The organism is Bradyrhizobium sp. CCBAU 11386 (assembly GCF_028128955.1).
GTDB lineage: Bacteria > Pseudomonadota > Alphaproteobacteria > Rhizobiales > Xanthobacteraceae > Bradyrhizobium.
Window position 1 is genome coordinate 1 of sequence record NZ_LBKA01000242.1, and the last position, 57,671, is coordinate 57,671.

The window sequence follows — 57,671 nt, forward strand, 5'->3', positions numbered from 1 at the left end:
GCACGATGCCGCACACTTACAGCCGATCGGCCCCCTTGACAGACAAGACGGTAGATCTGCGCTTGCGCTTGTCCGGGACGACAGTTTTGCTTGAGGCCGCAGCTGGCCCAACTCAATCGCCGGGACGACACCTATTACGCGGCGTGATGCGGCACCGCGTCGAACCGGTTCACCACGATATCGCGCTTGGTCTCGTCCACGCGCACAGTCATGTCGAAACGGCCGTCGTGCAGCTCCTTCGTCAGCACCTCGGAATTCCGATGCAGCCAGCTGATGCCGGCGCCGTCGGCGGCGTCGATGGAGAGATCGAGCGTGGTGCGTTTGGCCGCAAGCCGTTCCTCGATCGCGGCGAGCAGTGCGTCGACCCCCTCGCCTGACACGGCGGAGACCAGCATCGCCGGATGATCCTCCGGCCTGCGCGCGGCGATGTTCAAAAGCTCTTCGCGCTGCTCGGCGTCGTAACGGTCGATCTTGTTCCAGACCTCGATGATGCGGCCGGAATCGTCGGGGTTGATGCCGAGCTGGCGCAGCACGGCGTCGACGTCGCTCTGCTGCGCCTCGGCGTCCTCATGCGAGATGTCGCGGACATGCAGGATGACGTCGGCCTCCAGCACCTCCTCCAGCGTGGCGCGGAAGGCCGCGACGAGCTGCGTCGGCAGATTGGAGATGAAGCCGACGGTGTCGGACAGCATCGCCTTGCCGCCATGCGGCAGGTTGAGCGCGCGCAGGGTCGGATCGAGCGTGGCAAACAGCATGTCGGCCGCCTGCACGTCGGCGCGCGTCAGGCGGTTGAACAGCGTCGACTTGCCGGCATTGGTGTAGCCGACCAATGCGACGACGCGATACGGCACGCGCTGGCGTCCGGCGCGATGCAGGCGCCGCGTCGCCTGCACCTTCTTCAGTTCGCTCTCGAGCTTGGAGATGCGCTCCTGGATCAGGCGGCGGTCGGCCTCGATCTGCGTCTCGCCGGGACCACCCATGAAGCCGAAACCGCCGCGCTGGCGTTCCAGATGGGTCCAGGATCGCACGAGGCGCGAGCGCTGATAGTTGAGATGCGCGAGCTCGACCTGGAGCGAGCCTTCCTTGGTCTTGGCGCGGCGGCCGAAGATTTCGAGGATCAGGCCGGTGCGGTCGAGCACCTTGGCGTGCAGCTCCTTCTCGAGATTGCGCTGCTGGATCGGCGCCAGCGCGCAATCCATCACCACGAGTTCGACGTCGAGGCTCTTGGCCAGCGCGGCGATCTCCTCGACCTTGCCCTTGCCGATATAGGTGGCGGGACGGATCTGGCTGATCGGCGCGATGATGGCGTCGGCAATGACGAGATCGATCGCGCGCGCGAGGCCGGCGGCTTCGTCGAGCCGGGCCTCGGCGTCTCGCACGACATGACTTTCCGATTGCGCGTCGGCACCGCCCGCGCGCACACGCAAGTAGGGGCCGATGACGAGCACCCGCCCCGTTTGCTTAGCCCCTGCCGACCGCGGACGGTCGGCGTCCCCGTCGAAATTCCGGGGTTCCAATCAGATCACTCTCAAGCCGGCTGATCCTCGCCGCCTTCGAACAGCTGGATCGGAGCGCCCGGCATGATGGTCGAGATCGCATGCTTGTAGACAAGCTGCGAGTGTCCGTCGCGCCGAAGCAGCAAACAGAAATTGTCGAACCAGGTCACGATGCCCTGGAGCTTCACTCCGTTGACCAGAAAGATCGTCAGTGGCGTCTTGGTTTTGCGAACGTGATTAAGGAAGGTGTCCTGTAGGTTTTGTGCGCGGTCTGCCGCCATTGTTTTTTTCTCGCTTTGAGTTTCTTTTTATTGCACCGGTTGCGGCCCTCTTGGTGAAACTCGGGGCCTCGTCCGGTTGCCGTTCCTCATGAGATCCCCCTCGGAGGAACAGCGGTTCGATTAGAGGACAGGTCGGGTTATTAGGCAAGCCGCTTCACGCGGCAGGCCACGCCGTATTGCCCCGAAAAACTACGGAAATCGATGATTTTCCTCGCTTATCCCTGAGGCGTAAACGCAACGTCGCAGCGTCAGCCGACGCCGAGCGCCTTCAGCTTCCGATGCAGTGCCGAGCGTTCCATGCCAACGAACTCGGCCGTACGAGAAATATTTCCTGAAAAACGACTGATCTGAGCAATCAAATAGTCGCGCTCGAACACTTCGCGCGCTTCGCGCAGCGGCAGGCCCATGATGTGCTCGCCATTGTTGCTGGTCGGCATCGCCGGCACCATGGAGCCGACGTCCTGCGGCAACATGTCGGCGGTGATGATCACCTCCGGTCCGCCTGCGGCCAGAATCATGACTCTCTCAACGTTGTTGCGAAGCTGGCGCACGTTGCCTGGCCAGACATGCGATTGCAGCACCGCCATCGCGTCCTGCCCGATCTGCCGCTTGGGCAGGCCGCTGCCGGCCGAGATCTGCTCCATGAAGTAGTCGATCAGTTCCGGAATATCCTCGCGCCGCTCCGACAGCGCGGGCACGCGGATCGGCACCACCGAGAGGCGATGATAGAGGTCCTCGCGGAAATGGCCGGCCGCGATCTCCTCTTCCAGGTTGCGCGCGGTCGAGGAGATGATGCGCACGTCGACCTGCACCTTGCCGTTGCCGCCGACGCGCTGGAACGACTGCTCGACCAGCACGCGCAGGATCTTGTTCTGGGTCTCGCGCGGCATGTCCGCGATCTCGTCGATGAACAGCGTGCCGCCATGCGCTTCCTCGAGCGCGCCGGGCTTGCGCGGCTGCTCGCCATTGGACTGCTCGACGCCGAACAGCTCGTGCTCCATGCGCTCGGGCGTGATCGCGGCGGCGTTGATGACGACGAAGGGACCGTCGGCACGGCCCGAGGCCGTGTGCAGCGTGCGCGCAGTCAGCTCCTTGCCGGCGCCGGCGGGACCGACGATCAGGATGCGGCTGTTGGCCTTGGCCGCGCGCTCGATGGTCTGGCGCAGCTGGTTCATACTGGGCGAGCGGCCGACCAGCGAGCTTGCGCTCGGCGCGAGCTGCTTCAGCTCCTTGACCTCGCGTTTGAGCCGCGAGTTCTCCAGCGCCCTGGTGGCGACCAGGATCAGCCGGTCCGCCTTGAACGGCTTCTCGATGAAGTCGTAGGCGCCGCGCTTGATCGCGGCGACCGCGGTCTCGATGTTGCCGTGGCCGGAGATCATCACGACCGGCAGATCGGCATTGTCCTTCTTGACCTGCTCCAGCAGCTGCAAGCCGTCGAGCTTGGAGCCCTGGAGCCAGATGTCGAGGAACACCAGATGCGGCCTGCGGTTGGCGATTTCGGCCAATGCCGAGTCGCTGTCGCGTGCGGTCCGGGTGACGAACCCCTCGTCCTCGAGGATGCCCGCAACGAGATCCCGAATATCGGCCTCATCATCGACAATCAGAATTTCACTTGCCATGGGTCGCGCCTGTCTTGTCAGCTGCCTGTTGAGGCTTTGATCTTCGTTGAATCATTGGTCATTTCAGCCGGCTCTTTGGTTTCGGCAGCCGGCCCTTTTGTTTCCGTGTCCTTGGTGGATTCCTTGGCGATTTCCGCTTCCTTGATCGATTCCGCGGTCGTTTGCTCGGTCGTGTTCCTGGCGGCCGGCGACTGCTCGCTCCCCTCGGCCTTCGCGGGCGCGCCGGAGATCGCAAAGCGCATCCGCATCCAGGCGCCGCGCTGGCCCTCACGGAAGTCGGAGGCGTCCTTCAGCTCGATGCGCCCGCCATGGTCTTCAAGCACGCGGCCGACGATCGCAAGGCCAAGTCCGGTGCCCTTGGCCCGCGTCGTCACATACGGCTCGAGCAGCCGCGAGCGCGCGACCTTTGGCAGGCCGATGCCATTGTCGATGACGTCGATCAGCACGTCCTCGCCCTCGCGCGACACCACGACGTCGATGCGGCCCTTGCCGTTTTCCTTGCCGAGCTCTTCCGGCGGGACCTGCTCGATCGCCTCGGTGGCGTTCTTGACGATGTTGGTGACCGCCTGCGAGATCAGCCGCCGGTCGAACTGGGCGCGCAGCGGATCCTCCCTGAACTCGGCCTCGATATCGAGCTCGGGATGGGCGACCTTCATCAGGAACACCGCCTGCCGCACGGTGTCGGCGACGTCCTCGCCCTCCATCACCGGTTTCGGCATCCGCGCAAAGCGCGAGAATTCGTCGACCATGCGCCTGATGTCGTCGACCTGACGCACGATGGTGTCGGTGCACTGCTCGAAGATCTGCTTGTCCTTGGCCTCGGTGATGTCCTTGCCGAACTTGCGACGGATGCGCTCGGCCGAGAGCTGGATCGGCGTCAGCGGGTTCTTGATCTCATGGGCGATGCGGCGCGCCACGTCGCCCCAGGCCGAGGTGCGCTGTGCCGACACCAGCTCGGTGATGTCGTCGAGCGTGATGATGTAGCTGTCGTGCGGCTGGTTCTTCTCGGCGCTGACGCGGACCGAGAGGTTGCGCTCCTGTCCGTCGCGCGTGATCGTGATCTGGCCCTGCACCAGGCGCTGGGTGCCTTCCCGCGCCGTCTTCATCATCTCGTCGAGCTCCGGCAGGACGTCGGAGAGCGCATGGCCGAGCGTCTCCGCTTCGGAGTGCCCGATCAGCTTCTCGGCGGAGCGGTTGAGGATGCCGACGCTGCCCGAATTATCGACGCCGATGATGCCGGCGCTCGCCGAGGACAGCACCGCTTCGATGAAGCGGCGGCGGCTGTCGATGAGATCGCTGGCGTTGACGAGCTCATCGCGCTGGCTGCGCAGTTCCTGCGTCATCTTGTTGAAGGTCTCGCCGAGCTGGGCGAGATCGCCCTCCGACTGGTGCACCGGCACCTTCACGTGAAGGTCGCCGGTCGAGACGGTGTGGGCCGCGTTCATCAGCCGCCGGATCGGCGATACCAGCGAGTTGGCGAAGTTCAGCCCGATCAGCACCGAAGCCATCAGGATGGTCAGCGCGATCACCGCGAACATCAGCGCGAAGGCGACCTGGATGCCGAGCCGCCGCGACTCGATCTGGGCATATTCGGCGACGCTCACCTCGGTCTGCTTGAGCTGGTTGACCACATTCGGATCGAGCGGCCGTGCGACATAGAGAAAGGTGTCGCTGAAGGCGCGCAAGCGGATCACCGCCGCGACGAAGCTCGCATCCGGCAGCACCGCGATCTCGGGCTCGGACTCGTTGACGTTGCTGAGGAAGTCCGGCGCCGGCGGCGAATAGGCCAGCCGCATGCCGGTGTCGGCGGATTCCAGGATGTTGGTGTTCTTGTCGATGATCATCGCGCCCGGCAGATTGCGGGAGCTGGCACTGGCCGTCAGCATCTCGCGAAATGACCGCCGATCCTGGTCGTAGAGCGGCCGGGCGTGCGCGATATCGTTGGCCATGCCGAGAATGTCGCCGCGGATCAGCTGCGCATGGTCCTGCATATAGGCCCGGGCGATGTTCAGCGAGTTCTGGATGACCTCCTTGGTCGGGCCGGAGAACAACCGGTCGAGGCCGCGCTCGAGGGTGACGTTGGCGACGACGGAAACCAGCACGGCCGGCAGCACCGCCACGATCGAGAACAGGCTGACGATCTGGACATGGAGACGTGCCGCCGCCCTGCCCCGCCGGCGCGCCAGGATGAGCTGCCAGAGCTCGCGGACGATGATCCCGACCAGGAGCAGGATCGTGCCCGCATTGATCAGATAGAACGTGCGGACCACCTCCGGCGTCGGATCGATCCTCGTGAGGCCAGTCAGGACCAGGAAGGTCAGCAGGCCCGACAGCAGCGCCAGCGCCACGGCAAAGGGCGCCAGCCAGCGTCGCGGCGACCAGCGTCGGGGCTCTTCAGCTGGGGCCGTGTCAAAGGATGCGGCCGAGGTGTCTGCGCTGGTCATTCCGGCAATGGGTGCTGAAAACAGGGGTCCGCGGCGGCGGCGGATACTGATGTATTCGTACCACATTGTTGCCGAATTGCGACAATTCCGCGGCGTCCCCGCCGCGACGGACCGGCGCATCCACAGGGCATGCCGGGCCAGCGGAACGGGATCCCGCCATTCCGGCTTGACCCGGGATGGACAGATTCTTTCTCGCGCTGATGGTCTCGGCCGTGTTGCTGCTGATCGTGGCTTCTGACCTGCTGGTCAACGGCCCCGGCATTAAGCCACCGGCTCACGTGGCCATTCTGCCGACATCAGCCCGACTGGTCAGATAGGCGCGACCCCGCCCCGCGGTCGAATGACCGATTTGAATATTCCAGCGGAACAATTCGGTCCGATTCGGACTTCTGCTCACCGCGTCAGCCATCAAGGCCAGCGCGATCCGGACAGGCTCAGCTCCGCTTTGGTAGGGGGAGCTGAGCCACCGTCCCGGAAACCTAGCCCCCGCTCCGATAGACCTGGATGTCGAGATCCCGGATCTTCTTCCGCAGCGTGTTGCGATTGAGGCCGAGCAGGTCCGCCGCGCGGATCTGGTTGCCGCGGGTCGCCGCGAGCGCGGCCGTGAGCAGCGGCACCTCGATCTCCTTGAGGATGCGGTGATAGAGGCCCGGCGGCGGCACGCCGTTCGGAAAGCCCTGGAAGTGCGAGGACAGATACGCTTCCACCGCGCCGCCGAGATTGTCGACGCCCTGCTGGACCGCGGCACCCGGGCTGACCGAGGGCGGCGCGAGCTCGCCATCGATGACGGAGGCCGTGATCACGTCCTGCGGATAGAGCGCGGCGAGGCGCCGGGCGAGATTTTCGAGCTCGCGCACGTTGCCGGGCCAGCGGTGCTGCTTCAGCCGTTCCAGGGCCAGCGCATCCAGCTTCTTCGGCGGCAGGCCATCCTTCTCGGCCAGCGCGAAGAAGTGGCGCACGAGATCCGGCAGGTCCTCGATGCGCTCGCGCAAGGGAGGCAGCCGCAGCGGCACGACGTTGAGGCGGAAGAACAGGTCTTCGCGGAACAGGCCCTGCTGGATCAGCACGCGCAGATCCTTGTTGGAGGCCGCGACGATCCGCACGTCGGTCTTGATCGGGGTGCGGCCGCCGACGGTGGTGTATTCGCCCTGCTGGAGCACGCGCAGCAGGCGGGTCTGCGCCTCCATCGGCATGTCGCCGATTTCGTCGAGGAACAGCGTGCCGCCCTCGGCCTGCTCGAACCGGCCCGAGGCGCGGGTGTTGGCGCCGGTGAAGGCGCCGCGCTCATGGCCGAACAGTTCGGATTCGATCAGGTCGCGCGGGATCGCCGCCATGTTGACGGCGACGAACGGGCCGTTGCGGCGCTTGCCGTAATCGTGCAGCGCGCGCGCCACCAGCTCCTTGCCGGTGCCGGACTCGCCCGTGATCATCACGGTGAGGTCGGTCTGCATCAGGCGCGCCAGCACGCGGTAGATTTCCTGCATCGCCGGCGAGCGGCCGACCAGCGGGATCGCCTCCATCTCGGCGTCCTCGTCCGGCGTCGAGGTCCGCTCCTTCGGCTCGGCAAGCGCACGGCCGACGATGGCGATCAGCTCCTTCAGGTCGAAGGGCTTTGGCAGATATTCGTACGCCCCGCGCTCGGAGGCACGGATCGCCGTCATGAAGGTGTTTTGCGCGCTCATGACGATGACGGGCAAATTCGGCCGCATCTTCTTGATCCGCGGCAGCAGGTCGAAGGCGTTTTCGTCCGGCATCACCACGTCGGTGATGACGAGATCGCCCTCGCCCTGGCTGACCCAGCGCCACAGCGTCGCGGCATTGCCGGTGAGCCTGACCTCATAGCCGGCGCGGGACAGAGCCTGATTGAGAACCGTGCGGATGGCGGTGTCGTCATCTGCAACGAGAATGCTACCTGCGGGCATTGTTAATCCTCATTTTGCCCCCTGTGATGCAGACGACGACTTCCCGGCAGAGCCGTCGCGACTGCTGTGATCGGCATGTTTGACCGATGTGGAATACATCGGCATCAGCACGCGGAAGGTGGTTTTGCGCGGCTGAGATTCGCATTCGATGATGCCCCCGTGATCGCCGACGATCTTTGCGACAAGCGCGAGGCCCAGACCCGAGCCGGTCTGCTTGGTGGTCACGAAGGGATCGAACAGGTTGGGCAGAAGATCGTCCGGCACGCCTGGTCCGTTGTCCCTCACGCAGAATTCGAGCGGCAACGATACCCGGGATTTTTGACCGGGGACTGACAGGCGCACGCCGGGGCGGAACGCGGTGGTGAGCTGGATCTCGGCATCGGGCACGTCGATCAGGGCTTCGGCGGCGTTCTTCACGAGATTGAGGAACACCTGGATCAACTGATCCTGGTTCGCCAGCACCGGCGGCAGCGAGGGATCGTAGTCCTCGATGAAGCGGATATTGCGGGCAAAACCCGACTGCGCCAGCCGCTTCACGTGATCGAGCACCGAATGGATGTTGACCGGTCCGCGCACCACGGGGCGCTCGTCGCCGAACACCTCCATGCGGTCGACCAGCGTCACGATGCGGTCGGCCTCGTCGCAGATCAGCCGCGTCAGCATGCGGTCCTCGGAGGAGGCCTGCTGCTCCAGCAGTTGCGCCGCGCCGCGGATGCCGGAGAGCGGATTCTTGATCTCATGCGCGAGCATCGCTGCTAGCGCTATCACCGAGCGCGCAGCGCTGCGATGGGTGAGCTGCCGATCCATCTTGTCGGCGATGGTGCGCTCCTGGAGCATCACCACGATATGGCCGGGCCGCTCGGTGAGCGGAGCGACGTGCAGATCGACCTGGCGGTCGCCGCCCATGCGGGGCGTGCCCAAATCGACCTTGTATTCGTTCACCGGCGAGTTCGACGAGCGCACCTGGTCGATCAGCGCCAGCAAGGGGCTGCCGAACGGCACCAGCTCTTTCAGCGACTGCCGCTTCAGGAATTGCGTCGAGATCTCGAAAAAGGCTTCGGTTGCGATGTTGGCGGCGACGATCTTGCCGTCCGGCCCGATCAGGAGCACGGGATTGGGAAGCGCGTCCAGGATCGCATCGCTGTCGGACGGAAGCGGCCGACGATGTTCAGCGGCTGAGCTCATGCAGCAGCGCTCCATGCGAAGTCGTCGAAGGCATCTTGCAGTGACTGGTGAACGAGGCGCGGATCCTCGGACGTCAGAATTGTCTGGCGCCAGGATTTCAGCTTCGCGGCCGGCGCGCGGCTCGCATCGGCGGCGACGTCGAGCGCCCAGCCGAGATGCTTGCGGGCATGCTTGAGGCCGACGCGCAGGCCGTAGAGCGCGCACACGCCTTCATAAAGCGTGCGGACATAATGGAGCTGTGTCGCGAGCGACGGCGCGGGTTCCGCGGCCCCGCCCTTCAGGCGACGGCCGATCTGGCCGGGCAGCCAGGGCTGGCCCTGTGCGCCGCGGCCGATCATCACGGCGTCGGCGCCGGAGGATTCGAGCGCCGCGAGCGCCTTCTCGTAGGAGGTGATGTCGCCATTGACGATGAGCGGAATCGAGATCGCCTCGCGCACGGCGCGGATCGCATCCCAATCGGCCTCGCCCTTGTAGAACTGGCAGCGGGTGCGGCCATGCACGGTGACGAGCTTGATGCCCGCGGCTTCCGCGCGCCGCGCCAGTTCCGGCGCATTGCGGCTGCGGTCGTCCCAGCCGAGCCGCATCTTCAGCGTCACCGGCACCTTCACCGCCGCGATCGTCGCATCGATCAGGCTGACGGCATGGTCGAGATCGCGCATCAGGGCCGAGCCGGACTGGCCGCCGGTGACGTGGCGGGCCGGACAGCCCATGTTGATGTCGATGATATCGGCGCCCTCGGCCTCGGCGATACGGGCGCCTTCGGCCATCCAGTGCGCCTCGCAGCCGGCGAGCTGCACCACATGCGGGCCGATTCCGGTCGCTTCGCAGCGCAACCGGGACATCCGGTGGCCGTTGGCGAGCTCAACGCTGGCGGTCATTTCGGACACCACCAGACCCGCTCCAAGCTCGGCGGCCAACCGCCGGACGGGCGAGTCAGTCACTCCCGACATCGGTGCCAGGAAGACCGGGGTAGCGACCTCAATATCGCCTATTTTCAAGGGCTTGGAGCCTGATCCTGCCGGGCCGGTCACAGTGGTCTCATTCACTCGCAGGGCCTCATCGCGCCTGCCATGACCTATCTTGCGCACAATTCTTGTGCAGTCAAGCGTCATGCCTACAGTTTAGACAGTTCTGCAAATCTTTCAAGTGCAGTGCAGCAAAATGCTGTTTCCCACAATCCGGGGAAACCCCCTTTTTTTGCGGGCCTGCCGTGCTAGAGGCATGCCGGCAATCACCCACTCCCGACTCTTTCATTAGCAATTGAGTATTTGAGTCCTATGGCGAAATCACAGCGCACCGCAGTCGTTCTTGTCGCGGCAGGTCGCGGCCTGCGCGCAGGCGCCGGCGGGCCGAAGCAATATCGCGAGATCGGCGGCCAGCCCGTGATCTATCGCGCCATGGAAGCCTTCAGCCGCCACCCGGACGTGTTCGCCGTGCAGCCCGTGGTCAACCCCGACGACAGCGCCATATTCACGGCAGCGGTCACAGGATTGAAGCACGAGCCGCCGGCCAATGGCGGCGCCACGCGCCAGGCCTCGGTGCTTGCCGGTCTCGAAGCGCTCGCAAGGCACAAGCCCGACATCGTCCTGATCCACGACGCCGCGCGTCCCTTCGTCTCGGAAGGCGTGATCTCGCGCGCGATCGATGCGGCCAGCCGCACCGGCGCCGCGATCCCCGTCGTTCCCGTCACCGACACCATCAAGCTCACCGGCGAGAGCGGCAATGTCGAGGACACGCCGGACCGGGCCCGCCTGCGGATCGCGCAGACGCCGCAATCCTTTCGTTTCGACGTCATCCTCGAGGCGCATCGTCGCGCTGCGAAGGACGGACGCAGCGATTTCACCGATGACGCCGCGATTGCCGAATGGGCGGGATTGACGGTTGCAACCTTTGAGGGCGATGTTGCCAACATGAAGCTCACCACTCCCGAAGACTTCGTGCGCGAGGAAGCACGCCTGGCTGCCCAGCTCGGCGACATCAGGACCGGCACGGGCTACGACGTGCACGCCTTCGGCGAAGGCGACCACGTCATGATCTGCGGCGTGCGCGTGCCGCACAGCAAAGGCTTCCTGGCCCATTCCGACGGCGATGTCGGCCTGCATGCGCTGGTGGATGCCATCCTCGGCGCGCTGGCCGACGGCGACATCGGCTCGCACTTCCCGCCGAGCGACGCGAAGTGGAAGGGCGCCTCCTCCGACCAGTTCCTGAAATACGCCATCGAGCGCGTCAGCCAGCGCGGCGGCCGCGTCGCCAATCTCGAGGTGACGATGATCTGCGAACGGCCAAAGATCGGCCCGTTGCGCGACACCATGCGCGCGCGCATCGCCGAGATCTCCGGCGTCGACATCTCGCGCGTCGCGGTGAAGGCGACGACCAGCGAGCGGCTCGGTTTCACCGGCCGCGAGGAAGGCATCGCGGCCACCGCGAGCGCCACCATCCGTCTTCCCTGGAGCGTCTAGGCCATGGGCGGCAGCGACGCACGCGCCCTCTCCCGCTCGCTGCTCGATTTGTGCCGGATGCGCAAGCTGACGATTGCCACGGCCGAGTCCTGCACCGGCGGCCTCGTCGCCGGCGCGCTGACCGACATCCCCGGCTCCTCCGACGTGATCGACCGCGGCTTCGTCACCTATTCCAACGACGCCAAGCGCGCGATGCTCGGCGTTGAAGCAAGTACGCTCACCAATTTCGGTGCCGTCAGCAAGGAGACCGCAACGGCGATGGCGATCGGCGCGCTGGAACGTGCCGGTGTCGACCTCGCGGTCGCCATCACTGGTATCGCCGGCCCCGGCGGCGCGACGCCCGGCAAGCCGGTCGGCCTCGTCCATTTCGCCGCCGCCGCCCGCGACGGCCGCATCATCCATCGCGAGCATCGTTTCGGCGCGATCGGCCGCAGCGCCGTGCGTCAGCGCTCCGTGGTCGAGGCGCTGCGCATGCTGATGGATCTTGCCCGCGGCCCGCAAGTCGCGGCCAAGCCGCGCCGCGCCGCCGCCGCAACCCGCCTGCGCCCGCGTGTGACCCGCTCGCCGCGAAGGCATGTGGCAAAGCGCAGGCCGCCGCGCTCGCCGCGGGGGTAATGCCGTGTCTTGTAGGGTGAATTAGCCCTGCGGCTGCGCGAAGCGCAGCTCGCATGGCGTAATCCACCTCTTCAGTCTCCGCGGCGGCAGAATTGGTGGATTACGCTTCGCTAATCCACCCTACGCACCCACAATCCCTCGCGCTGCCCGTCGGGCAAAACACCCAATCAGCAGGTCAACCGGCCCGGCTCAAAATATTTCACTTTACCGAATTTCTGATTTGACGCATTCTGCCGCCACCTCATCCCGGTCAGAGGGGCGTATCGCGATCGTCACGACATGCGGGGGTGAGCTGCGGTGGACGCTAGTCACATCGGCGCGAAGGGCTTCGCAGGGCGGGCAACCGTGAGCGAAAGATGTCGCGCACACGACCGGTGTGATCTGCGTACGGCAAAACCGTGTCGTCCTGGCGCCCGGGGTCTGTGCGCCAAGTCTTGCGGTGATGCGGCGGCCCGACCGGGCACGCGCATCAGCGATCCGCAAGGCGACGGGGGCAATAGTGCATCGCTCCCCGGGGAGAGCTCGGCATAAGCCGTCAAACCACTGCGCAGGGAAGGCCGTGTGTTGGGCTTCACCTGTATGCCGCTGTGCAGATGTTTGTTGCCACCTTTCGCACAGTGGACCGTGGGTGCCCGGCCGGCACCCGGTCTTCCCTGCGCCCTCTGACAAATGAGGGCGACACGACGAAGCAGAGCTCGGGCGAGACGCGCCGCGAGATCGCAGCGTCATGCTTGCTTTTCAAAAAGCACGCAAATCTTGTCTACACGCGCAGCCGCTACGTCGACGCCAGCTTCGGCCGTCCGTAGATCGCATCCGCGCGCTTCTCGAATGCGGTGGAGAAGCGCGCGAAGGCGGCATCGAACATCGAGCCCATCAGCATCGCCAGCATGCGGCTCTTGAACTCGTAGGCGAGGAAGAACCCGACGTCGCAGACGCCCTCGCCCTTGGGCTCGAACGTCCAGCGGTTTTCCAGATTACGGAACGGGCCTTGCAGATATTCGACGAGGATTTTCAGGTTGGCGCGATCGAGCGTCACGCGGCTGGTGAAAGATTCCTTGACCAGCTTGAACGACACCGTCATGTCGGCGACCAGCACCTCGGTCCCGTCGGGCTTCGCCATCCGCTGCCGCACCTTCAGCGCGCTGCACAGCGGCACGAATTCCGGGTAGCGCTCGACATCGGCGACCAGATCAAACATCTCGGACGCACTGTGGTTGACGCGGTGCTTGCTCGAAACTCGATGCATGGTACGTCAGCGGGCGTGAGCTGCCCGCGCAGCCTTCAGTCTCGCGAAATCCTCGCCGGCATGATGCGACGAGCGGGTGAGCGGGCTCGCCGACACCATCAGGAATCCCTTGGTGTAGGCGACCTTTTCATAGGACGAAAACTCGTCCGGCGGCACGTAGCGCATTACTGCGTGATGCTTGCGCGTCGGCTGGAGATATTGCCCGATGGTCAGGAAGTCGACGTCAGCCGAGCGCAGATCGTCCATCACCTGCTGCACTTCATGGCGCTCCTCGCCGAGGCCGACCATGATGCCGGATTTGGTGAAGATGGTGGGATCGAGCTCCTTGACCCGCTGCAACAGCCGGATCGAATGGAAGTAGCGCGCGCCCGGCCGCACCGTGAGATAGCGCGACGGCACGGTTTCAAGATTGTGGTTGAAGACGTCCGGCCTGGCCGCGACCACGACCTCGAGCGCTCCCTCCTTGCGCAGGAAGTCGGGCGTCAGGATCTCGATCGTGGTCGAAGGGCACGCGGCCCGGATCGCACGGATCGTCTGGGCGAAATGCTCGGCGCCGCCATCGGCAAGATCGTCGCGGTCGACGGAGGTGATGACGACGTGGGCGAGACCCAGCTTGGCAACGGCCTCGGCGACGTTCTGCGGTTCGGCCGCATCCAGCGCGTTGGGAAGGCCGGTCTTGACGTTGCAGAAGGCGCAGGCGCGGGTGCAGGTGTCCCCCATGATCATGAAGGTCGCGTGCTTCTTGTCCCAGCACTCGCCGATGTTCGGGCAGCCTGCCTCCTCGCACACCGTGTGCAGGCCGTTGGCGCGCACGATGTTGCGGGTGTCGGCATAGCCGCGGGTGTTGGGCGCGCGCACGCGGATCCAGTCCGGCTTCGGCGGCGAAGCGGAATCAGGACGATTCACCTTTTCGGGGTGGCGCGGGCGCAGCGGGTTCGAAATGGTATCGACAATAACGACCATGGGGTGTCCGGTCTGTTCAGGTCCTACCTAGTCGGTCTCGCCCTGCATCGCAACCCGGCTCGCACCGCTTCAGGGAACATGGCAGATATGGGCAATATCCTGCTCTGTTCTCAGGCGATTCTCACCTCGAATGGCTCTAGTCTCGAAGACCTCTACCCCGCGGCTCGGCAAGGCCCTGAAGCGCGCCTTTTTTGGCCGCAACGTCCGCGAGGTCGCCCACGACCTGATCGGTGCCACCATGCTGGTGGACGGCGTCGGCGGCCGCATCGTCGAGGTCGAGGCCTATCATCATACCGAGCCGGCGGCGCACTCCTACAACGGTCCGACGCCGCGGAACCAGGTCATGTTCGGCCCGCCCGGCTTTGCCTATGTCTACCGCTCCTACGGCATCCACTGGTGCGTCAATTTCGTCTGCGAGGCGGAAGGATCGGCCGCGGCTGTGCTGATCCGCGCGCTGGAGCCGACGCACGGCATCGCCGCGATGCGCCGCAGCCGTCATCTCCAGGACGTGCACGCGCTATGCTCGGGCCCGGGCAAGCTCACGGAAGCGCTCGGCATCACCATCGCGCACAACGCCCTGCCGCTGGACCGGCCGCCGATCGCGCTGCATGCGCGGACGGAGGATCTGGAGGTGGCGACAGGCATCCGGATCGGCATCACCAAGGCCGTCGAGCTGCCCTGGCGCTATGGCGTCAGGGGCTCGAAGTTTCTGAGCAAGCCGTTTCCGAAGTAGGCCTAGGACGCCTGCTTCAGCCGCTCCAGCGCCTCCAGCAGCTTGGCCTTGCGGGCCAGCGCCGCCTCGCGCTTTTCGCGCTCCTCCTCGACGACCTCCTCGGCCGCGTTGGCGACGAATTTTTCGTTCGCCAGCTTGGACTCGGCGCGCTTGATGTCGGCGTCGGCCTTCCCGATCTCCTTGTCGAGGCGCGTGCGTTCGGCGGCGACGTCGATCACGCCCTTCAGCGGCAGCGCGGCCACCTCGCCACGCACGAGGAGCTGAACCGCGCCATCAGGTGCGCGATCGGCGAAGGAGATGTCAGAGAGCCGCGCCATGCGCTTGATGACGTCGGTCCAGCGCGGCGCGCGTTCCTTCGTCTCAGCCGAAGCGCCCGCGAGCACCAGCGCCGTCAGCGTCGCCGGCGGGATGTTCATCTCCGCGCGCACCGAACGGATCTGCGTGACGAGGTCGATCACCCAGCCGATCTCGGCTTCCGCCTTGGGATCGGTGAAGTCGGCATGGTCGAAGATCGGCATGATCAAGGCCGGCGAGATCAGCGGATCGGTCGGACCGGCCGCTGCGGCGAGCATCGCCAGTTGCTCCGGCGTCGGGGCGGTCGGCAGCAGCGGCCATTGCGCGAGCGCCAGCAGGCCATCGCGCTTGGCCGTCACCTCCCACAGCTCTTCGGTGATGAAGGGCATGAAGGGGTGCAGCAGCTTCAGGATCTCGTCGCGCGCCCAGGCGACCATGGCACGGGTCTCGTCCTTGGCGGGGCCGTCCGGGCCGAGCAGCACGGGCTTTGCGAGCTCGACATACCAGTCGCAATAGACGTTCCAGACGAAGCGGTAGATCGCGCCGGCGGCGTCGTTGAAGCGATAGGCCTCGATCGCCTCGGTCACCTCGCGCGTGGTGTGTGCGCTCTCATGCGCGATCCAGCGATTCAGCGTTTCCTTGGCCTTCGCCGGCTCGAAACCGTCGGGCACGGCGCAGTGGTTCATCTCCGCGAAGCGGGACGCATTCCAGAGCTTGGTCGCGAAATTGCGGTAGCCCTCGACGCGGCTGGTGGCGAGCTTGATGTCGCGTCCCTGCGCCGCCATCGCAGCCAGCGTGAAGCGCAGCGCGTCCGCACCGTAGTCGTCGATCAGGTGGAGCGGATCGATGACGTTGCCCTTCGACTTCGACATCTTGGCGCCCTTCTCGTCGCGGACGAGGGCGTGGATGTAGATCGTCGAGAACGGCACTTCCTTCATGAAGTGCAGGCCCATCATCATCATGCGGGCGACCCAGAAGAAGATGATGTCGAAGCCGGTCACCAGCGCGTTGGTCGGGTAGTAGCGCTGCACCTCGGGTGCGTCTTCGGGCCAGCCCAGCGTCGAGAACGGCCACAGCGCCGAGGAGAACCAGGTATCGAGCACGTCCTCATCGCGGGTGATGAAGCCCTCGCGCTTGTTGCGGTCGAGCGCCATCTCGCGCCCCTGCTCGGCCGAGATGACCTCCTGCTCGACGTAATAGCCGAGCGCGTGGCTGATCGCCTCCTCCTCGGTCTCGGCGACGAACACCTTGCCGTCCGGCCCGTACCAGGCCGGGATCTGGTGGCCCCACCAGAGCTGGCGCGAGATGCACCAGGGCTGGATGTTCTCCATCCACTCGTAATAGGTTTTTTCCCAGTTCTTCGGCACGAACGACGTTTCGCCCGAACGCACCGCCGCGATCGCGGGTTTTGCGAGGGTCTTCGCGTCGACATACCACTGGTCGGTGAGATAGGGCTCGATCACGCTGTTCGAGCGGTCGCCGTGCGGCACCATGTGGGTGTGCGGCTCGATCCGCTCGACGAAGCCGAACGATTCCAGCCGCTCGACGATGCGCTTGCGCGCGACAAAGCGATCGACCTTGTTGAACTCCTCGGCGAATTGCGAGGCGCCTTCCGGCAGGTCGCGCAAATAGTCCTCGTTGTCGAGGAGATCGAGGCAACCTTCCTTGTCGAGCACGCTGATCCGGCGCAGGCCATGGCGATTGCCGACCTCAAAGTCGTTGAAGTCGTGCGCCGGCGTCACCTTCACCGCGCCCGAGCCCTTCTCCGGATCGGAATAGTCGTCGGCGACGATCTGGATCTTGCGGCCGACCAGCGGCAGGATGACGTTCTTGCCGATCAGCTTCTGATAGCGCTCGTCATCGGGATGCACGGCGACGCCGGTATCGCCGAGCATGGTCTCCGGGCGCGTCGTGGCGACGACAATGAAGCTCGAGGGATCCTCGGGGCTGAACGTCTTGCCCTCGATCGGATAGCGCAGATACCAGAGGTTGCCCTTGACCTCGGTCTGCTGCACTTCGAGATCGGAGATCGCGGTCAGCAGCTTGGTGTCCCAGTTCACCAGCCGCTTGTCCTTGTAGATGAGGCCGTCGCGGTGCAGCTCGACGAACACCTTGATGACGGCCTTGGACAGGCCCTCGTCCATGGTGAAGCGTTCGCGCGACCAGTCGCAGGACGCGCCGAGCCGCTTGAGCTGGTTGATGATGGTGTCGCCGCTCTCGGCCTTCCACTGCCAGACCCGCTCCAGGAACTTCTCACGGCCCATCTCGCGGCGGCCGGGCTGCTGGCGCTCCATCAGCTGCCGCTCGACCACCATCTGGGTGGCGATGCCGGCATGGTCGGTGCCGGGCTGCCACAGCACGTCGCGGCCGCGCATGCGCTCGAACCGGCACAGGATGTCCTGGAGCGTGTTGTTGAGGGCGTGGCCCATGTGCAGCGAGCCCGTCACGTTCGGCGGCGGGATCACGATGGTAAAGGGCACTGCGGCGCGGCGGTCGGGGCGGCCGGCCTTGAAGGCACGGCTGTCCTCCCACACCACGGACATGCGGGCTTCGATATCGGCGGGCTGGTAATTTTTCTCGATCATGGGGCTGCTAGAAAGCCGCGCGCGGGGGGCAAGTCAACGAAAAGGTCAACGGAAGGCTCAGCGGCAAACGGGCTTTCCGGCCCGGTCGGCGGACCGAATGTGACGCACAAGCGGGGCTTTATGAGGGCTCAGCGGCCTGCTCTACCTGCCGCCGCGCGAGACCCGCTCGATTTCGGCCTTCACGATGCGTTCAACGAGGCCCGGCAGGTTGTCATCGAGCCAGGACTTCAGCATCGGGCGCAGCATCTCCTTGACCAGGTCCTCCAGCGTCCGCGCGTTGCTGCTGAGCACCGTATGGGCCAGGGAATTGAAGGCGGATTCGACCGCAGAGACCGTCGATTGCGCGAGGATCGGCTGTTGCGGCGGCAGCGGCGGGGCATCGAAATCCACCGGCGCGTAGGACGGCGACGGCGACGGACGCGGTGGGGGCGATTCGGCGAATTCGAGATCGTCGCGCGGCTCGACCCTGCGGAAGCTCGGCGGCGGCGGAGGCGGTGTCGGCTCTGGGTCCATCGCCATGTCGTCGGTCAGTTCGAGCACGTCGGGCTCCGGCTCCGGCTCGGGTTCCGGAGCGCGGACCTCGGGTGCCGACGTGGCTGTGTCGAGCCCCGCCAGCAGCGCGTCGATATCGTCCTGGCTGTTTGGAGAGGCATCCGCCGCAGGTGCAGGCGGCGGGGGCGGCGCCGGCTTTGCGGCCGGCGGCGGTGCGGGCTTCTCGGCGGCAGGCTTGGAGGGTGCGACCTTGGAGGGCGGAATGTCGTTCATCGCCTGCGGCTTTGCTGCGGGCCCTGCAGGCGCCGCAGCTTTCCCGGGAGTCGCGGTCTCTGCCGGCGGCGGCTTGGCCTCATCGTCGGCAATGATGCGCCGGATCGAGGCCAGAATCTCCTCCATCGAGGGTTCTGTGACCTTTGCAGGCTGCGTCATCTCCGACTCCACATCATCAACGCCCTCGCATGCGTTGTTTTACACCAAGCACGACAGGATTGGCCGGTTCCGCAACGGACGCCCCGACATTTTCGTCACGGCAGCCCGACTTGTCCCCAGATCACGGCTCAACGTGCGGCGGTGCGCCCCTGCCCCCGGCACTCAAGCTTTACGCACACGACATCGAATGCGGGGCGAATCGACCCGCATCTTCTTGGCAAGGCTATGTCAGGGATTTTGATGATTGCAAGCAAAGCACCGGTCGGCGTCGGCTGTTCGCGAGGCCGACCGGATGATGACGGGACTTCAGCGCCCGTCAGGCGTGCGCACGCCGGCCCAGCTGTCGCGGACCTGCTGGTAGTGAACGGTGGGATCGTAAACCGTGGTCGCAAGGCCAAGGACCTGCGGCGACAGGCGGCCGATAGCGGCGAGGACGTTATAAGATGCAACGACCCGGTCATGCTGCGCGGTCACCAACGCGACTCGCGCATTGACCAGCGCCTGCTGCGCGTTGAGCACGTCGAGGGTGGTGCGCTGACCGGCCTTGGCTTCTTCGCGCACGCCGTTCAGCGCGATCTCGGACGCCGTCACCTGGGCCTGCGCGGACTGCACCTGCGCCTTGCCGGCCTGCAACGATCCCCACCACTGCACGACGGTCGCGCGGGTCTGGTCGCGCGTCGTTTCGAGGTTGAGACGCTGCTGCGCCAGGTTTTCCTTGGACTGGCGGATCAGCGCATACTGATTGCCACCATCATAGAGCTGCCAATTGGCCGAAGCGATCGCGGATGCGCTGGTTGCCCTGTATTGAATCAAGGACTGTTCGTTCGCCTGTTGGGCGGCAACCTGCAACGAGACCGTCGGCAGCAGCGCGCCTTCGGCGACCTTGACCTGCAGATAATTGACGTCGATGCCGAACATTGCGGCCGTGACGTTGGGATGCTCGACCAGGCCCAGCTCGACCGCTGCGGCAAGCGTTGCGGGCAGGAAACGATCGACAGGTGAGCCGGGTGCAAGATTCGTCGGCTCGTTACCGATGATGCGGCGGAAGTTCGCCCGCGTCGTGGTGAGATTCGCCTCGGCGGTAAGCGCCTGCGTCCTGCCGGCAGCCAGCTGCGCTTCCGATTGCGCGACGTCGGTGCGCGTCACTTCTCCGACGTTGAAGCGATCGCGCGTCTGCTTCAGCGTTTGTTCGAGCACGCGCACATTGCTGCGCTGGACTTCGAGCGTGGCGGAGTCGCGCAGATAGTCCATGTAGGTGGTGGCGCCCTGGAGCAGCACGGTCTGATCGAGACTGCGCAGCGCTTCGCGGGATCCGGAAACCTGGCTCTCCGCCGCGCGCGTTCTGTTTGCGGTGATGTTGCCGTTATAGAGCGTCTGGTTGACGGTCACGCCGACGCTGCGGGGCGCCGTGGCCCCGTAGAACGGGGTGCTGCCCAGCGAGCTTTGCTGATCCTGATATTGATAGCCGCCGCTCGCAGTCAGCGCGACCTTGGGACGGTAGCCCGACAAGGCCTGCGGCACGTTCTCGTCGGTCGAGCGCACCTGGGCACGCTGTGCGTTGAGCTGCGGATTGTTCTGATAGGCGCGCACCAAGGCGGCCTCGATCGTGTCCGCCAAGGCAGGCGCGGGCCCGGCCAGCGCCATCAGCAGGACCGAAACCGCCGCTCCGGTGAAGAGCTTCACCCCATGCATCCCAAAAATTCCGTTCATTCTAGCGCCCGGCTCGTGCCCGCGAGCTGGGTTACCGTCAACCGAGTGGAGTCGTTGCCCCGTCGCAACATAGGACGCGGATTGACGCGACGGAACTACCTCAGGGTAGTTCTCGGTCGAAACTCTTCACGTGCAGCATCCCGGCCACACTTCTGATTCAGAACGGGATTTTAACGGGCTTTGGACCGTCAGAAGACGAACGCGGCGGCTCGTTCCAGCCCGGGGAGGACCGGGGCACCGGCATCGAACAGCGCCCGATGGCCGAATTCACCGTGGGTATGGGTCACGATCATGGCCCGCGGCGGCCTGGATTCGGCAGATACCCCCACCAGACGCCCGCCCTCCTTGAGCTGCCCGAGCAGCCCTTCCGGTGTCACCTCGACAGCGCCATTGAGGATGATGACATCGTAGGGAGCGGCAGAGGGGTCACCCTCGGCGCAGGCAGCGGCCTTGCAAGTGACATTTGCGAGCCCGAGGGCGGCGAAAGCGTCCTTGGCCTTCGCGACCAGGGCCGAATCGCATTCCGTCGCGGTGACCTGACGCGCCAGCTTGGCGGCCAGTGCGGCGAGGTAGCCCGTGGCGCAGCCGACGACCAGCACGTTGTCACCCTCGCCGATCTCGGCGGCCTGGAGCAGCTTGCCGGTCAGCTGCGGCTTGATCAGGAACCGCTTGCCGCCGCCCTCGCTCACATCGAGGTCGAGGTCGAGATAGGCCAAGGCCTGCCGGCTGGCCGGCACGAAGGCCTCGCGCGGAACCGTGAGCATGGCGTCGAGGATACGGCGATCAGTGACGTCGTTGGTGCGCACCTGGCCATCGACCATTTTGAGGCGCGCGGTCGAGAAACCGGACATTTGCGGACCCTGAAATGCGGACGATGCCGCGGACGAAAGTTGCCGGCATCTTTGGAACATGCCCGGCGAAAACGCAACATGGGCGTTGGCCTCCGCCGGCCAACGCCTCCGCGACTCACCGCATCAGGGGGCGATGGACTATTCGATCGTCACCGCGAGGCGGCCGATCAGGGCGGCGACCTCGTCCAGCCGCGCCGAATCGGGCGTCTCGACCGCGCGCGCCAGGCAGGCGATGCATTCGTCGTCACTGAGCTCGGGAATATCGGCCGGCAGAATCGAGGGAGCCAGTGGGGCACGGTCGATCTGGATGTCGGGCATGGGAATCAGCTCCGTAAGGGTCCGGCCCGGCGAAGCTCGATTTGAATTAAGTCGATTTGGTGCCAGCCCTACGGGCGCGAAGCCGCGGTCAGGACACGTTTGCTTGAACACGATTCTGCATCGCATGCGGGCCCGCAACGTGTTGAGAGACGGCCCGAGCAACGTCGCGCGCCGCATCAAAGCACGAGTGCAAGCTACTGAAATTGCGGTGAAATTTGGCTCCCCGGGCTGGATTCGAACCAGCGACCATCCGATTAACAGTCGGATGCTCTACCGCTGAGCTACCGAGGAAAAGGCGAACCGTTCGTTCGCGTGCGGCTGCGTATAACAAAGCCGGTTGCGCTTGCAAAGGACGAATTCGTCATCTTCCGCAACGCGCCTGAGGAAGGGCCGGACGGCCCCTCCTCCGGGCCATGTCAGGCGGAAAACTATTCGGCGACGAAGGACGTGGTCTTGGTGCCGGCGTCGTAGCGCAGCCGCAGCGCGGTGAACTTGCAGAGGTTGACGTTCTTCCAGAGCACGGCTTCGTCGTAGTTCTGCCAGTCGACGCGGATGTTCCAGACACATCCTTCGTCGTCATCGTCGAACTCGACATAGGTGCTCGCCTGGTTCTGCAAAACCTTGTCGAGCTCGTTGTCCCATTCGTCCAGGCCATCGTCCGGCGCGTTGAAGCCCAGGAATTTGATGGCATAGCCGGTCTCGTTGACGACGGTGACGTTGCGGGCGTCAGCCGCGAACGACGGTGCGGCGGCAATCGAAAGACCGATCGCGATCAGTGCAGACAGAAAATACTTCATGTGAAATTCCCCGGATCGAAACAGGCTTTAAGCGCCTGACGTCGATCGGCGCAGGCGCCGCGGCAACAAATGGCGTTGCCTCCAACGATTCCTCCGGAGCGTGATCGAAAGGTTCAACACGCCTCGATCAGCACTCCGGAGCTGTGCGCGACGCGAGACGCGCACGGGGATTTCTTATCGATTCGAATTCTCCGCAGCAATGAACGGGCATTCATAGGTCGGCGGCGTTTGTTTTCTCCGGCACGGGCGCCGGCACCGCGGCACCGTTGCTCTTGCCCGTCACGGCGCCGACCAGCGCCTGCACGGGATCCTCGCCCGGCGCAAAGCCGCTCTGGCGCAGGATCTCGTCGATCATCGGCCGCAGCGCGTGCACCTTGAGCAGCTCGCCCGCGAGCCCTTCGCCGAAGCCGACATTGCCGCCGGCGCCGTTCCCGTTGCCGCCGAACGCGCCGCCGGTGTGCAGGATGCGGACGTCCTTGAGGTTGGCGATCGGCCTGACCATCTCGGCCAGTGCCGAGGGCATGGTCTCGATCCGCTTCTTGGCGATCTCGAAGTCGATGACGTTGCTGCCGAGCTTGTTCTGCGCCTCGTTCTTCATGGTGATGACGGCAGCTTCCGCCTCGCCGATGTTTCTGACGCCGACCGCCTTGATCTTGTTGGACTCGGCCTCCGCCGTCGCCAGCGTCGTGGTGGCCTCGGCGCGATCGAGCGCGGCCTTCTTCTCGGCTTCGGCCGCAACGATCACCTCGGTCGACTTGCGCTCGGCCTCGGTTCGCGCGGCAAGCACCTGGGTCAGACGGGCACGGTCGGCGACCTCGACCGCGCGCGCGGTCACGACCTTTTCCTCCGCCGACACGGCGAGCGCTTCGGCCGTCTTGGCTTCGGCCACAGCTTCCGAGGTCTGCTTGCTCTTGGCGGCGATCTGGATCTCGTTCTCCTGGGTCGCGATCTGGATCTCGCGCTGCGCGTCGGTCTTGCGCTTGTTGATGGCGAGATCCGACTCGATCACGGCAGTTTCCTTGACCTGCTTGGCGCCCGCCTCCTTCTCGGCGACCGCCCGGTCGGTGTCGATGCGGGCGTTCTCCTCGGTCAGGCGCGCGGTCTGCGTCGCCGTCGCGACCTCGGCGCGGGTGCTCGCGGTCTTGTTGGCGATGTCGCGTTCCTGGGAGAGCTCGGCTTCTTTCTTGGTGCGTTCGATGGTCAGGGTCTGCTGCCGCGCCTCGAGATCCTTCTGCGCGATCGCCACCTCGTTGTCGCGCACGATCGAGTTGCGGTCACGCCGGCGGGTCTCGGTGACCGTCTTCAATTGGGTGAGACCTTCGGCGTCGAAGAAATTCTCCGGGTTGAAGAACTTGACGTCGGTCTGGTCGAGCTTGGTCAACGACACCGATTCCAGTTCGAGGCCATTCGATTTCACGTCGGACTCGACCGTGGACTGCACGTGCTTGACGAAGTCCGAGCGCTTCTCCTGAAGCTCCAGGATCGTCATGGTGGCCGCCACCGAACGCAGGCCGTCGACGAACTTCGCTTCGACCTGGTTGCGCAGCGCCTCGGCGTCGTTGGTCAGCGCGCCCAGCGTCTGGCTGGCCAGCGCGATGCTCTCCTCGTCGGGGCGGACGCGGACGTAGAACTCGGCGACGATGTCGACGCGGAGGCGGTCCTTGGTGATCAGGGATTCCCGCTCCTTGCGCTCGACGGTGAGCCGCAGCGTCTTCAGATTGACACTGGCATAGGAGTGGAAGATCGGCAGGATCATGGCGCCGCCGTCGAGCACGACCTTCTTGCCGCCGAGGCCGGTGCGCACGAAGGCCTCGTCGCGCGTGGCGCGCTTGTAGAGGATGGTGAAGACGATCCCCAGGACGACGATCAGCGCGACGCCGATCATGGCCGGGACTGCGATGTCGAACATGACTTTCTCCGCTAATGAGCTTGGCTGGCTAGCTGCTTAGAGTCGGCTTGGACGGCTTCAGTTCATCGTCGGCCTTGACCGCCACGAAGCGGGTGCCAACGCGATCGACCAGGAGGACCATGGTTCCCTGCTCCAATGGTCCAGATGCGGGCGCCGCGACCGCCCAGACGAAGTGCCTGTTGCCGTGGACGTCGGCGACGCTGACGCGGCCGGGCGGCCCCTGGTCGAGCGGACCGATGACGACCTCGCCGATGCGGCCGACGAGGTCGCCGAGGCCGACGGCATAGCTTTCATCTTTGGGAATGGCCCGCGCGATGGCGCGGCTGGCGGCGCGGACCAGCGGAACCGAGGCCGCGACGGCCCCGATCGAGGCGATCGTTGCCGGCAAGGGACCGACGACCATCCGCGCGACGTCCTGGATCAGGAAGCCGGTGATCGAGAAGGCGCCGAGCACCAGCAACAGGAAGATCAGCAGCGGCACGCCGCCGACATTGATCCACGAAATGGCGTTGAGCACGCCGTTGTCGCTGGGGTGACTGAAATCGATGCTGGTGCCGAGCATCTCGCTGAGGGAAGCTCCGACCAGCATCGTGATCACCTCGAGCGAGCCGACGATGACGATCATGGCCGCCGCGATCGCGAACGGCCTGACCTCCGGCGCCATGACGTGTTCGAGCAGTGCGTTCATGACACATTACTCAGGAGCGCGACTTCAACCGCGCCAGCCTCGCAGCAATCTCCTTGTCGCGATGCAACGTGCTGAGCTCGTCGATGTCGCTTGAAAACGGGATGGCTGCGGGAACGCCGGTGGCGCGCGCCACCGCCCTGCCCGCACGTAGCGCCTTCGCCGCTGCCGAGGCACCGCCGGGCTTCCGGGGCGACGTCGAGGCCTGGTGACTTGCGGCCGCCTCGCTCTTTGCCAGATCGGCGCGGCGCTGCTCGGCATCTTGCAATGCCGACAGCACCGCGCGCAGCGACGTCACGCACTGCTCGATCTTCTCGTTGTTCTCGTCGATGGCGCGGGAGAGCACCTCGAACTGCGCCTCCAGGTCCATCTGCCGCGCGATGCCGGCGCGCGCGAGATCGTCGCGGCTATCAGCGATCACGCTCTCGATCTTGGCAGTGAGATCGGTCATCTCGCGCTCGATCTCGGTGCGGCGCGCGTTGAGGCGGTATTCCTCGGCGCGCGCAGCCGCGAGCGCGTCGCGTGCCTCGCTCTCGGCGCGCTCGATCTCGCGGATGGCCTGTCCGACCACCTTCAGCTTGTTCTTGCCTTCCGCTTGCTCGATCGCGTCATAGGCGATCCCGGCGATCAGGCGCCCGACCCGGGACAGGAAATTGTCGGGGGCGGCAGCAATGGTATCCATGGCGTTCTCCTCCTCTGGCAGACTGTTCGGCGTGACGCCGTAGTGAACTTCAAAGCCGTCATCGGTGCGGATGAGATGTGCGGGCGCGCTCTGCCCCCAGCCCTCGGCATAACCGGCGTAGTCGAAGGGCACGCTGAAGCGCCCCTGCACGGTCGCAATCGAAATGGTGGCGGGACCCTTGATCTTGGCGAGCTTGTCGTCGAGCGGCAGGCGGCGCCCTTGGGCGGCGCGATAGCCGGCGCGGTCACGTAAGCCCAGCGTCACCAGCCGCGACGGCAGTGCGGTCTGCTTGCGGATCGGCTCATAGGCATGGGCGTGAAGCAGGACCACGTTGGAACCCACGTTATGGGTCCGCGCGACCTCATCCAGGATCTCCATCATGCGGTCATAGGCCTGAAACGTCGCCTCCATGGCGGCCTTGGCGGCCGGATCAGGAGCAAGCCTGTAACGCAGCGCGGACGGCGCGTTTCGGGGCGATTGGCTCATGGAAAGCACTAAAGCACCATTTTAGTGCTTTAGGAAGGGGAAGCTTGATCACGTTCCACTGATCCTTGTGCACTCTCTGGATTAGTCGCTGGCGGCCGGCGGTGCGTTCAAGGCTGGCAATCACCCCTAGATCACAGCCGATCAAGACTTCCTGCACGCGCGGGTTGCAATTTGAGGCAAAGTGGAGGGAGCGATCGGCAACACCGCTGCTCGTGTCCCGGACAAGCGTAGCGAAGCGGAGCGCAGAGCCGGGACCCAGGAAGCCGCGCCACAAGCTGATGCATGGGCCCCGGCTCTGCAGTGCACCGCTGAAGAAACGCTGCGCTGCGTCCGGGGCACGAGGCCGGATTATTGGGCGCTGCTCTCTCCGCATCGTCATTGCGAGGAGCTCGCGACAAAATTGCGAAGCAATTTTGCGCTGATGCGACGAAGCAATCCAGAGTCCCTCCGCGGAGACATTCTGGATTGCTTCGCTTCGCTCGCAATGACGGAGCAAGGAGTATCGTCGCGTCCAATAACGTGTATCTCAGCTCGCAGACACACCACCGCATCCTCGCGGCTTGCTTCGCCCGAGCTTTGCTTCGTCGCGACACCCTCGTCTGTCAGAGGGCGCAGGGAAGACCGGGTGCCGGCCGGGCACCCACGGTCCACTGTGCGAAAGGTGGCAACAAAAATCTGCACAGCGGCATACAGGTGAAGCCAAGCATCCGGCCTTCCCTGCGCAGTGGTTTGACGGCTTATGCCGTGCTCTCCCCGGGGAGCGATGCACTATTGCCCCCGTCGCCTTGCGGATCGCTGATGCGCGCGCCCGGTCGGGCCGCCACATCACCGCAAGACTTGGCGCACAGACCCCGGGCGCCAGGACGACACGGTTTTGCCGTACGCTGATCGCACCGGTCGTGTGCGCGACATCTTTCGCTCACGGTTGCCCGCCCTGCGAAGCTCTTCGCGCCGATGTGACTAGCGTCCACCGCAGCTCACCCCGCATGTCGTGACGATCGCGATACGCCCCTCTGACCGGGATGAGGTGGCACATGACTACGCTAAAGCCGAATTTCGGTAAAGTAGAATATTTTTGTGAGTGCGGATTGACACGTTGCTTGTGTGTTTTGCCCGACGGGTAACGCAAGGTCTTGTAGCCCGGATGAGCGAAGCGACATCCGGGATTCGTGCGAGCGGCGGTCCCGGGTATCGCTTCGCTCACCCGGGCTACGAAAAGCCGAACTCACGGCCGCCGGCACACCAGATCGATCTCGATCAGCGCGTCATAGGCGAGACCGGTGACGCCGACGCAGGTGCGGGCCGGCAGCCGGCCAGGCGCAAAGTACGTGCGGTAGGTCTCGTTCATTGCGGCGTAGTCCTCCTTGAAACGCGTGAGGTAGATCCGCGTCATCACGACGTGCTCGAGGCCGAGATCGAGGCCTGAGAGAACCACCTTCAGGTTCTCCATGACTGCTCGCGTCTGCGCCACGATGCCCTCGGGCAGCACGCCCGGCGTTTGCGGCGTGTCCGGCATCTGGCCGGTGACGAAGACAAAGCCGTCGGTCTCGACGGCGTGGCTGAAGGGCGCGACCGGCTTCGGTCCGCCGCTGATCATGTGGAATTTCACCTGGGCTGTCCTTGTTACGGTGCGCTCTCGAACAGGCGCTTGCTGAGGATGGCGTGTACCCCCCAATTGCCGTCGACGACCTGCGTGACGCCGAAATCGACGGCGGCCGACATCAGCGCGATCGCCTCGTCCTCGCTGAGCCCCTTCACGTTCATCAGGAAGCGCCGCATCTTGCGGAAGGCATCCTTCATGGCAAGGTCGAGCGAGGATTTTGCGTAGACCTCGCTCTGCCCCTGCGCGCCGAACTCGGCGAGATAGTTGGGATGGCTGAAGCCGGTCAGCACCCAGTCGGTCGCGGTCTCGATCAGGGGATAGGAGAGATCGGCGAAGGGGCGGCCGGCAAGATCGGCCTTCTTGTGCAGGATCACCTCGAAGGTGCCGGTCATCGAGCATTCGATCGCAGTGCCGCTCAGCTCGCCGTCGCCCTGCGCGGCGTGGGGGTCGCCAACCGACAGCAGCGCGCCGGGAACGGAGACCGGAAGATAGACGGCCGCCCCCTTCCCCAGCCGCCAATTGTCGAGATTGCCGCCGAAATAGGACGGCGGCACGGAGTCGATGAAATCGACCTCGCGCGGCGCCACCGCGATCACGCCGAAATGCGGCCGCAAGGGAATACGGATGCCGTCGAGCACCGCATGGCGCCGCTTGACGGTGCCGGGCGCGACGGGAACGCCGGGATAATCGTAGGTGGGGTGCACGACGCCGAACGGATCGGTCTGCGGCTCCCAGCGATAGGAATACAGCGCGCGGGCATGCGGCGCATCGGCATCGTCGAAGATCTCGTAGATCGTCACCGCCTCGCGCGGCTTCGGTCCTGACAGGAACTCGTCGTAGTGATAGCCCCACCAGGCCGCGACCGAGGAGCCGAACACGCGGCCCGCATGTTTCGGATGGCGGCTCGTGCGCGGCACGATGTCGAGGATCCGCACCTCCAGCACGTCGCCGGGCTGGGCATCCTTCACTGCCACCGGTCCGGTGCAGATGTGCACGCCAAAGCCTTCGCCGGCGCCGCGTCCGAATACGCTGGCGTCCATCGGGCCGGCGCCGCGGCGGTCCACGTTCTTCTTCTGTCTCGTCCAGCCGAACACGCTTTCGGCGGCGGCATCGCCCGCGATCATCAGCTCGGGGTCGTCGGAGGCGTGCTGGGTCAGCGTCTCGATGGTGATGGTGTCGCCCGAGGCGATCTCGAGCTGCGGCGAGAGCGAGCGGCTGAAATAGCCCCAATGAACACGATTGGCCTCGATCGGAAGATGATAGTGCTTGCGTCCGGCCGTTCTCGGTTCATCGGAGTCAGCGCGCAACACATTGCTGCGCACCTCCGCCCCCACCTGATGCGCGCGGAGCTGCGCCAGCGCCTCCTGCGGCCAGCCGCGCTGGCCGGTGATCCCGTGCTGCGACGTCGCGCGCTCCGCCTCCTGCTGGCGGAACTCGCGCGGCGGCAGGCCGAAGCGGTGGCGGAAGGCGCGGCTGAAATGCGCGGAATCACCAAAGCCGTAGGCATAGGCGATCTCGGAGATCGAGCGATGCGCCTCCGTCGGATTGGACAGGTCGGCCCAGGCGCGCTGGAGCCGGCGCTCGCGGACGTAGTGGGTGAAATTGTCGCCGACCGTCTCGAACAGCTTTTGCAGATAACGCTCGGAAATCCCCTCGGCCTGCGCGACGCGCGCGGGCACCAGTTCGGGATCGTCGAGCCGGCGCTCGATGGTCCGGCAGATCCGGTGCAGCAGCGCGGCCTGCGTCGCGCTCGATCCGGCATCGGATGTCGAGGCCGCCAGTTGATGCGCGAGCGTCAGCAGGAGATCGACGAGACTTTGCGCGACCGCATTCCATTCGGCATCGCTCAAGGTGTCGAGCGTGCGCGCAGTGGCATCCAGCAGGCGCGAGAACACATCGGCAAAGCCGCTGGGCGGAACGACCCGGGGCTCGCCGAGCCGCGGCTTGCCCGAGAGGCGACCGTGCAGCGCCTCCGAGGTCACCGACAGCACGATGGCGCGCATGTCGCGCTGGAACACGATGCTCCAGTCCCCGCTGCGCGGCAGCAGCACGAGATGGCCGACGGGAACGATGCGATGGCCGCCGGCGCTCTTGAGCACCATGCCGTCCTCGACCGGCATCAGCGCAATCGGAAGCTCTTCATTCGCCTGCGCGAGAGGCGCAATGCTTTGCGCGCCCGCGGCCATGCGCGTCAGCGCGACGCCCGAGGCCTGGCGATGCGACGCCGTTGCGTGCCCGTCGAGGAAGGAATGACCGGTCGCGGGTTGCAGGCCGACGGCAGCCAGCACGTCCCGCCAGGCTTCGGGGCGGTCGTCTTGCGCATAGGACTCGCTTGTGAACGGCCGGAAGCTCATCGGATCGACCCAGACTGCCGTCGATCGAAGCAACCTCCGTGCCAGACGCACGCGATCCTCCGTCGCCGCGACGGGCCGCAGATGAGGTTTGTCGGTCATCCTCTCATTCCGAAAACAGGCTAACCTTCAAAGTGTTAGAGCATGATGAGCTCGTATTGACGCTCGTCATTCCGGGGCGCGCGGAAGCGCGAACCCGGAATCCATTGGGCGCCGAAGACGGTGGTGAAATGGATTCCGGGTTCGACGCTTTGCGTCGCCCCGGAATGACAAGACGGAGAGATCTAGTCGCACCGGAAGATGTTCTTGCGGATCGTGCCGTGCACGCCCCAATTGGCGTCGACCACCTGGGTGACGCCGAAATCGGCGCCGACCGACATCAGCGAGATCGCCTCGTCCTCACTGAGGCGATGTACCGTCATCAGGAACCGGCGGAGCTTGCGGAAGGCATCGCGCATCGCGCGGTCGAGGCTCGAGTGATTGGCAATCTCGGTTTGTGCGTCGGCGCCAAGCGCGGCGAGATAGTTCGGATAGGTGAAGCCGTAGAACGACCAGGCCTGATCGGTCTCGAGCATGGGATGGTCGAGACCTTCCAGATTGGTGCCGGCCAGATCGGCCTTCTTGTGCAGGATGAACTCGAAATCGCCGGTCAGCGAGGTCTCGATCGCGGTACCGCCGAGCTCGCTGTCACCCTGGGCGGCGTGGGGGTCACCGACCGAGAAATAGGCGCCGGGGACCGCGACCGGATAGAACATCCGCGCGCCCTTGCCGATGCGCCAGTCGTCGATGTTGCCGCCGGTGTAGCTCGGCGGAATCGAGCTGACGAAATCGGCTTCCGATGGCGCAAGGCCCATGGTGCCGAAATGCAATCGTGCGGGCACCTTCACGCTTGCGAGAATGTTCTCGCGCTTCTTGATGGTGGCGTGATCGACGCGGACGCCGGGATAGTCGATGGTCGGATGCACGATGCCGTCGGGGTCGGTCTGCGGGGTCCAGACATAGTTGTAGACCGCCCTGGCGTAGGGCTCGCCGGAGGTATCGAGCTCGAAGATGGTGACGACCTCGCGCGGCTTCGGCTCCTCGATCAGGTCGCGATAGTGAAAGCCCCAGTTCGCCGCGACATTGGAGCCGAAGCAGCGGCCGGCATGGCAGGCGCTGCAGCTCGGCCGCGGCCGGACGTCGAGAATGCGAACCTCCAGGATGTCGCCGGGCTCGGCGCCTTCGATCGCGACCGGCCCGGTGAGGAGGTGCACACCGATCCCCTCGCCTGCGCCGCGGATGAAGGGACCTTCGACCGGACCCGAGCCGCGGCGCGCGACCGCCTTGTGCTCGCGCGTCCACTGGAACACGCTCTCGGCGCCGGGATCGCCCGCGATCATGCGCTCGTAATCGTCGTTGGCATGATGGGTCAGCGTCTCGATGGTGGCGCGATCGCCCGAGCGCAGCGTCAGGGCCGGCGCGACCTTCTTGGAGAAATAGCCCCAGTGGACCGTTTTCGGCGAAACCGGCAGCGTGAAATGCTTCATGAGGTGGCCTCTTCGGGGGGCTTGAACCTTGTGGCGACAGCACTCATCGCACTGCCTCCGGAATCTTGTCGGCTTCCATCACGCTGAGGAAACGCGCGGTCAGCGGATTGCGGGGGTTGGTGAGAACCTCGTGCGCCGGCCCCTCCTCGATGATCGCGCCGCCGCTCAGGAAGGCGACGCGGTCGGCGACTTCATCGGCGAAGCGGATCTGGTGCGTCGAGATGATCATGGTGAGGCCGTCGTCGATGGCGAGCCGCCGGATCACCTCCAGCACCTCGTTGACGAGCTCGGGATCGAGCGCAGAGGTCGGCTCGTCCAGCAGCAGCACGCTCGGGTTCGGTGCAAGCGCGCGGGCGATGGCGACGCGCTGCTGCTGGCCGCCGGACAGATGCCGCGGCAGCGCATCGGCGCGATGCGACAGCCCGACCCGGTCGAGCAGCTCGTTGGCGCGGCGCTCGGCATCGATCCGGGTCATGCCGTGGACCCAGCGCAAGGGGCCGGCGATGTTTTCCCTGGCCGAGAGGTGCGCGAACAAGTTGAATTGCTGGAACACCATGCCGACGCCGACGCTGGCCCGTTCGTTGGCGAGGTCGCGGGGTGACAGCGGCTTGCCGTTCTCGCCGAAGCCGAGGCGCCGGCCGCCGACGCGCACGGTGCCGGCGTCCCAGTTTTCGAGATGGTTGATGCAGCGGAGCAACGTGCTCTTGCCGGAGCCGCTGGGGCCGAGCAGCGCCACCACCTCGCCGACGCGGACCGTCAGGTCCAGACCATCGAGCACCTTTTGGGCGGCATAGCTCTTGGTGAGGCCCTTGGTCTCGACTGCGATGTTGTTGCGCGCGATCGTCGCGGCGCGGCGGGTGCGCTCCTCGCGGGTCAGTGCCGGCGGCGGCGTGGCGGTCAGCTCTGCCGGTGCGGGCTCCGGATCATCAACGGGGACTGCGGCGAGCTCCAGCTTGGTGCCGAGATCGACGCGACGCCATGGCAGGTAATCGGCAAGCTTGCGCTGGCGCCCCTTGGCCCGATCGAGATCGAGCAGCCATTCGACGAACAGCTGGATGGCACTGATGGCAAAGGTCAGCACAAGATAGAGCAGGCCCGAGGCAAAGAAGATCGAGAAGAAGTCGAAGGTCGAGGACGCCAGCTGGGTCGAGCGCAAGGTCAGCTCCTGGACCGCGACGACAGAGGCCAGCGAGGAATTCTTCAGCGCGCTGACGGCCTCGTTGCCGAAGGCCGGGATCATGGTGCGGATCGCCTGCGGCGCGATCACCCGCCACATCAGGATCCGCGGCGTCATGCCGAGCGCCTGCCCGGCGGTCACCTGGCCGCGATCGACGCCGAGCACGCCGGCCCGCAGCATCTCGGCGATGAACGGCGCCTCGTTGCAGGCGAGCGCGAGGCCGGCCGCCAACACCGCCGGCAGCTTGATGCCGATATGCGGCAGCGCGTCGTAGGCGAACACCATTTGCAGGATCAGCGGCGTGCCGCGGAAGATCACGGTATAGGCCCTGGCGATCGCCGCCAGCAGCCAGAAGCGGGAGAGCTGCATGCCGGCGAGGATCAATCCGAGGATCAATCCGCCGCCGAGCCCGAGGGCGGTCACCTCGAGGGTGAGCTCGATGCCCTCGAGCAGGTACGGCATGCTCAGGTAATGGAGGAACAGCGACATCAGTCGACCGTCATCAGCGCGGGGCAATCTTTGTTGAGGAAGGACATTCAGGCACGCGATTCACCTCTCCCCGCTGGGGAGAGGTGAAGTCGGCAGCGGCCGCCCGCTGCTCTAGTCGGCCGTCAGGATGTCCGGCTCCTTGAAGTTGTTCACGTCGAGCCCATGCTTCTTCAGAAGCTCCATATGCGTGCCGGCCTTCTGCACCTCGATCAGCGCGGCGAGCACGGCGTCACGGAATTTCGGCTTGTCCTTGGGAACGGCGATGCCGACCGAATACGGGATCGTCACCGCGATCGCCTTCTCCAGCTTGTCGGGATAGGCCTTCACCGCGCTGTCGACGGTGTTGACGTCGTTGACATAGGTGTCGGCGCGGCCGGCGAGGATGGCCTGGATGCAGTTGGCGTTGTTGTCATAGAGCTGGATGGTCGGCTCGGGCTTGCCGGCCTTCTTGCACTCCGGGATCAGCGCCTGGATCAGGGGCACCTCGACATAGCCGGTGTTCTCGGCGGCGGCCGCGCCGCACATCGACATGTTGATGCCGTTGATGCCTTTCGGGTTGCCCTTGGCGACCAGCACGCCGTCGAACACCTTCGAGTAGGTGATGAAGTCAGCCGCCTTGGCGCGCTCCTTGGTGGCGTAGATGTCGGAGATGACGATGTCGGCCTGGCCGGCGGCGAGCGTGGTGAGGAGCGCTGCGAACACGACGGGCTTGTAGGTCAGCTTGAAGCCGAGGCATTCGCCGATGGCCTCGCCGAGATCGATGTCGAAGCCGATATATTTGCTGGGGTCCTTCGGATCGATCGTCTCATAGCCCGGCGTGTGCGGGTTGATGGCGTTGACGAGCGTCTTGCCCTTCCAGTCCGGATATTTCTCCTGGAGCGCGGTGCAGGCGGCGGGCGCTGCGGCCTGCGCGCTCAGCGGGGTCGCGACGACCAGGCCGAAAGCGATAGTGGCGCCGAGCGCGAGCTTGCGCCACGGCGTTGATGCGTGCGCCGATCCCCGCGCCTGGGGCAATACCGGTCTCTCCATCTCCAGCTCCTTCGAATTGTCATGGCATTGGCCATGTTCCAGATCTCGGGAGCGAGCCTAGGGGGAGTGCGACGGGGAAAGCTTGTCCGCGGGCGTACAAAAAATTGGACGGTGGGGGCCCGCGATTTGGGCAAGCCGCTGCACAAAAACTGTTCGCAGGCGCTGGGCGCGGCGATATGAGATTCCGAATTCGGAGGAACCAAATGATCTCGTATCACGCCGTGGTCTGCACGATCAGGGGATCATTTGGTCGGGTTATTTGACAGAGATATGACGCATTGCGGACGCATCTACGTGCGACATCCGAAGTAGATCACCACCCTCCACAGCCTGTCCGCAGCATATCCACAGGGTGACTATGCCGGATTCGCGAGCCCGCACGAGCCACTTGCTGCGCACAAACTCACAGACCCGGTATGTCAGCCGCGGGCCTGATCGAACAGGGCGCGGCAAGCCTCGCTCAAGCTTGGCCGGTTACGGCGCATGCAGGCCGTGATGGCGCGGACATTGGGAATTTCGCCGGCGCAAAGCCGGTAGACGTCGGGGGTGCAGGCCCGGCGCTGCTCGGGCGTTCCCTGCTGCGCGTGAGCCGCGGAGGCAAACAGCGTCAGGAATAGCCCGACCGTCGAGGCGCGGCGCGCCCGGCTCTTCACACCCGCAAACCGCAAGAACCTTGCCTTCATGACGAAGTCTCCCGTCTGCCCTGCCCGCCCCGGCCCGCGTTGGCCGGTGTGCGAAGGGGTAGGAGAAATAAACCGCCGAGAATGTGATCTCATTCACACTGGCAGCCGGCCCGGAATGCCTAGTTTCAGGAATCGCTAACCATACGGGACCTGATCGCCGGATCGTTAAAATGCGAACGATCGGCTCAATCGGGAAACAAGCCGGCTTTGCGACATTGCGCCATCCGCGTTCCGGAGGGTGCGATGAGCGAAGCCGAATTCAACTTGCTGCTGGATGCCGTCCGCGACGCCATCGTCCATGACGATTTTGCGCCCGCGCCGGAGGAGGAATTCGTGCCCCGCTCGTGGAGCTTCGACGCAACGCCCAAAGCCGCCAATGACAATGAGGGCGCCTGGCCCATCCTGCCGTTTCCGGACGGCTGGTACGCTGCCTGCTGAGGCCGGCTTCACCGTGAACGGATGCGCCCGCCTGCTGGGCGGTTCGGCATCGCAACGCGCCGGGACCCGGCACGGCCACGATCAATTCTTGACGCGCTCCTCGCCGTCCTGCGGCACCCGGTCGGGTGCGGCCGGCGGAAAGATGCTGTCATAGATCGCGCGCGCCTCGCGGATGAGGCGAGCCCGCTCCAGCTCGGATTTCGGGACAAATCGAACGACGTCGCTCACGTGCTCTCCAGCTTTCAGGGTTCGTGCTGCATCACTTCGCAGATGCGAAGTCTATGCCATCGGGCCTGAATCGCGGGTTCCGCCAAGCCCCGGGCAAACCCGGTGTAGCGTCCCGCCTCACCCCGGCAGCCGGCTGCGAGCGGTATCGGCGGAACCCGCGCCGAAATTTGATTTTTTGCTGAAAAATCAGAAGCTTGTGATGGAGGCCACGACCAGAATTGAACTGGTGTACACGGTTTTGCAGACCGTTGCGTAACCACTCCGCCACGTGGCCCCGTAAGGGCGGACCAATATAGGGGATCAATGGCTTAGGCAACCGCCTTCGTCCGACTTTGGCGGTGGCGGCCTCTCTTCCGATGTGGACCGAAGTCAGGCTCGCTTGCCGCGCCGGAAATCGCGCCGGCGGCCCTTTGGGGCGGGCTTTGGCGCCAGTTCGGGCGTCTCCGCCTGCACCTCGCGATAGCGCGTCAGCATCCGCTCGAAGCTCGCATGCAAGGTCTCGGCGATGTCGGGGCGCCGTTCGAGACCGGCCAGGATCGTCGCGGCCGCCTCGATAGTCGACAGCCCGTCCTTGCGCGGCTCCTTGCGCAGACGCCCGTAGCGCGAGGGGCGCGACGGGTTGAGGATCACGCGCTGGCATTTCAGCATCCAGGGATTGCGCCACCACAGCGCCTTGGCCTGGCTCCAGGTGCCGTCGAGCAGCACGATTCCTTCGAGCTTGCCGAGGATCGCGCGCTGGTTCTCGGCGACCTCGCCCTTGCGGGTCAGCGCCACGATCTCGCCCTCGGCCTCGAGATCGGCGGCGCGGGCCGAGCCGAGATAGAGCACCGCCCAGCGCGCGGCATTCTCGACCGGCTGCCCCAGCGCCTTGGACAGGCTCGGCCAGGACAGGCCGACGCGCACCACGGCCTTGGGGAAGTGCTTCGCGGTCAACCGCGCGGTGCCGAGTGCCCTGTCCTGCTCCTGCGGGTGCTGGAGGATCAGGAGGCCGAGGCGATTTTCAATGGGCGCGACACTGTCGCAGATGCACAGCGGCATCGCCTTCTGGCAGTGCGGGCATTCGGGGATGGCGTCGGCCGGCGCGGCGGCAGTGGGGTTCGACATGGCCGCCGCTATACGCTTTGCACCGCGGTTCAACAACCTATTCCGCCGGTGCGGGCAGCGGACGCGGCTCTGATCGCCGCCGCAGGCGGTCGATCAGCAGGTAGATCACGGGCGTGGTGTAGAGCGTCAGGATCTGCGAGACGAACAGGCCGCCGATGATGGTGATGCCGAGCGGACGGCGGAGCTCGGTGCCGGGCCCGGTCGCGACGACCAGCGGAATGCCGGCGAACAGCGCCGCCATCGTCGTCATCAGGATGGGGCGGAACCGCGCCTGGCAGGCCTCGAAGATCGCCTCCGCCGAGGACAGGCCGCGCTGGCGCTCGGCGTCGAGCGCGAAATCCACCATCATGATGCCGTTCTTCTTGACGATGCCGATCAAGAGGATGATGCCGACGAAGGCGATCACCGTCAGCGGCGTATTGGTGATCTGCAAGGCCAGCAGCGCGCCGAGGCCGGCCGAGGGCAGCGTCGAGATGATCGTGAGCGGATGGGCGAGGCTCTCATAGAGCACGCCGAGCACGATATACATCGCCACCAGCGCGCCGAGGATCAGCAGCGGCTGACGGCCGCTGGTCCTGGCGAAATCGCCGGCATTGCCGTCAAAGCTGCCGCGGATGCCTTCCGGCATGTGCAGCTCCTCCACCGCGCGCTGGATGTTCTGCGTCGCGGCCTGGAGCGGCACGTCGGGCAAGAGGTTGAACGACACCGTGGTCGAAGGGAACGACTGCGAATGATAGACCGCGAGCGCGGCAAGGCCGCGCGTCGCGCGCACCACGGCCGACAGCGGCACCTGCACGTCGCCCGCGCCGGCGACATAGATGCGCTCGAGGTTGGAGGGATCGACCTGGAATTTCGGATCGATCTCCAGCACGGTCATGTACTGGTTTCGCTGGGTGTAGATGATCGAGATCTGCCGCTGCGAGAATGCGTTGTTCAGCGCGTTGTCGATGTCCTGAACCCTGACGCCGAGCGCCGAGGCCTTCTGGCGGTCGATGCTGAGCGTCAGCTGAAGCCCGCCGGGATCGCGATCGCTGGAAATGTCCGTGATGCCTTCGACGCTCTCCATGCGCTTGGCGACGATCGGCGCCCATTTCTGCAACAGGTCGAGATCGGTCGAGGAGAGCGTGTACTGGTAGTCGGAATCGCTCTGCCGTCCGCCGGCGCGCACGTCCTGGGCGGCAAACATGAAGAGGCGGATGCCGGGCACCGGGTACAGGGCGCGCCTGAGACGGTCGATCACGACCTGCGTCGAGACGTGGTCGCGCTCCTCCGGCGGCTTCAGGCTGATGAACATGGTGCCGCGGTTCGAGGTCGCCGCTCCCGGGCCCCCGCCTCCGCTGCCGACGGTCGAGCCGATGCCGGCCACGGCCGGATCCTGCATCACGATGTCGGCAAGCCGCTGCTGGAGGCCGAGCATCGACTGGAACGAAATGTCGGCCGAGGCCCGCGTCGCGCCGATGACGAAGCCGGAATCGTCGGTCGGGAAATAGCCCTTGGGCACCTTGATGTAGAGCGTCACCGTGAGACCGATGGTGGCGAAGAACACCAGCAACGTCAGCAGCGGGAATTCCAGCACGGTGCGCAGGGTGCGGGTGTAGAAGGCGACGATGCGCGACAGCGAGCCCTCGATCAGGCGATCGAACAGGGTCGCGGTGCCGGAGGTGGTCTGCCGGATGTAATGGGCGCAGATCATCGGCGTCACCGTCAGCGACACCAGCGTCGAGACCAGGATCGCGAAGGTGAGCGTCAGCGAGAATTCGCGCAGAAGGCGGCCGACGATGCCGTCCATGAAGATCAGCGGCGTAAAGGCGGCGATCAGCGACAGGCTGATCGACACCACGGTGAAGCCGATCTGCTTGGCGCCCTCCAGCGCCGCCTGGAACGGCCGCATGCCGTGCTCGAGATTGCGGAACATGTTCTCGATCATGACGATGGCGTCGTCGACCACGAAGCCGACGGAAATGGCGAGCGCCATCAGCGACAGATTGTCGATCGAGAAGCCCGCGACCCACATCCCGGCGCAAGTGCCGGCCAGCGCCAGCGGCACCGAGATGCCGGCCGCGATCGTCGGCGTCATCCGCCGCAGGAACACGAACACGACGACCATCACGAGGATGGCGGTTGCCAGCAGCGTCCACTGCATGTCCAGGACGCTGGCGCGGATCGTGCTGGTACGGTCGACCAGGGTGGAAATGACCACGCCTGCCGGGATCCATTGCTTCAGCTCGGGGATCAGCGCTTTCACGCGGTCGACGGTGTCGATGACGTTGGCATCGCCCTGCTTGGTGATCTGGATCAGCACCGCCGGCTGCTTGTTGAACCAGGCGATCGAGCGGGCGTTGCGGACGGAGTCCTCGATCTCGGCGACGTCGGAGAGCCGGACGAAATTGCCGTTGGAGCTCTTGATGACGATGTCGCGGAACTCTTTCGCCGTGCGCATCTGCTTGTTCAGCGACAACGTCTCGCTCTGGCGCTCGCCGTTGAAGATGCCGACGGGACCAAGCGGATTGGCGTTGACGATTGCGGTCCGTACGTCGTCGGTGGCGATGCCGGCGTTCGACAGCGCCACGGGATTGAGCTGCACCCGCACGGCCGGCTGGTCGGCGCCGCTGACCGTCACGTCGCCGACACCGGGCACCTGCGAGATGCGCTGCGCCAGCACCGTATCGGCGACGTCGTAGATCGCACTGGCGGACAATGTCTTCGAGGTCAGCGCCAGCACGAAGACGGGCGCGCCGGCGGTGTTCGCCTTGCGGAAGCGCGGCATCGTCGGCAGATCGCTCGGCAGGTCCACCAGCGCGGCGTTGATCGCCGCCTGCACGTCGCGTGCGGCCTTGTCGATGTTGCGGCCGATGTCGAACTGGAGCTGGATGTTGGAGACGCCGAGCGACGACGTCGAGGTGATCTGGTTGATGCCTGATATCTCGCCTAGCCGCCGCTCCAGCGGCGAGGCCACCGTCGCCGCCATCACGGAAGGGTCGGCGCCGGGCCGGCTCGCCGAGACGAAGATGGCGGGGAAGTCGACGTTCGGGACCGAGGCGACGGGCAGGAACTCGTAGGCGACGACACCCAGCAGGAACAACCCGATCGACAGCAGCGTGGTCGCGACCGGACGGCGGATGAAGGGCTCCGAGATCGATGCCATCACTGCATCCCCTCGGTCGCGCCCGCGACCGGCGGGCCGCCGGGTTCGGCCGGCGGCAGCGCCTGCTCGAGGCGGCGGTTGATGCGGTCGAGCGCCAGGTAGATCACGGGCGTGGTGTAGAGCGTAAGCAGCTGGCTCAGCAGCAGACCGCCGATGATGGAAATGCCGAGCGGAAAGCGCAGCTCGGCGCCGGTGCCGCTCTCGATCGCCAGCGGCAGCGCGCCGAACAGCGCCGCCAGCGTCGTCATCATGATCGGGCGGAAGCGCAGCAGGCAGGCCTGCACGATCGCCTCGTTCGGCGACATCCCCTGCCCGCGCTCGGCCTCGAGCGCGAAGTCGATCATCATGATCGCGTTCTTCTTGACGATGCCCATCAACAGGATGATGCCGATCAGGCCGATGACCGAGAGATCCTGTCCGAACAGGACCAGCGCCAGGATCGCGCCGACGCCGGCCGAGGGCAGCGTCGACAGGATGGTGATCGGGTGGATGTAGCTCTCGTAGAGCACGCCGAGCACGATGTAGATCGTGATCACGGCGGCGAGCAGCAGCCAGGGCTGGCCGGCGAGTGCCTTGGCGAATTCGGCGGCATCGCCCGCATAGACCCCGACGATGCTGTTGGGCATTTCGATCCGGGTCTCGATCGTCTTCACGGCTTCGACGGCATCGCCGAGGGCCGCGCCCGGCGCGAGGTTAAAGCTGAGCGAGATCGCCGGGAATTGCGCCTGGTGCGAGATCGCAAGCGGCGCGGTGGTGCGCTTCAGGGTCGCCACCGCCGACAGCGGCACCTGGGCGTTGGGCGCGCCGACGGTGGCGCTCGCGGCGCCCGGCAGATAGAGCTTCGACAGGATCGAGGGATCGCGCTGGTACATCGGCAGCGCCTCCAGCACGACGCGGTACTGGTTGGCCTGACCGTAGATGGTCGAGATCTGCCGCTGCGCAAAGGCATCGTTCAGCGTATCGGTGATTCCTTGCAGGCTCACGCCGAGCTGGCCCGCCCGCGTTCGATCGACATCGAGCTGCGCCCGCAAGCCGCCCTCCTGCGCCTCCGAGGAGACGTCGCGGAACAAGGGATCGCGCCGCATTTCCGCAACCAGCTTGCGCGCCCATTCCGACACCAGCGCCGCATCCGTGCCGGTCAGCGTGTACTGGTATTGCGAGCGGCTCGACTGGGTCGAGATCTGCACGTCCTGCACCGGCTGGAAATAGACGGTCATGCCGGGGATGCCCGCCACCCTCGTCTTCAGCCGGGTCACGACCACGCTGACGTCGTCGCGCCGCTCGCCGCGCGGCTTCAAGGTCATGACGAGACGGCCGACATTGGTGGTCTGATTGACCGAGCCGGCGCCGATCACCGAAACGACGCCGACCACATCAGGATCGGCCTTGATGGCGTCGGCCGCCTCGGCCTGCCGCTTCTGCATCTCCGCAAACGAGACGTCGGGTCCGGCCTCCGTCACCGCCGTGATCGAGGCGGTGTCCTGAAGCGGCAGGAAGCCTTTTGGCGCCACGACGTAGAGAACGAGGGTTGCGATCAGCGTGGCGAAGGTCACGATCAGCGTGGCGCGCTGGCGCTCCAGAACCCAGAGCAGTGTGCGGTGATAGAACTCGACGGTGCGGTCGATGAAGCGGCTGATGGCGGCGAGGCCCGGCACCGCCAGTTCCTCATGGGCGTGCCGCAGCAGGCGCGAGCACATCATCGGCGTCAGCGTCAGTGAGACCACCGCCGAGGTCACGACCGCGATCGTCAGCGTCAGCGCGAATTCGCGGAACATGCGCCCGACGAGGCCCGACATGAACAAGAGCGGGATGAACACCGCGATCAGCGATACCGTCAGCGAGATCACCGTGAAGCCGATTTCGCTGGCGCCCTTCAGCGAGGCTTCCATCGGGCCGTCGCCGTTCTCCATGTGGCGGACGATGTTCTCGATCATCACGATGGCGTCGTCGACCACGAAACCGGTGCCGATCGTCAGCGCCATCAGCGACAGATTGTCGAGGCTGAAGCCGGCAAAATACATGATGCCGAAGCTCGTGATCAGCGACAGCGGCAACGCCACGCCGGCGATCAGCGTGGCCCTGAGCGAGCGCAGGAACAGCAGCACCACCAGCGTCACCAGCACGACGCTGAGGATCAGCGTAAACTGCACGTCGCGCACCGAGGCGCGGATGGTGACGGTGCGGTCGGAGACGATGGTGAGGTTCACGCCGGCCGGAATGGCGCGCTGGACCTTGGGGATTTCGGCGCGGATATGGCTGACGACGTCGATGACATTGGCGCCGGGCTGGCGCTGGATGTCGATGATGACGGCCGGCGTGCCCTGGTACCAGCCGCCGGTGCGGTCGTTCTCCAGGCCGTCGACGATCTGCGCGACGTCGGCGATCGTGACCGGCGAGCCGTTGCGGTAGGCGATGATGACAGGCTTGTAGGCATCGGCGGCGGCGATCTGATCGTTCGCGGCGATGATGTACGATTGCTGCGCGCCATCGAGCGAGCCCTTCGGCCCGGAGACGTTGGCGTTGGAGATTGCGGTGCGCAGGTCTTCCATGGCGATGCCATAGGCCGCCAGCCGCGCCAGATCCGCCTGGATGCGCACGGCCGGCTTCAACCCGCCGAGCACGGAGACGCGCCCGACGCCCGAGATCTGGCTCAGCCGTTGCGCCAGAAGCGTATCGGCGATGTCGCTCATCGCCCGCAGCGAGATCGTGTCCGAACGCAGCGCCAGCGTCATGACAGGCGCATCCGCCGGGTTCACCTTGGCGTAGGTCGGCGGATAAGGCAGCGTCTTGGGCAGCACGCCGGCGGCCGCATTGATCGCGGCCTGCACGTCCTGGGTCGCGCCGTCGATGTCGCGGTTGAGGTCGAACTGGAGCGAGATCTGGCTGACGCCGAACGAGCTCGTCGAGTTCATCGCCGACAGCGACGGGATCTGGCCGAGCTGCCGCTCCAGCGGCGCGGTGATCAGCGAGGCGATCACGTCGGGGCTGGCGCCCGGCAGCTGCGTCGTCACCTGCACGGTCGGGAAGTCGACCTGCGGCAGCGCCGAGACCGGGAGCGAGAAATAGCCCAGCAGCCCGCCGATCAGGAGCGCGATGCCGAGCAGCGAGGTCGCGATGGGACGGCGGATGAAGGGTTCGGAGACACCCATGGGATGTGCCTGCCGCTCAGGCGGCTGTTGTCGGGATCATGGCTGCTTGGCTCCACTTCCCGATGCCCCCGGCCCCGGTGCCGGTCCGGTCTGTCCCTTCTGGTCGCCTTCGCTGCTGCTCCGCTTGGGGCCATCCTTTTTCTGAGCGTCCGGCCCGCGCGAGCGCTTGCGCGGCGCGAGGTCGGCCGACGGCGTCTGGTCGTCGCGTCCGACGACGACCTTGGAGCCGTCCGACAGATTGGCAAAGCCGGTGGTCACGACGCGGTCGTTCGGCGACAGGCCGCTGGCGATCACCGCGTCATGCTCGTTCTGCTGCGTCACCGTCACGGGCTTGGCCGAGACGACGTTATCTTCGCCGATGACATAGCTGAAGGTGCCGATCGGACCGCGCTGTACCGCCGATGTCGGCACCACCAGCGCCTGCATCAAGGTCTCGACCTTGAGGCGGACATTGACGAACTGGCCCGGCCAGAGCTGGTAATTGGCGTTGGGGAACTCAGCCTTGAGCTTGAGCGTGCCGGTGGTCTGGTCGACCTGGTTGTCGATGCCGGTCAGCTTGCCGGTGTCGATCACGGTGACGCCGTCATTGCCGAACACGTCGACCGCGAGCGCGCCCTTGGCGGCGGCCGCGTTGACCCGCATGATCTGCTGCTGTGGCAGGCTGAACCACACGGCGATCGGCTGCAATTGCGTGATCACCACGAGACCGGTGGTGTCGGACGCGTGGATGATGTTGCCCTGGTCGACCTGGCGCAGGCCGGCGCGCCCGGAGATCGGCGCAACGATCTTGGTATAGCTCAGCGTCGCCGCCGCATTGTCGATCGCGGCCTGGTCGGCCTTGAGCAGCGCCTCGGTCTGCGCGACCAGCGCGCGCTGGGTGTCGGCCTGCTGCTTGGAGCCGGCGTTGGAAGCGGCTAGCTGCTCATAACGGGTGAGGTCAATGCGCTGGTTGGCGAGCTGCGCCTGGTCCTGCGCCTTCTTGGCGACCGCCTGATCGTACGTCGCCTGATAGAGCGCGGGATCGATCTCGCCGACCACGTCGCCCTTCTTGACGTCCTGGCCTTCGGTGAAATTGACCGCGATCAGCTTGCCGTCGACCTGCGAGCGCACGGTCACGGTGTTGAGCGCGCGGATCGCGCCGACGCCGTCGAGATAGACCGGAACGTCCTGAATGCGGGGCGTTGCCGCCAGCACCGGCACCGGCAGGTCGGGCCGCTGGTTGCGGCCGTTCGCCTGCTGCGGCTGCTGATGCCACACGGTCCAGCCGAGATAGCCGAGTCCGCCGAGGATCGCCAGCGTGACCAGAGTCAAGATGAAGCCGCCGCGCGACGATTTCCGCACCGTCCCCGCCTTCGCGTCATCCTTCTTATCCGGCTTAAAGAGCATTGACCGGTTTCTCCATCCTCGGTTCCCAGCCGCCGCCAAGCGCCTGGTACAGGCTGACGATGGCGAGAAGCCGTGCGAGTTGGGCCTGCGACAGCGCGTCTTCCGCCTGGAACAGGGTCAGCTGGGTGTTGAGCACGGTCACGATGTCGGCGGTGCCGGCGCGCAATTGCTGCTCCGACAGATCGAACGCGCGCCGCGAAGCGGTGACGACATCGCGCTGCAATTGCAGCTTGATCGTGGTCTGCTTGATCGAGAACAGCGCATTGTCGACGTCGGTAAAGGCCTGGACGATGGTCTTGCGGTAGGTCTGGAGCAGTTCGTCCTGCCGCGCCTTGGCATATTCGAAATTGCCGAGGATCTTGCCGCCGTCGAAGATCGGCTGCGTCGCGCTGCCGACGAGCTGGAAGAACGCCGCATGCGGCTGGAACAGCGATACCAGCGCCGAGCTTTGATAGCCGCCGTTGCCGGTGAGCTGGATGGTCGGAAAGAACTGCGCGCGGGCATTGCCGATGTTCGCGGTCGCAGACGCAAGCTGCGCCTCCTGCCGGCGAATATCCGGCCGCTGGGTCAGGAGCTCGGACGGCAGGCCGGGCGTCACGCGCGGGATCGCGATGTTGTTCAGCGAGCCGCCGAGCACGCGCACGCTCTCCGGCGGCCGCGACACCAGCACGGCGAGCGCGTTGACGTTCTGATCGAGCGTCTGGCGCAGCGGCGGCACCAGCGCCTTCTGGTTGGCTAGCACGCTCTCCTGCTGGGCGACGTCGAGATCGGTGCCGGTGCCGGCCTTGCGGCGCTCCTTGACGGCATCGAGGATGCGCTGCGCGCTCGCGATGTTGCGCTGTGAGGTCCTAATGCGATCCTGCGAGGCCAGTACCTGGAAATAGGCATTGGCGACGCCGGCGAGTGTCGTCAGCGCGACGACGTCGCGATCGAAACGGTTGGCGTTCGCCGTCTCCTCCGCCGTCTGGAGCGCGTCGCGGTTCTGGCCCCAGAAATCGAGCTGGTAGCTCGCGCTGAGCGAGGCCTGGTAATTGACGACCTCACGGCCGCCATTGGTGAGCCCCGAGGCTGATGAACCGGAGGTGCGCGAATAGGTCTCCTGACCAGTGCCCGACACGCTCGGCAGCAGCGCCGCGCCCGCCTGCCGCGCCTGGGCGTCCGCCTCGACGATGCGCGAGACGGCGGCGGCGATGTCGAGGTTGACGGTCTGCGCCTCCTCCATCAGTTGCGTCAGCTCGGCGGAACGGAAGCCGCGCCACCAATCCAGCGACGGCGGCGCATCCCCCTTCCCCGCGTATTTGTACTGCGTGGGGACATCGAGCGCGGGATCCGGAAGATCCTGCGTCAGCATGCAGGCGCCTGAACCGGCGGCAAGGCACAGCACCGCAAGCCAGCGCGCCGCATGGCGAGTCCGGGACGCAGAACCTAGAGACCGCCGCAGGACGATCGCCGGAACATGCTGTGTCACATCCACCCCCCGCCGGGCAGATCGAGCCGCCACCGCGCAGCCGGATTAACCGATTCGCGGCGGGACAGTCGGGGGGCTTTGTGTAGCTCGATCACAACGGTGATGCTTTCAGCGGAACCTTAAGCTTCATACTAGCCGGGCGCGGAACAGCGGGACAGTCCCGCAGGTGCGAGATGGCGGCCCGGACGCGTCGATATCCCCGGCACGAAAGTGCAAGATGTGGCTGTCTTGCAGAGACTTCTCGTACTTTCCTGCGGTCGCAAAGCGGACTCAAGCTTACCAAGATTTCATGTGATATCGGCGCCACACCCGCACGGATCCGTTTGATCCGGCTGCGCATTGGCCGGCAGCAAGCTCTATGCGGCTTAAGCCCCACCTCAAAGCGCGGCGAGCCATTGTCACCAAGCCGTCAACGATCGAGAAGGAATACGCAGCTGTTGTGCAGATGTGTCGTCCCCCATCCCGCGCCCGGCGGAGATTGGGCGCGAGGGTTGGCCGCGACGACCATTATCTTCCATGCCCTGACAGTTGTCCGACAAATCATTTCACCGGGATCCGGCGCCGCAGCTCGGGAACGCCTTCGCTGATCTTCCCCCGAAATACGGTTGCCTGAAGGGGCACTTCCTCCCGTTTCGCCGCAGCGCAAAAGCCTTCCCCTTTGGCCTCCCAGGCACTAGGTTCTGGCCAACCTGATCAACCCCTTGCCAGTGATTTCCCCCTGACATGACCATTCGAAATGACGTTGTCGAAGCCATCGGCGACACCCCGCTGATCAAGCTCAAGCGCGCCTCGGAGGCGACCGGCTGCACCATTCTGGGCAAGGCCGAGTTCATGAATCCCGGCCAGTCGGTGAAGGACCGCGCCGGCAAGTGGATGATCCTGGAAGCCGAGAAGCGCGGCGAGCTCAAGCCCGGCGGTCTCGTGGTGGAAGCAACCGCCGGCAATACCGGCATCGGGCTTGCGGTCGTGGCCAGCGCGCGCGGCTACCGCACGCTGATCGTGATCCCGGAGACGCAGAGCCAGGAGAAGAAGGACTTTCTCAAGCTGTGCGGCGCCGAGCTGATCGAGGTGCCGGCCCTTCCCTACGCCAATCCCAACAGCTACCAGCATGTCGGCCGCCGGCTCGCCGACGAGCTGCGCAAGACCGAGCCCAATGGCGTGCTGTTCGCCGACCAGTGGAACAATCTCGACAACGCGAAAGCGCATTACGAGTCCACGGGGCCGGAGATCTGGGAGCAGACCGGCGGCAAGGTCGACGGGTTCGTCTGCTCGGTCGGCAGCGGCGGCACGCTCGCCGGCGTCAGCCGCTTTCTGAAGGAAAAGAACAAGAACGTCCGGATCGCCTGCGCCGACCCGCATGGTGCGGGGATGTTCGAGTATTTCAGGACCGGCGAAGCCAAGGCGACGCCGGGCGGTTCGATCACCGAGGGTATCGGCCTCAACCGGGCGACCGCGATCGTCGAGAGCGCGAAGGTCGATGACGCCTATCTCATTCCCGACACCGACGCCGTCACGGAGATCTACGACCTGCTCCAGCACGAGGGCCTGTGCCTCGGCGGCTCGACCGGGATCAACATCGCCGGGGCGATGCGGCTGGCCAAGCAGCTCGGCCCCGGCAAGACCATCGTCACCGTGCTCTGCGATTCCGGCAGCCGCTATCAGTCGAAACTGTTCAATGCGGACTTCATGCGCGCCAAGAACCTTCCGGTGCCGGAATGGCTGGAGAAGCGCAGCAACATCAAGCCGCCGTTCGTCTAGCTCAAGGCAGTCAACGCCGGGTCGGACGGCGGCCCCTGCGACAGGCGGCTTTCGCCCCCGTCGGCGGGATCAAGGGCCCTCACCGTCTTTCAGCGCCGAAGCACAATAGTCGCGCCAGAACTGGCGGTAACCCGCCTCGACCCTGCGCGTGTAGATTTCGACGTTCCCGGCCGGCGAGGCCGCGATTTGGGCCGGCAACTCCGCGCGCAGCTTCGCCAGATGAGCGGGCTGCGTCGCAAATTTGCGAGCGATCTCGACATAGCCCTCGTCATCCTCGGCGACCCAGTCGCCAAGGCCGACGGCGGTCACGATGGAGGCACCGGCGCGCGAGGAGGCGCCGTTGCCGAGCTTGGCGACGACCGGAACGCCCGCATAGAGGGATTCCCAGGTGCTGACGCCGCCATTTTGCGGGAACGTATCGAGGGATATGTCGACCTCGGCAAAGGCCAACAAGTGCTCGTGGCGCGGTGTCGAGCCCATGCAGATGACGTTCTCGTCGGCAATGCCCTGCGCCACGAACCGCGCAATCAGGCGGTCACGCAGCAATGGATCGTCAAGCAGGGTATGCTTGATGATGATCTTCGATCCGGCCACCTCTCGCATCACTTTCGACCACACGCGGATGGCCTCGTCCGAGATCTTGGAGATGCGGTTGAAGACGCCGAAGGTCACATAGCCGTTGCGGAGCAGCGGGAGCTCCGAGGGCGGCACATCCAGGATGGGATCGGTCGTGATCAGGCACGGCAGGTCATGGACCTTTTCGGCAAGCAAATGGCGCGCCGATCCCGGAATGAAGATCGGGTCCGCGAGCACATAGTCCATGGCCTCAAGTCCGGTACCGGTGGCGTGTCCAAAACCCGTGACCTGGATCGGCGCCGGCTTCCGGGCGAAGACAGGGAGCCTGTTGCCGGTCGAATGCCCGGACACATCGATCAGGATATCGACCTTGTCGGCCTGGATACGATCGGCCAGTTCGTCGTCCGAAAGCTGCCAGGCGTCGACCCAGACCTCCGCCATCGACCTGAATTTGGCGGTCATCTCATCCCGCAACGGCGAGCACGAATAGCAGACGATCTCGAACTTGGCGTGATCGTGATTGCGGAGCACCGGCAACAGGCCGAACGCCGCCGAGTGGTACCAGAACTCGGCAGCGACATAGCCGATCACGATCCGTCTGTCGGGATCGAGCTGCCGGGGTGGGAGCTTCCTTTGCGGCACTCTGGCGCCGATCGTTTCACCCCAATATTTTCGCGCGGCCTGCTGAACCGCGAAATCGGCATCTGAGAGAAAGTCCAGAAAGTGGATCTTCCGCGCGATCAAGTCCAAATCCGGCGAGATTGCCAACGCCGCGTCGAGATGTTCGATCGCGGCGGCGATCTCTCCCTGGTTTGCAAAGCAGGCGCTCAGCAGCGCTAGTGCGATCGCGGAGCGTGGATTTTCCTCGAGCAACGTCTTGCAGGCCAGGATCGCCTGCGCCGTATTCCCCATGCTCAGCGAGACTTCCGCCTTCCCCCGCAAGGCCACCTCGAGCTTGGGCGAAAGCGCAAGCGCTGCATCGAAATCCGCTGCCGCCTGTTCCGGCCGCGACAGCTCAAGATTGAGCCGTCCACGGTGCGCGAGGATCTTCGCCGAACCGGGCCTGATCGCGATCGCCGCTGCGAGCGCGGCTTCCGCCTCGTCGTAGTGCTTGAGCTCGATACTGGCCACGCCTTTGCCGACGAGCGCTTCGGCGTGACGCGGCTGAAACAATAAAGCGCGATCGAAGCTTTGCCTGGCGCGGTCAAATTGGCCCAGCGCCAGCTCGGCCAGGCCACGATTGCAGAGCGCATCCGCGTGGTCGGGCTTCAGCCTGATCGCGCGATCGTACAGCTCGATGGCCTGTTCGGGCAGGTTCAGGTGGAGCAAGGTATTGCCGAGGCCGGTCAGAGCCGGCGGAAAATTCGGCTTCAGCGCGATCGCCTTCTCCTGACAGGCGCGGGCGGTCTCGAATTTCTGAAGGCCGAAGTGCACAGCCGCGAGATTGTTATGGGCCTCGTGCGAACGTGGATCGATCGCGATCGCGCGCTCGAGCAGCTGTCGCGCCTCCTCCAGGCGCCCGCCCTGTTGCACAGACAGACCGAGCAGGTGCGTGGCGTCGAAATGATCCGGAACAGCTTGCAGAATCTGGCGGCAGAGCGCCTCGGTCTCCGCATATCTGCCCTGGCCGTACGCGCTCGCCGCGGCGGAGATGACGGCGTCCGCCTGCTTCTTCAATTTCTTCTGCAATCGCGCATTCTGGAATGCGCGCGCGCCGGCGCTGCTCTGCAAGGTGTCTCTCCGGAGATGGCCCGGCAAGAGTCTAGCTGATTCGCTTGCCTGCCCGGCCGGTCGGCGGGACCGGCACGCTTGAAGGATGTCTCGGGGCTCCGCGCGGGATCTGGCTCAGGAACCGCTTGGTGCGCCCGATCTGTCTACGCAACGTCGCCGCTTTCCGAAGCCGCGGCACAATATTCGCGCCAGAACTGGCGGTAACCCGCTTCGAGCTCACGCGTGTAGATTTCGACATTGCCGGCGGGCGAGGCCGCGATCTGAGCCGGCAACTCGGCGCGCAACTTCGCCAGATGAGCGGGCTGCGTCGCAAATTTGCGGGCGATCTCGACATAGCCCTCGTCATCCTCGGCGACCCAGTCGCCGAGGCCGACGGCGGTCACGATGGAGGCACCGGCGCGCGAGGAGGCCCCGTTACCGAGCTTGGCCACGACCGGCACGCCCTTGTAGAGCGATTCCCAGGTGCTGATGCCGCCATTTTGCGGGAACGTATCGAGCGAAATATCGATATTGGCGAAGGCCAGCAGGTGGTCGTCGCGCGAGGTGGAGCCCAGGCAGGTGATGTTCTCCTCGGCAATGCCCTGCGCCACGAAGCGTGCGACCAGGCTATCGCGCAGCAATAGGTCATCGAGCAGACCGTGCTTGAGGACGATCTTGGATCCCGGCAGCTCGCGCATCAAGCGCGACCACGTACGGATCGCATCGTCCGATATCTTGTAGATGCGGTTGAATACGCCGAAGGTGACGTAGCCGTTGCGGAGCATCGGAAGCTCGGAAGCCGGCAGGTCCGACACGGGCTCCATCGTGATCAGGCACGGCAGATCGTGGATTTTTTCGGCAAACAGATGCCGAACCGATGGCGGAATGAAAATGGGATCCGCGAGCACATAGTCCATGGTCTGCATGCCCGTGCCCGTCGCGTGTCCGAAGCCCGTGGCCTGGATCGGGGCCGGCTTCCGCGCGAAGACCTGCAGCCTGTTGCCGGTTGTGTGGCCCGATACGTCGATCAGGATGTCGACATTGTCGGCCTGAATGCGATCGGCGAGTTCGTCGTCCGAAAGCTGCCAGGCGTTGACCCAGACGTCCGCCAGTTCCTTGAATCGGGCGGTGTACTCGTCCTCTCCCGGCCAGCTGTAATAGCAGATGATCTCGAATCTGGCGTGATCATGATGGCGCAACACCGGCAGTAGGGTGAGCCCCGCCGAGTGTTGCCGGAATTCGGCAGCGACATAGCCGACGACGATCCGCTTTTCCGGATCGAGCGGCCGCTTCGGCAGCTTCCGCCGCGGCAGCTTGGAGCCGATCAAGTCCCACCAATCTCGCCGTACCGCCTGCTGGAGCGCGAAATCGGCCTCGGCGCGGTAGTCCTGCAAGAAGATCTTTCCCCTGATCGCGTCCCCATAGTCCGGCCGGATCGCCAGCGCGCGATCGAGATATTCGATCGCGACGTCCATCTCTCCCTGGTTCGAATAAGCGAAGCCCATCAGCGCCAGCCCCATCTCGGAGCGCGGATTTCGCTCGATCAAGGTCGCCGCCGCCGCCATCGCCTGCGCGGTCTTTCCCATCACGAGGCAGGTCTGAGCCTTGCCCCGGAGAGCCAGTTCGAGCTTGGGCGAGATCGCAAGCGCCGCCTCGAAATCTGCAAGCGCCGGCTCCAGGCGCTGCAACTCGTAACTGAGCCGCCCACGCTGGGCCAGGATCCTCGGCGAGCCGGGCTTGATCGCGAGTGCCATGGCGAGCTTGGCTGCCGCCTCGTCGTGGTGCCGCAGCTCCACGCTGACCATGCCCTTGCCGACGATTGCCTCCGCGTGACGCGGCTGAAACAGCAGGGCGCGATCGAAACTCTCCTTGGCGCGCATGATCTGCCCAAGCACGATCTCGACCATGCCACGGTTGCACAGCGCATCGGCATAATCCGGCTTCAGCTTGATGGCACGCTCGTGCATCTCAAGCGCCTGTTCGTACAGCCCCATGTGCATCAGCGTGTTGCCGAGATTGGTCAGCGCCACCGCGAAATTCGGCTTCAGCGCGATGGCCTTCTCCTGGCACCGCCGCGCCTCCTCGTAATTGCCGAGGTCGAAATGCACGGTCGCGAGGTTGTTATGGGCATCGTGCAGGCGCGGATCGAGCGCAATCACGCGCTCGAGCAGCTCCTGCGCCTCCTCCAGGCGGCGGCCGTCATGCGCGCACATGCCGAGCAGGTGCATGGCGTCGACATGATCCGGAAGCGCTTTCAGGATCTCTCGGCATAGCGCCTCCGTCTCGGCATATCTGCCTTGGCCATAGGCGGCGGCCGCAGCGGAGATGACGGCATCCGCCTGCTTCATCAATTTCTTCTGCAATCGCGCGTTCTGGAATGCGCGCGCGCCGCCGCTGCTCTGCAAGGTTGCTCTCCGGAGGATGGATGGCCTTGGGATAGAGTCTAACTGATTCGCGGCCGAGGCCGGCCGATCGGCTGGACCGGCCTCCCCCCGGGATTTTCCGGTGCTCAGCGCAGGATCTGGCTCAGGAACAGCTTCGAGCGCGCGCCCATTCAAAACTGATGTCGATCAGTTCAGGCCTTGGAGCTTCCCGGTCCGGCACAGCCGACCTGCCTACGCAACGTCTCCACCGTCCGGGGCCGCGGCGCAGTAGTCGCGCCAGAACTGGCGATAACCTGCCTCGACCTCGCGCGTGTAGATCTCGACATTGCCGGCGGGCGAGGCCGCGATCTGAGCCGGCAAATCCGCGCGCAGCTTCGTCAGATGGGCGGGCTGCGCCGCAAATTTGCACGCGATCGCGGCATAACCCTCGTCGTCATCGGCGACCCAGTCGCCGAGACCGACGGCCGCCACGATCGAGCCGCCGGCGCGCGATGAGGAGCCGTTGCCGAGCTTGGCGACGACCGGAACGCCCGCATAGAGGGACTCCCAGGTGCTGATGCCGCCGTTTTGCGGGAAAGTATCGAGCGAAATGTCGACATTCGCAAAGGCCCGCAGATGGTCGGCGCGCGAGGTCGAGCCCATGCAGATGACGCTCTCCTCGGCAATGCCCTGTGCCACGAACCGTGCGATCAGGCGGTCGCGCAGCAATGGGTCGTCGAGCAGCCCGTTCTTGATGATGATCTTCGATCCCGTCACCTCGCGCATCACTTTCGACCACACCCGGATTGCCTCGTCCGAAATCTTGAAGATGCGGTTGAACACGCCGAAGGTCACATAACCGTTGCGGAGCATGGGGAGCTCCGACGGCGGCACATCAACGATGGGGTCGATCGTGATCAGGCACGGCAGATCATGGACCTTTTCGGCCAGCAGATGGCGCGCCGATTGCGGAATGAAGATCGGGTCCGCGAGCACGTAGTCCATGGTCTGAAGGCCCGTACCTGTGGCGTGCCCGAAACCCGTGACCTGGATGGGAGCCGGCTTCCGCGCGAACACATGGAGCCTGCTGCCGGTCGTATGCCCGGACACATCGATGAGGATATCGATCCCGTCGGCCTGGATTCGATCGGCCAGTTCGTCGTCCGAAAACTGCGCGGCCTCGACCCAGACGTCTGCGCAAGCCTTGAAATTATCGGTCATCCCATCCTGCAACGGCCAGCAGGAATAGCAGACGATCTTGAACTTGGCGTGATCATGATGGCGCATCACCGGCAACAGGGAGTACGCCGCCGAATGCTGCCTGAATTCGGAAGCGACATATCCGATCACGATCTGTCTGTCCGGATCGAGCTTGCGTGGCGACAGCGTCCTTTGCGGAAGTTTGGCGCCGATCTGATCCCACCAATATTTCCGTGCCGCCTGCTGGACCACGAAATCGGCCTCCGGCAGATAATCCAGCACGAAGATCTTGTACCCGATGGCCTCCGGAAAATCCGGCGCGATCGCCAGCGCCGCATCCAGATGCTCGAGTGCGGTCGCGATGTCTCCCTGGTTGACATAGCAAGCGGCCAGAAGCGCCATTCCCGCCTCGGATTGCGGATTGACCTCGAGCAGCGTCTTGACGCCCGCAATCGCCTGCGCCGTGTTCCTCACGAGAATGTCGACTTGCGCCCTCCAGCACAGCGCGAGCTCGTTCCGTGGCGATAGCGCCAGCGCAGCATCGAAATCCGCCGCCGCCTGCTGCAGCCGGGACAGAGTCAGATAGAGTCGTCCACGCTGCACCAGAATCCGCGGTGAACCCGGCCTGAGCGCGAGCGCGACGTCGAGAGCGGCCTCCGCCTCCTCGAAGTGCCGGAGCTCGAGGCTCACCATGCCCTTGCCGGCGATCGCTTCCGCATGGCTCGGCTGAAGCGACAGGGCGCGATCGAAGCTCTCCCCGGCGCGTTCGAACTGGCCGATCATCAGCTGCGCCATGCCACGATTGCAAAATGCATCGGCATAGTCCGGCTTCAGCTTGATAGAGCGTTCGTGCAGTCCGATCGCTTCCTTGCCAAGGCCGAGGTGCAGCAGCGTATTGCCGAGATTGGTCAGGGTGATCGGACAATTCGGCTTCAGCGCAATGGCCTTCTCCTGGCTTGCGCGGGCGTCCTTAAATTTCTCGAGATCGAAATACACGGCCCCGAGATTGCCATGGGCATCGGGCGAACGCGGATCGAGCGCAACCGCGCGCTCGAGCAGGAATTGCGCGTCATCGAGCCGCCGGCCCTCAAACGCGCGCAGGCCGAGCAGGTGCGTGGCGTGGAAATGATCCGGAACCTCTTTCAAGATCTCGCGGCAGAGTATCTCGACCTCGTCAAACCTGCCCTGCCCCAGCGCCTCAATCGCGAAAGACATGACGGCGTCCGCCTGCTTCCTCAACTTCTTTTCCAATCGCGCATTCTGGTATGCGCGCGCGCCGACACTGCTCTGCAAGGTCTCTCTCCGGAGGATGGTCCGAAAAGAGGCAAGCTGATTCGCATGGTGCGAAGCTGGTGGGTCGGTTAGGCCGGCGAGGCCTGCGGATTGCGGGTGCTCACCGCAGAATCTGGCTCAGGAACAGTTTTGTGCGGGCGTGCTGGGGGGCCGCAAAGAACTCATTCGGGGTGTTGGCCTCGATGATCTGGCCGGCGTCCATGAACACGACGCGGTTGGCGACCTCGCGGGCAAAACCCATCTCGTGAGTGACGACGAGCATGGTCATGCCCTCCTCGGCGAGGTCCACCATGGTGTCGAGCACCTCCTTGACCATTTCAGGGTCGAGCGCCGAGGTCGGCTCGTCGAACAGCATCACCTTCGGGTTCATCGTCAGCGCGCGCGCGATCGCGACGCGTTGCTGCTGGCCGCCGGACATCTGGCCCGGAAACTTGTTGGCCTGGTGCGGGATCTTGACCCGCTCCAGGAATTTCATCGCGGCCGCCTCGGCATCCCTCTTGGGGATGTTGCGGACCCAGATCGGCGCCAGCGTGCAATTGTCCAGAACCGTCAAATGCGGGAACAGGTTGAAGCTCTGGAACACCATGCCGACCTCGCGGCGCACGGCGTCGACGTGCTTGAGGTTCGGCCCGAGCTCGATGCCGTCGACGACGATCTCGCCCTCCTGGAATTCCTCCAGCGCATTGATGCAGCGGATCAGCGTGGACTTGCCGGAGCCCGAGGGCCCGCAGATCACGATGCGCTCTCCCTTCTTCACGTCCAGGTCGATGTCGCGCAGGACGTGAAATTCGCCGTACCATTTGTTCAGGCCGGAAATCTGGACGATGGGACTATCGGACATGGTGAGCTCGATCAGTTGCGGCGGTGGGCGTTGAGGCGGTGCTCGACGAACAGCGAGTAGCGTGACATTCCGAAGCAGAACAGAAAATAGATGATCCCGGCGAAGGCAAAGCCCGTGAACGCGGTGGACGGCGTCGACCATTTCGGATCCGAGAACGAGGCCCTGAGCGAGCCCAGAAGGTCGAACAGCGCCACGATCGAGACCAGCGAGGTGTCCTTGAACAGTGAGATGAAACTGTTGACGAGGTTCGGAATGACGTGGCGCAGCGCCTGCGGCAGCACGATCAGCGAGGTCGTCTTCCACCAGGACAGCCCCAGGGCCGCCGCGGCCTCGCCCTGCCCGCGCGGGATCGCAGCGAGCCCGCCGCGGACGTTCTCGGCCTGATAGGCGCCCGTGAACAGCGCGATGCCGATCAGCGCGCGCACCAGGCCGTCGACCGTGAAATTGCCGGGCAGGAACAAAGGCAGCATGTAGGTGGCGAAGAACAGCACGGTGATCAGCGGCACGCCGCGCCAGAACTCGATGAAGGCGATCGAGAAGATCCGGATCAGCGGAATGGTGGAGCGGCGGCCGAGCGCCAATGCGATGCCGATCGGCAGCGAGGTGACGATGCCGGTGACGGAGACCACCAGCGTCACCAGCAGGCCGCCCCACAGGCTTGTCTCCACGATCGGCAGCCCGCCATGATCGAGCCCCATCAGCTTGATCACGATCGCGATGGCGACGAAGGTGACAATGCTCGCTGCGAGCGCGCGCCAGCCGGCACGTACGCCTCCGCCGAGGACAAAGGCGATCAGCGAGCCGATCACGGCGGTGATGGCGAAATCGACCCAGACCGACTGGCCCGTGCCCTGGAGCTGATCGCGCAGCCAGGTCAGCGGAAAGATCAGCCAGTAGATCGCCGTGCCGATAAGCACGACGAGGCTGCCAATGACCCACAGCAGTGGGGCGATGGCCGAAGTCTTGCTGAGATTGAGCAGGGCCTGCCCTGCCCCGATGATGCTGTCGTCGAACAATTGCAGGAGGCCGGCTGTCCAGCTCAGGCCGAAGCCGGCGATGCCGCCGCCGCGCAGCAGGAAGAATGCGACCACCGGAAGGGCGAAGAAGAACAGGCCGGCGTTCAGTCCTTTCGACGGCAGGCGCGGAACGAGCAGCGGCACCAGCAGGACTGCCGCCAGGATGAGCGTGAGGTTGACCCGCCAGCGCTCGGCCTCGGGGTAGAAGCCGTAGATCAGTTGCGGCAGCTTGGCCTGGATGTAGGGCCAGCAGGCGCCGACCGCAAATCCGGCATTCTCGGTCAGGCAGGCCGTGCGATCCTTGCCGGCCCAGACCGCATCGACCAGCAGGAACCTGACCGAGGGAATGATGGTGAACCAGAGCAACAAGGCGCCAACGATCGTGAGCAGAATGTTGGTCGGCGAGTTGAACAGGCGCGTGCGCATCAGGCCGACGAAGCCCGTGGTCTTCACCGGCGCGGGACGCTCGGTGAGCAGGTCCTGGCGAACGAATCTGGACGAGGTGATGTCGGTCATGCGCCCAGGCTCCGGCTGACGCGCCAACCGTAGACGCTCATGACGGCGCTGGTGACGAGCGAGATCAAGAGATAGACGCCCATCGTCATGGCGATGATCTCGATCGCCTGTCCGGTCTGGCTCAGCGAGGTGCCGGCGAACACCGACACCAGGTCAGGATAACCGATGGCAACGGCAAGCGAGGAGTTCTTGGTGAGGTTGAGATACTGGTTGGTCAGCGGCGGCACGATGACGCGCATCGCCTGCGGCACGACGATCAGCCGGAGCGTGGAGCCGCGGCTCAAGCCCAGCGAGGACCCCGCCTCCATCTGTCCCTTGTGCACGGACAGGATGCCGGCGCGCACGATCTCGGCGATGAAGGCGGCGGTGTAGGTCGACAAGGCGACCGTCAGCGCCACGAACTCCGGGATGATGCGCG

42 protein-coding genes and 2 tRNA genes (1 of these 44 running past the window's edge) are annotated in these 57,671 nt (G+C 65.2%); 6 read left to right on the forward strand and 38 right to left on the reverse strand.

All coding sequences use genetic code 11. From position 1 onward, the window contains the following. Nucleotides 1–134: 134 nt before the first annotated feature. The 4 genes from hflX to XI09_RS27265 all read right to left on the reverse strand — a co-directional run bounded on the left by hflX (nt 135) and on the right by XI09_RS27265 (nt 5,840). Nucleotides 135–1,517, reverse strand: a complete 1,383-nt coding sequence (gene hflX / locus XI09_RS27250; protein WP_271569584.1) for a GTPase HflX — start codon at nt 1,515–1,517, stop codon at nt 135–137. Between the two features lie 11 nt (nt 1,518–1,528). Continuing rightward, nucleotides 1,529–1,777: an RNA chaperone Hfq gene (gene hfq / locus XI09_RS27255; protein WP_007591126.1), complete on the reverse strand. Its 249-nt coding sequence runs from the start codon at nt 1,775–1,777 to the stop codon at nt 1,529–1,531. A gap of 248 nt (nt 1,778–2,025) precedes the next feature. Continuing rightward, entirely contained in the window at nt 2,026–3,396 is a 1,371-nt protein-coding gene (gene ntrX / locus XI09_RS27260; protein ID WP_271569585.1) for a nitrogen assimilation response regulator NtrX, read from the reverse strand. Between the two features lie 17 nt (nt 3,397–3,413). Next, on the reverse strand, nt 3,414–5,840 hold the full coding sequence (locus tag XI09_RS27265; protein WP_271569586.1) for a sensor histidine kinase NtrY-like: 2,427 nt from the start codon (nt 5,838–5,840) through the stop codon (nt 3,414–3,416). Nucleotides 5,841–6,016: 176 nt separating this feature from the next. Here XI09_RS27265 and XI09_RS27270 point away from each other — a divergent pair, with 176 nt between their 5' ends. Continuing rightward, nucleotides 6,017–6,157 (forward strand): hypothetical protein, encoded by a 141-nt coding sequence (locus XI09_RS27270; protein WP_271569587.1) that lies wholly within the window; start codon nt 6,017–6,019, stop codon nt 6,155–6,157. A 162-nt stretch (nt 6,158–6,319) separates the two neighbouring features. Here XI09_RS27270 and ntrC read toward each other — a convergent pair whose 3' ends face one another. From ntrC to dusB, 3 genes are read right to left on the reverse strand one after another with little or no spacing between them, the layout of a single operon-like run. After that, complete coding sequence (ntrC, locus tag XI09_RS27275; RefSeq protein WP_028174062.1) at nt 6,320–7,762, reverse strand: nitrogen regulation protein NR(I); 1,443 nt, start codon at nt 7,760–7,762, stop codon at nt 6,320–6,322. A gap of 9 nt (nt 7,763–7,771) precedes the next feature. After that, entirely contained in the window at nt 7,772–8,947 is a 1,176-nt protein-coding gene (locus XI09_RS27280; RefSeq protein ID WP_271569588.1) for a two-component system sensor histidine kinase NtrB, read from the reverse strand. Further along, on the reverse strand, nt 8,944–9,945 hold the full coding sequence (gene dusB, locus XI09_RS27285) for a tRNA dihydrouridine synthase DusB (protein WP_271569663.1): 1,002 nt from the start codon (nt 9,943–9,945) through the stop codon (nt 8,944–8,946). Before dusB ends, XI09_RS27280 begins: the two co-directional genes overlap by 4 nt. 279 nt (nt 9,946–10,224) lie before the next feature. On the opposite strand from dusB, the gene XI09_RS27290 reads away from it, so the two are divergent. Together XI09_RS27290 and XI09_RS27295 are read left to right on the forward strand one after the other, a co-directional pair. Continuing rightward, nucleotides 10,225–11,406, forward strand: a complete 1,182-nt coding sequence (locus tag XI09_RS27290) for a bifunctional 2-C-methyl-D-erythritol 4-phosphate cytidylyltransferase/2-C-methyl-D-erythritol 2,4-cyclodiphosphate synthase (protein ID WP_271569589.1) — start codon at nt 10,225–10,227, stop codon at nt 11,404–11,406. A 3-nt stretch (nt 11,407–11,409) separates the two neighbouring features. After that, nucleotides 11,410–12,021, forward strand: a complete 612-nt coding sequence (locus XI09_RS27295) for a CinA family protein (RefSeq protein ID WP_271569590.1) — start codon at nt 11,410–11,412, stop codon at nt 12,019–12,021. A gap of 775 nt (nt 12,022–12,796) precedes the next feature. Here XI09_RS27295 and XI09_RS27300 read toward each other — a convergent pair. Both XI09_RS27300 and lipA read right to left on the reverse strand, forming a co-directional pair. Next, nucleotides 12,797–13,267 (reverse strand): type II toxin-antitoxin system RatA family toxin, encoded by a 471-nt coding sequence (locus tag XI09_RS27300; RefSeq protein WP_027542754.1) that lies wholly within the window; start codon nt 13,265–13,267, stop codon nt 12,797–12,799. 6 nt (nt 13,268–13,273) lie between these two features. Continuing rightward, nucleotides 13,274–14,230, reverse strand: a complete 957-nt coding sequence (gene lipA / locus XI09_RS27305) for a lipoyl synthase (protein ID WP_271569591.1) — start codon at nt 14,228–14,230, stop codon at nt 13,274–13,276. 130 nt (nt 14,231–14,360) lie between these two features. Between lipA and XI09_RS27310 the strand changes: the two genes are divergently transcribed. Further along, nucleotides 14,361–14,963 carry a DNA-3-methyladenine glycosylase gene (locus XI09_RS27310; protein ID WP_271569592.1) on the forward strand — a complete coding sequence of 201 codons (603 nt, stop codon included), beginning with the start codon at nt 14,361–14,363 and terminating at the stop codon, nt 14,961–14,963. 2 nt (nt 14,964–14,965) lie between these two features. Here the strand turns inward: XI09_RS27310 and XI09_RS27315 are convergent, their stop codons facing one another. The 16 genes from XI09_RS27315 to XI09_RS27390 all read right to left on the reverse strand — a co-directional run bounded on the left by XI09_RS27315 (nt 14,966) and on the right by XI09_RS27390 (nt 35,062). Beyond that, the gene (locus XI09_RS27315; RefSeq protein ID WP_271569593.1) at nt 14,966–17,842 is read right to left on the reverse strand and encodes a valine--tRNA ligase; all 2,877 of its coding nucleotides are present in this window, start codon (nt 17,840–17,842) and stop codon (nt 14,966–14,968) included. 141 nt (nt 17,843–17,983) lie between these two features. Next, nucleotides 17,984–18,766 (reverse strand): PopZ family protein, encoded by a 783-nt coding sequence (locus tag XI09_RS27320; RefSeq protein WP_271569594.1) that lies wholly within the window; start codon nt 18,764–18,766, stop codon nt 17,984–17,986. Between the two features lie 306 nt (nt 18,767–19,072). After that, on the reverse strand, nt 19,073–20,458 hold the full coding sequence (locus XI09_RS27325; protein ID WP_271569664.1) for a TolC family outer membrane protein: 1,386 nt from the start codon (nt 20,456–20,458) through the stop codon (nt 19,073–19,075). 206 nt (nt 20,459–20,664) lie between these two features. Beyond that, the gene (locus XI09_RS27330) at nt 20,665–21,327 is read right to left on the reverse strand and encodes a protein-L-isoaspartate O-methyltransferase family protein (protein ID WP_271569595.1); all 663 of its coding nucleotides are present in this window, start codon (nt 21,325–21,327) and stop codon (nt 20,665–20,667) included. A 138-nt stretch (nt 21,328–21,465) separates the two neighbouring features. After that, nucleotides 21,466–21,645: a hypothetical protein gene (locus XI09_RS27335; RefSeq protein ID WP_027542747.1), complete on the reverse strand. Its 180-nt coding sequence runs from the start codon at nt 21,643–21,645 to the stop codon at nt 21,466–21,468. Between the two features lie 216 nt (nt 21,646–21,861). After that, a tRNA-Asn gene (locus tag XI09_RS27340) sits at nt 21,862–21,936 on the reverse strand. Nucleotides 21,937–22,073: 137 nt separating this feature from the next. After that, nucleotides 22,074–22,442: a hypothetical protein gene (locus tag XI09_RS27345; protein ID WP_271569596.1), complete on the reverse strand. Its 369-nt coding sequence runs from the start codon at nt 22,440–22,442 to the stop codon at nt 22,074–22,076. Nucleotides 22,443–22,653: 211 nt separating this feature from the next. Next, nucleotides 22,654–24,351 carry a flotillin family protein gene (locus XI09_RS27350; RefSeq protein WP_271569597.1) on the reverse strand — a complete coding sequence of 566 codons (1,698 nt, stop codon included), beginning with the start codon at nt 24,349–24,351 and terminating at the stop codon, nt 22,654–22,656. Nucleotides 24,352–24,379: 28 nt separating this feature from the next. Beyond that, nucleotides 24,380–25,039 (reverse strand): OB-fold-containig protein, encoded by a 660-nt coding sequence (locus XI09_RS27355; protein ID WP_271569598.1) that lies wholly within the window; start codon nt 25,037–25,039, stop codon nt 24,380–24,382. 10 nt (nt 25,040–25,049) lie between these two features. Next, nucleotides 25,050–26,213, reverse strand: coding sequence for a PspA/IM30 family protein (locus XI09_RS27360; RefSeq protein ID WP_271569599.1), 1,164 nt, complete (start codon nt 26,211–26,213; stop codon nt 25,050–25,052). A 1,216-nt stretch (nt 26,214–27,429) separates the two neighbouring features. Further along, nucleotides 27,430–27,813 (reverse strand): RidA family protein, encoded by a 384-nt coding sequence (locus XI09_RS27365; RefSeq protein WP_271569600.1) that lies wholly within the window; start codon nt 27,811–27,813, stop codon nt 27,430–27,432. A 14-nt stretch (nt 27,814–27,827) separates the two neighbouring features. Beyond that, entirely contained in the window at nt 27,828–30,161 is a 2,334-nt protein-coding gene (locus XI09_RS27370) for an acetamidase/formamidase family protein (RefSeq protein ID WP_271569665.1), read from the reverse strand. A gap of 281 nt (nt 30,162–30,442) precedes the next feature. Beyond that, nucleotides 30,443–31,684, reverse strand: a complete 1,242-nt coding sequence (locus tag XI09_RS27375) for an acetamidase/formamidase family protein (RefSeq protein WP_271569601.1) — start codon at nt 31,682–31,684, stop codon at nt 30,443–30,445. A 43-nt stretch (nt 31,685–31,727) separates the two neighbouring features. Next, complete coding sequence (locus tag XI09_RS27380) at nt 31,728–33,350, reverse strand: amino acid ABC transporter permease/ATP-binding protein (RefSeq protein ID WP_271569602.1); 1,623 nt, start codon at nt 33,348–33,350, stop codon at nt 31,728–31,730. 111 nt (nt 33,351–33,461) lie between these two features. Continuing rightward, on the reverse strand, nt 33,462–34,379 hold the full coding sequence (locus XI09_RS27385; protein ID WP_271569603.1) for an ABC transporter substrate-binding protein: 918 nt from the start codon (nt 34,377–34,379) through the stop codon (nt 33,462–33,464). A gap of 419 nt (nt 34,380–34,798) precedes the next feature. After that, nucleotides 34,799–35,062 (reverse strand): hypothetical protein, encoded by a 264-nt coding sequence (locus XI09_RS27390; protein ID WP_271569604.1) that lies wholly within the window; start codon nt 35,060–35,062, stop codon nt 34,799–34,801. Between the two features lie 243 nt (nt 35,063–35,305). Between XI09_RS27390 and XI09_RS27395 the strand changes: the two genes are divergently transcribed. Beyond that, nucleotides 35,306–35,500 carry a hypothetical protein gene (locus tag XI09_RS27395; protein ID WP_027542736.1) on the forward strand — a complete coding sequence of 65 codons (195 nt, stop codon included), beginning with the start codon at nt 35,306–35,308 and terminating at the stop codon, nt 35,498–35,500. Nucleotides 35,501–35,581: 81 nt separating this feature from the next. On the opposite strand, the gene XI09_RS27400 is transcribed toward XI09_RS27395, so the two are convergent. The 7 genes from XI09_RS27400 to XI09_RS27430 all read right to left on the reverse strand — a co-directional run bounded on the left by XI09_RS27400 (nt 35,582) and on the right by XI09_RS27430 (nt 45,986). Continuing rightward, the gene (locus XI09_RS27400) at nt 35,582–35,728 is read right to left on the reverse strand and encodes a hypothetical protein (protein WP_165448159.1); all 147 of its coding nucleotides are present in this window, start codon (nt 35,726–35,728) and stop codon (nt 35,582–35,584) included. Nucleotides 35,729–35,928: 200 nt separating this feature from the next. After that, nucleotides 35,929–36,002: transfer RNA gene (locus tag XI09_RS27405), tRNA-Cys, on the reverse strand. A gap of 95 nt (nt 36,003–36,097) precedes the next feature. Continuing rightward, nucleotides 36,098–36,832, reverse strand: a complete 735-nt coding sequence (locus XI09_RS27410) for a tRNA-uridine aminocarboxypropyltransferase (protein WP_271569605.1) — start codon at nt 36,830–36,832, stop codon at nt 36,098–36,100. A gap of 37 nt (nt 36,833–36,869) precedes the next feature. Further along, entirely contained in the window at nt 36,870–39,977 is a 3,108-nt protein-coding gene (locus XI09_RS27415; RefSeq protein WP_271569606.1) for an efflux RND transporter permease subunit, read from the reverse strand. Next, entirely contained in the window at nt 39,977–43,126 is a 3,150-nt protein-coding gene (locus XI09_RS27420; RefSeq protein WP_271569607.1) for an efflux RND transporter permease subunit, read from the reverse strand. The genes XI09_RS27415 and XI09_RS27420 overlap by 1 nt, the downstream gene beginning before the upstream one ends. Nucleotides 43,127–43,162: 36 nt before the next feature. Then, nucleotides 43,163–44,512: an efflux RND transporter periplasmic adaptor subunit gene (locus XI09_RS27425; protein ID WP_271569608.1), complete on the reverse strand. Its 1,350-nt coding sequence runs from the start codon at nt 44,510–44,512 to the stop codon at nt 43,163–43,165. Beyond that, complete coding sequence (locus tag XI09_RS27430) at nt 44,502–45,986, reverse strand: efflux transporter outer membrane subunit (protein ID WP_271569609.1); 1,485 nt, start codon at nt 45,984–45,986, stop codon at nt 44,502–44,504. The genes XI09_RS27425 and XI09_RS27430 overlap by 11 nt, the downstream gene beginning before the upstream one ends. Nucleotides 45,987–46,703: 717 nt before the next feature. Between XI09_RS27430 and XI09_RS27435 the strand changes: the two genes are divergently transcribed. Then, complete coding sequence (locus XI09_RS27435; RefSeq protein ID WP_271569610.1) at nt 46,704–47,738, forward strand: cysteine synthase A; 1,035 nt, start codon at nt 46,704–46,706, stop codon at nt 47,736–47,738. Nucleotides 47,739–47,807: 69 nt separating this feature from the next. Here XI09_RS27435 and XI09_RS27440 read toward each other — a convergent pair whose 3' ends face one another. The 6 genes from XI09_RS27440 to XI09_RS27465 form a co-directional block, all read right to left on the reverse strand. Next, on the reverse strand, nt 47,808–50,045 hold the full coding sequence (locus XI09_RS27440; RefSeq protein WP_271569611.1) for a tetratricopeptide repeat protein: 2,238 nt from the start codon (nt 50,043–50,045) through the stop codon (nt 47,808–47,810). Between the two features lie 143 nt (nt 50,046–50,188). Next, entirely contained in the window at nt 50,189–52,429 is a 2,241-nt protein-coding gene (locus XI09_RS27445) for an O-linked N-acetylglucosamine transferase, SPINDLY family protein (RefSeq protein WP_271569612.1), read from the reverse strand. Between the two features lie 210 nt (nt 52,430–52,639). Beyond that, nucleotides 52,640–54,880 (reverse strand): tetratricopeptide repeat protein, encoded by a 2,241-nt coding sequence (locus XI09_RS27450; protein WP_271569613.1) that lies wholly within the window; start codon nt 54,878–54,880, stop codon nt 52,640–52,642. A 100-nt stretch (nt 54,881–54,980) separates the two neighbouring features. Next, nucleotides 54,981–55,721 carry an amino acid ABC transporter ATP-binding protein gene (locus tag XI09_RS27455; protein ID WP_271569614.1) on the reverse strand — a complete coding sequence of 247 codons (741 nt, stop codon included), beginning with the start codon at nt 55,719–55,721 and terminating at the stop codon, nt 54,981–54,983. A gap of 11 nt (nt 55,722–55,732) precedes the next feature. Continuing rightward, nucleotides 55,733–57,253: an amino acid ABC transporter permease gene (locus XI09_RS27460; RefSeq protein ID WP_271569615.1), complete on the reverse strand. Its 1,521-nt coding sequence runs from the start codon at nt 57,251–57,253 to the stop codon at nt 55,733–55,735. Next, nucleotides 57,250–57,671 carry the 3' end of an amino acid ABC transporter permease gene (locus tag XI09_RS27465; protein ID WP_271569616.1) on the reverse strand. It continues 784 nt past the right edge of the window, so only the last 422 of its 1,206 coding nucleotides appear in the window; its start codon lies beyond the right edge, outside the window; its stop codon occupies nt 57,250–57,252. Before XI09_RS27465 ends, XI09_RS27460 begins: the two co-directional genes overlap by 4 nt.

Excerpts from the sequence above, each read along its gene's own strand:
- XI09_RS27270 (WP_271569587.1), top strand. The coding sequence starts at position 6,017 with ATGGACAGATTCTTTCTCGCGCTGATGGTCTCGGCCGTGTTGCTGCTG.
- XI09_RS27455 (WP_271569614.1), bottom strand. The coding sequence starts at position 55,721 with ATGTCCGATAGTCCCATCGTCCAGATTTCCGGCCTGAACAAATGGTAC.
- XI09_RS27460 (WP_271569615.1), bottom strand. The coding sequence starts at position 57,253 with ATGACCGACATCACCTCGTCCAGATTCGTTCGCCAGGACCTGCTCACC.
- XI09_RS27380 (WP_271569602.1), bottom strand. The coding sequence starts at position 33,350 with ATGTCGCTGTTCCTCCATTACCTGAGCATGCCGTACCTGCTCGAGGGC.
- ntrX (WP_271569585.1), bottom strand. The coding sequence starts at position 3,396 with ATGGCAAGTGAAATTCTGATTGTCGATGATGAGGCCGATATTCGGGAT.
- ntrC (WP_028174062.1), bottom strand. The coding sequence starts at position 7,762 with ATGCCCGCAGGTAGCATTCTCGTTGCAGATGACGACACCGCCATCCGC.
- XI09_RS27395 (WP_027542736.1), top strand. The coding sequence starts at position 35,306 with ATGAGCGAAGCCGAATTCAACTTGCTGCTGGATGCCGTCCGCGACGCC.
- XI09_RS27310 (WP_271569592.1), top strand. The coding sequence starts at position 14,361 with ATGGCTCTAGTCTCGAAGACCTCTACCCCGCGGCTCGGCAAGGCCCTG.
- XI09_RS27265 (WP_271569586.1), bottom strand. The coding sequence starts at position 5,840 with ATGACCAGCGCAGACACCTCGGCCGCATCCTTTGACACGGCCCCAGCT.
- XI09_RS27355 (WP_271569598.1), bottom strand. The coding sequence starts at position 25,039 with ATGAACGCACTGCTCGAACACGTCATGGCGCCGGAGGTCAGGCCGTTC.
- XI09_RS27335 (WP_027542747.1), bottom strand. The coding sequence starts at position 21,645 with ATGCCCGACATCCAGATCGACCGTGCCCCACTGGCTCCCTCGATTCTG.
- XI09_RS27420 (WP_271569607.1), bottom strand. The coding sequence starts at position 43,126 with ATGGGTGTCTCCGAACCCTTCATCCGCCGTCCCATCGCGACCTCGCTG.
- hfq (WP_007591126.1), bottom strand. The coding sequence starts at position 1,777 with ATGGCGGCAGACCGCGCACAAAACCTACAGGACACCTTCCTTAATCAC.
- XI09_RS27435 (WP_271569610.1), top strand. The coding sequence starts at position 46,704 with ATGACCATTCGAAATGACGTTGTCGAAGCCATCGGCGACACCCCGCTG.
- XI09_RS27390 (WP_271569604.1), bottom strand. The coding sequence starts at position 35,062 with ATGAAGGCAAGGTTCTTGCGGTTTGCGGGTGTGAAGAGCCGGGCGCGC.
- XI09_RS27425 (WP_271569608.1), bottom strand. The coding sequence starts at position 44,512 with ATGCTCTTTAAGCCGGATAAGAAGGATGACGCGAAGGCGGGGACGGTG.
- XI09_RS27375 (WP_271569601.1), bottom strand. The coding sequence starts at position 31,684 with ATGAAGCATTTCACGCTGCCGGTTTCGCCGAAAACGGTCCACTGGGGC.
- XI09_RS27345 (WP_271569596.1), bottom strand. The coding sequence starts at position 22,442 with ATGAAGTATTTTCTGTCTGCACTGATCGCGATCGGTCTTTCGATTGCC.
- XI09_RS27350 (WP_271569597.1), bottom strand. The coding sequence starts at position 24,351 with ATGTTCGACATCGCAGTCCCGGCCATGATCGGCGTCGCGCTGATCGTC.
- XI09_RS27410 (WP_271569605.1), bottom strand. The coding sequence starts at position 36,832 with ATGTCGAACCCCACTGCCGCCGCGCCGGCCGACGCCATCCCCGAATGC.
- XI09_RS27320 (WP_271569594.1), bottom strand. The coding sequence starts at position 18,766 with ATGACGCAGCCTGCAAAGGTCACAGAACCCTCGATGGAGGAGATTCTG.
- XI09_RS27370 (WP_271569665.1), bottom strand. The coding sequence starts at position 30,161 with ATGAGCTTCCGGCCGTTCACAAGCGAGTCCTATGCGCAAGACGACCGC.
- XI09_RS27290 (WP_271569589.1), top strand. The coding sequence starts at position 10,225 with ATGGCGAAATCACAGCGCACCGCAGTCGTTCTTGTCGCGGCAGGTCGC.
- XI09_RS27330 (WP_271569595.1), bottom strand. The coding sequence starts at position 21,327 with ATGTCCGGTTTCTCGACCGCGCGCCTCAAAATGGTCGATGGCCAGGTG.
- XI09_RS27385 (WP_271569603.1), bottom strand. The coding sequence starts at position 34,379 with ATGGAGAGACCGGTATTGCCCCAGGCGCGGGGATCGGCGCACGCATCA.
- XI09_RS27315 (WP_271569593.1), bottom strand. The coding sequence starts at position 17,842 with ATGATCGAGAAAAATTACCAGCCCGCCGATATCGAAGCCCGCATGTCC.
- lipA (WP_271569591.1), bottom strand. The coding sequence starts at position 14,230 with ATGGTCGTTATTGTCGATACCATTTCGAACCCGCTGCGCCCGCGCCAC.
- XI09_RS27300 (WP_027542754.1), bottom strand. The coding sequence starts at position 13,267 with ATGCATCGAGTTTCGAGCAAGCACCGCGTCAACCACAGTGCGTCCGAG.
- XI09_RS27325 (WP_271569664.1), bottom strand. The coding sequence starts at position 20,458 with ATGCATGGGGTGAAGCTCTTCACCGGAGCGGCGGTTTCGGTCCTGCTG.
- XI09_RS27415 (WP_271569606.1), bottom strand. The coding sequence starts at position 39,977 with ATGGCATCGATCTCGGAGCCCTTCATCCGCCGTCCGGTCGCGACCACG.
- XI09_RS27295 (WP_271569590.1), top strand. The coding sequence starts at position 11,410 with ATGGGCGGCAGCGACGCACGCGCCCTCTCCCGCTCGCTGCTCGATTTG.
- XI09_RS27280 (WP_271569588.1), bottom strand. The coding sequence starts at position 8,947 with ATGAGCTCAGCCGCTGAACATCGTCGGCCGCTTCCGTCCGACAGCGAT.